The sequence below is a fragment of the Citrobacter sp. Cb031 genome, from assembly GCF_030336725.1.
Lineage (GTDB): Bacteria > Pseudomonadota > Gammaproteobacteria > Enterobacterales > Enterobacteriaceae > Citrobacter > Citrobacter braakii.
This window is the reverse complement of the sequence record NZ_JAOWDA010000035.1, coordinates 173015-230685: the sequence shown is the minus strand read 5'-3', so window position 1 is coordinate 230685 and position 57671 is coordinate 173015. Positions and strand designations below refer to the sequence as shown.

At 52.6% G+C, this 57671-nt stretch carries 47 protein-coding genes, 3 tRNA genes and 1 pseudogene (2 of these 51 running past the window's edge); 18 read left to right on the top strand and 33 right to left on the bottom strand.

The window, feature by feature from the left end:
* From OGV93_RS22815 to OGV93_RS22800, 4 genes and pseudogenes are all read right to left on the bottom strand, one after another.
* Positions 1 to 597, bottom strand: the 5' portion of a protein-coding gene (locus OGV93_RS22815) for an adenine nucleotide alpha hydrolase family protein (RefSeq protein WP_220222008.1). Its footprint begins 186 nt before the window's first position; 597 of the gene's 783 nt are visible here — the first part of the coding sequence; it begins with the start codon at positions 595 to 597; its stop codon lies beyond the left edge, outside the window.
* Positions 575 to 1933, bottom strand: a pseudogene (locus OGV93_RS22810) (MFS transporter); the annotation flags it as partial. The gene OGV93_RS22815 and the pseudogene OGV93_RS22810, both read right to left, overlap by 23 nt.
* Positions 1934 to 1978: 45 nt before the next feature.
* Positions 1979 to 3433 (bottom strand): FAD-binding oxidoreductase, encoded by a 1455-nt coding sequence (locus tag OGV93_RS22805; protein ID WP_155553878.1) that lies wholly within the window; start codon positions 3431 to 3433, stop codon positions 1979 to 1981.
* 59 nt (positions 3434 to 3492) lie between these two features.
* Positions 3493 to 4278 carry an SDR family oxidoreductase gene (locus OGV93_RS22800; RefSeq protein WP_287110201.1) on the bottom strand — a complete coding sequence of 262 codons (786 nt, stop codon included), beginning with the start codon at positions 4276 to 4278 and terminating at the stop codon, positions 3493 to 3495.
* A gap of 318 nt (positions 4279 to 4596) precedes the next feature.
* On the opposite strand from OGV93_RS22800, the gene OGV93_RS22795 reads away from it, so the two are divergent.
* Together OGV93_RS22795 and OGV93_RS22790 are read left to right on the top strand one after the other, a co-directional pair.
* Positions 4597 to 5895: an MFS transporter gene (locus OGV93_RS22795; protein WP_047414311.1), complete on the top strand. Its 1299-nt coding sequence runs from the start codon at positions 4597 to 4599 to the stop codon at positions 5893 to 5895.
* Between the two features lie 26 nt (positions 5896 to 5921).
* Positions 5922 to 7400 carry an FGGY-family carbohydrate kinase gene (locus OGV93_RS22790; protein WP_287110199.1) on the top strand — a complete coding sequence of 493 codons (1479 nt, stop codon included), beginning with the start codon at positions 5922 to 5924 and terminating at the stop codon, positions 7398 to 7400.
* A 52-nt stretch (positions 7401 to 7452) separates the two neighbouring features.
* Here the strand turns inward: OGV93_RS22790 and queE are convergent, their stop codons facing one another.
* The 3 genes from queE to OGV93_RS22775 form a co-directional block, all read right to left on the bottom strand.
* Positions 7453 to 8124 carry a 7-carboxy-7-deazaguanine synthase QueE gene (gene queE, locus OGV93_RS22785; RefSeq protein WP_016154229.1) on the bottom strand — a complete coding sequence of 224 codons (672 nt, stop codon included), beginning with the start codon at positions 8122 to 8124 and terminating at the stop codon, positions 7453 to 7455.
* Positions 8125 to 8195: 71 nt separating this feature from the next.
* Positions 8196 to 8885 (bottom strand): N-acetylmannosamine-6-phosphate 2-epimerase, encoded by a 690-nt coding sequence (locus tag OGV93_RS22780; protein WP_101700177.1) that lies wholly within the window; start codon positions 8883 to 8885, stop codon positions 8196 to 8198.
* The gene (locus tag OGV93_RS22775; RefSeq protein ID WP_016157348.1) at positions 8885 to 10441 is read right to left on the bottom strand and encodes a maltose/glucose-specific PTS transporter subunit IIC; all 1557 of its coding nucleotides are present in this window, start codon (positions 10439 to 10441) and stop codon (positions 8885 to 8887) included. Before OGV93_RS22775 ends, OGV93_RS22780 begins: the two co-directional genes overlap by 1 nt.
* Before the next feature lie 165 nt (positions 10442 to 10606).
* Between OGV93_RS22775 and OGV93_RS22770 the strand changes: the two genes are divergently transcribed.
* On the top strand, positions 10607 to 11431 hold the full coding sequence (locus OGV93_RS22770) for a MurR/RpiR family transcriptional regulator (RefSeq protein WP_049040365.1): 825 nt from the start codon (positions 10607 to 10609) through the stop codon (positions 11429 to 11431).
* Positions 11432 to 11486: 55 nt separating this feature from the next.
* Here OGV93_RS22770 and eno read toward each other — a convergent pair whose 3' ends face one another.
* The 5 genes from eno to rlmD form a co-directional block, all read right to left on the bottom strand.
* Entirely contained in the window at positions 11487 to 12785 is a 1299-nt protein-coding gene (eno, locus tag OGV93_RS22765; RefSeq protein WP_003034129.1) for a phosphopyruvate hydratase, read from the bottom strand.
* A gap of 87 nt (positions 12786 to 12872) precedes the next feature.
* Entirely contained in the window at positions 12873 to 14510 is a 1638-nt protein-coding gene (gene pyrG / locus OGV93_RS22760; RefSeq protein ID WP_016154233.1) for a glutamine hydrolyzing CTP synthase, read from the bottom strand.
* 224 nt (positions 14511 to 14734) lie between these two features.
* The gene (gene mazG, locus OGV93_RS22755) at positions 14735 to 15526 is read right to left on the bottom strand and encodes a nucleoside triphosphate pyrophosphohydrolase (RefSeq protein ID WP_049040397.1); all 792 of its coding nucleotides are present in this window, start codon (positions 15524 to 15526) and stop codon (positions 14735 to 14737) included.
* A gap of 130 nt (positions 15527 to 15656) precedes the next feature.
* The gene (gene relA / locus OGV93_RS22750) at positions 15657 to 17891 is read right to left on the bottom strand and encodes a GTP diphosphokinase (protein WP_016154235.1); all 2235 of its coding nucleotides are present in this window, start codon (positions 17889 to 17891) and stop codon (positions 15657 to 15659) included.
* Positions 17892 to 17991: 100 nt separating this feature from the next.
* Positions 17992 to 19290, bottom strand: a complete 1299-nt coding sequence (gene rlmD / locus OGV93_RS22745) for a 23S rRNA (uracil(1939)-C(5))-methyltransferase RlmD (RefSeq protein WP_284201461.1) — start codon at positions 19288 to 19290, stop codon at positions 17992 to 17994.
* A gap of 57 nt (positions 19291 to 19347) precedes the next feature.
* Between rlmD and barA the strand changes: the two genes are divergently transcribed.
* Entirely contained in the window at positions 19348 to 22095 is a 2748-nt protein-coding gene (gene barA, locus OGV93_RS22740) for a two-component sensor histidine kinase BarA (RefSeq protein WP_046276146.1), read from the top strand.
* A 59-nt stretch (positions 22096 to 22154) separates the two neighbouring features.
* Here the strand turns inward: barA and OGV93_RS22735 are convergent, their stop codons facing one another.
* From OGV93_RS22735 to syd, 8 genes are all read right to left on the bottom strand, one after another.
* Complete coding sequence (locus OGV93_RS22735) at positions 22155 to 23297, bottom strand: glycerate kinase (RefSeq protein ID WP_016154238.1); 1143 nt, start codon at positions 23295 to 23297, stop codon at positions 22155 to 22157.
* Positions 23298 to 23378: 81 nt separating this feature from the next.
* Positions 23379 to 24719 (bottom strand): glucarate dehydratase, encoded by a 1341-nt coding sequence (gene gudD / locus OGV93_RS22730; protein WP_016154239.1) that lies wholly within the window; start codon positions 24717 to 24719, stop codon positions 23379 to 23381.
* Between the two features lie 20 nt (positions 24720 to 24739).
* Positions 24740 to 26080 carry an enolase C-terminal domain-like protein gene (locus tag OGV93_RS22725; RefSeq protein WP_181627440.1) on the bottom strand — a complete coding sequence of 447 codons (1341 nt, stop codon included), beginning with the start codon at positions 26078 to 26080 and terminating at the stop codon, positions 24740 to 24742.
* Between the two features lie 2 nt (positions 26081 to 26082).
* A complete protein-coding gene (gene gudP, locus OGV93_RS22720) occupies positions 26083 to 27435 on the bottom strand; it encodes a galactarate/glucarate/glycerate transporter GudP (RefSeq protein WP_016154241.1) in 1353 nt (450 codons plus the stop codon).
* Between the two features lie 365 nt (positions 27436 to 27800).
* Positions 27801 to 28250, bottom strand: a complete 450-nt coding sequence (locus OGV93_RS22715) for a flavodoxin (RefSeq protein ID WP_016154242.1) — start codon at positions 28248 to 28250, stop codon at positions 27801 to 27803.
* Between the two features lie 19 nt (positions 28251 to 28269).
* Complete coding sequence (gene truC / locus OGV93_RS22710) at positions 28270 to 29052, bottom strand: tRNA pseudouridine(65) synthase TruC (protein ID WP_003825671.1); 783 nt, start codon at positions 29050 to 29052, stop codon at positions 28270 to 28272.
* A complete protein-coding gene (locus OGV93_RS22705; protein ID WP_016154244.1) occupies positions 29052 to 29381 on the bottom strand; it encodes a YqcC family protein in 330 nt (109 codons plus the stop codon). The genes truC and OGV93_RS22705 overlap by 1 nt, the downstream gene beginning before the upstream one ends.
* 631 nt (positions 29382 to 30012) lie before the next feature.
* Positions 30013 to 30558 carry a SecY-interacting protein gene (gene syd / locus OGV93_RS22700; protein ID WP_016157357.1) on the bottom strand — a complete coding sequence of 182 codons (546 nt, stop codon included), beginning with the start codon at positions 30556 to 30558 and terminating at the stop codon, positions 30013 to 30015.
* Between the two features lie 68 nt (positions 30559 to 30626).
* Here syd and queF point away from each other — a divergent pair, with 68 nt between their 5' ends.
* The 5 genes from queF (at position 30627) to xni (ending at position 37119) form a co-directional block, all read left to right on the top strand.
* A complete protein-coding gene (gene queF / locus OGV93_RS22695) occupies positions 30627 to 31475 on the top strand; it encodes an NADPH-dependent 7-cyano-7-deazaguanine reductase QueF (RefSeq protein WP_016154246.1) in 849 nt (282 codons plus the stop codon).
* A gap of 113 nt (positions 31476 to 31588) precedes the next feature.
* Positions 31589 to 32953, top strand: coding sequence for a nucleotide 5'-monophosphate nucleosidase PpnN (gene ppnN / locus OGV93_RS22690; RefSeq protein ID WP_049040360.1), 1365 nt, complete (start codon positions 31589 to 31591; stop codon positions 32951 to 32953).
* A 562-nt stretch (positions 32954 to 33515) separates the two neighbouring features.
* On the top strand, positions 33516 to 34805 hold the full coding sequence (locus OGV93_RS22685; protein WP_016154247.1) for an HAAAP family serine/threonine permease: 1290 nt from the start codon (positions 33516 to 33518) through the stop codon (positions 34803 to 34805).
* Between the two features lie 53 nt (positions 34806 to 34858).
* Positions 34859 to 36226, top strand: coding sequence for an L-serine ammonia-lyase (locus OGV93_RS22680; protein WP_016154248.1), 1368 nt, complete (start codon positions 34859 to 34861; stop codon positions 36224 to 36226).
* 137 nt (positions 36227 to 36363) lie between these two features.
* Positions 36364 to 37119: a flap endonuclease Xni gene (gene xni / locus OGV93_RS22675; RefSeq protein ID WP_287110195.1), complete on the top strand. Its 756-nt coding sequence runs from the start codon at positions 36364 to 36366 to the stop codon at positions 37117 to 37119.
* 91 nt (positions 37120 to 37210) lie between these two features.
* Here xni and fucO read toward each other — a convergent pair whose 3' ends face one another.
* The 7 genes from fucO to OGV93_RS22640 form a co-directional block, all read right to left on the bottom strand.
* Entirely contained in the window at positions 37211 to 38359 is a 1149-nt protein-coding gene (gene fucO, locus OGV93_RS22670; protein ID WP_046276144.1) for a lactaldehyde reductase, read from the bottom strand.
* A 27-nt stretch (positions 38360 to 38386) separates the two neighbouring features.
* A complete protein-coding gene (gene fucA / locus OGV93_RS22665) occupies positions 38387 to 39034 on the bottom strand; it encodes an L-fuculose-phosphate aldolase (RefSeq protein ID WP_003034062.1) in 648 nt (215 codons plus the stop codon).
* A gap of 141 nt (positions 39035 to 39175) precedes the next feature.
* Positions 39176 to 40174: a LacI family DNA-binding transcriptional regulator gene (locus tag OGV93_RS22660; protein WP_016154251.1), complete on the bottom strand. Its 999-nt coding sequence runs from the start codon at positions 40172 to 40174 to the stop codon at positions 39176 to 39178.
* A gap of 66 nt (positions 40175 to 40240) precedes the next feature.
* The gene (locus OGV93_RS22655; protein ID WP_101700179.1) at positions 40241 to 41821 is read right to left on the bottom strand and encodes an FGGY-family carbohydrate kinase; all 1581 of its coding nucleotides are present in this window, start codon (positions 41819 to 41821) and stop codon (positions 40241 to 40243) included.
* A gap of 53 nt (positions 41822 to 41874) precedes the next feature.
* Entirely contained in the window at positions 41875 to 42825 is a 951-nt protein-coding gene (locus OGV93_RS22650; RefSeq protein ID WP_016157361.1) for an ABC transporter substrate-binding protein, read from the bottom strand.
* 73 nt (positions 42826 to 42898) lie between these two features.
* Complete coding sequence (locus tag OGV93_RS22645; RefSeq protein WP_003034055.1) at positions 42899 to 43882, bottom strand: ABC transporter permease; 984 nt, start codon at positions 43880 to 43882, stop codon at positions 42899 to 42901.
* Between the two features lie 3 nt (positions 43883 to 43885).
* Complete coding sequence (locus tag OGV93_RS22640; RefSeq protein WP_046276142.1) at positions 43886 to 45385, bottom strand: sugar ABC transporter ATP-binding protein; 1500 nt, start codon at positions 45383 to 45385, stop codon at positions 43886 to 43888.
* Between the two features lie 463 nt (positions 45386 to 45848).
* On the opposite strand from OGV93_RS22640, the gene fucI reads away from it, so the two are divergent.
* The 4 genes from fucI to fucR all read left to right on the top strand — a co-directional run bounded on the left by fucI (position 45849) and on the right by fucR (position 50352).
* Complete coding sequence (gene fucI, locus OGV93_RS22635) at positions 45849 to 47624, top strand: L-fucose isomerase (RefSeq protein ID WP_103928543.1); 1776 nt, start codon at positions 45849 to 45851, stop codon at positions 47622 to 47624.
* 99 nt (positions 47625 to 47723) lie between these two features.
* Entirely contained in the window at positions 47724 to 49142 is a 1419-nt protein-coding gene (gene fucK, locus OGV93_RS22630; RefSeq protein WP_103928544.1) for an L-fuculokinase, read from the top strand.
* A gap of 1 nt (position 49143) precedes the next feature.
* Positions 49144 to 49566: an L-fucose mutarotase gene (gene fucU / locus OGV93_RS22625; protein ID WP_103928545.1), complete on the top strand. Its 423-nt coding sequence runs from the start codon at positions 49144 to 49146 to the stop codon at positions 49564 to 49566.
* Between the two features lie 57 nt (positions 49567 to 49623).
* Positions 49624 to 50352, top strand: a complete 729-nt coding sequence (fucR, locus tag OGV93_RS22620) for an L-fucose operon activator (protein WP_019077594.1) — start codon at positions 49624 to 49626, stop codon at positions 50350 to 50352.
* 35 nt (positions 50353 to 50387) lie between these two features.
* Here fucR and rlmM read toward each other — a convergent pair whose 3' ends face one another.
* The 4 genes from rlmM to OGV93_RS22600 all read right to left on the bottom strand — a co-directional run bounded on the left by rlmM (position 50388) and on the right by OGV93_RS22600 (position 53403).
* Entirely contained in the window at positions 50388 to 51488 is a 1101-nt protein-coding gene (rlmM, locus tag OGV93_RS22615) for a 23S rRNA (cytidine(2498)-2'-O)-methyltransferase RlmM (RefSeq protein WP_003034040.1), read from the bottom strand.
* The gene (locus OGV93_RS22610) at positions 51481 to 51876 is read right to left on the bottom strand and encodes a DUF423 domain-containing protein (protein WP_003034037.1); all 396 of its coding nucleotides are present in this window, start codon (positions 51874 to 51876) and stop codon (positions 51481 to 51483) included. The genes rlmM and OGV93_RS22610 overlap by 8 nt, the downstream gene beginning before the upstream one ends.
* Before the next feature lie 18 nt (positions 51877 to 51894).
* Positions 51895 to 52812: a glycine cleavage system transcriptional regulator GcvA gene (gene gcvA, locus OGV93_RS22605; RefSeq protein ID WP_016154260.1), complete on the bottom strand. Its 918-nt coding sequence runs from the start codon at positions 52810 to 52812 to the stop codon at positions 51895 to 51897.
* A 363-nt stretch (positions 52813 to 53175) separates the two neighbouring features.
* A complete protein-coding gene (locus tag OGV93_RS22600; RefSeq protein WP_016154261.1) occupies positions 53176 to 53403 on the bottom strand; it encodes a YgdI/YgdR family lipoprotein in 228 nt (75 codons plus the stop codon).
* A 192-nt stretch (positions 53404 to 53595) separates the two neighbouring features.
* Here OGV93_RS22600 and csdA point away from each other — a divergent pair, with 192 nt between their 5' ends.
* Together csdA and csdE are read left to right on the top strand one after the other, a co-directional pair.
* Positions 53596 to 54801, top strand: a complete 1206-nt coding sequence (gene csdA / locus OGV93_RS22595; RefSeq protein WP_016157368.1) for a cysteine desulfurase CsdA — start codon at positions 53596 to 53598, stop codon at positions 54799 to 54801.
* Positions 54801 to 55244, top strand: coding sequence for a cysteine desulfurase sulfur acceptor subunit CsdE (gene csdE / locus OGV93_RS22590; RefSeq protein ID WP_016154263.1), 444 nt, complete (start codon positions 54801 to 54803; stop codon positions 55242 to 55244). The genes csdA and csdE overlap by 1 nt, the downstream gene beginning before the upstream one ends.
* A gap of 47 nt (positions 55245 to 55291) precedes the next feature.
* On the opposite strand, the gene tcdA is transcribed toward csdE, so the two are convergent.
* Positions 55292 to 56098, bottom strand: a complete 807-nt coding sequence (gene tcdA, locus OGV93_RS22585; protein ID WP_019077596.1) for a tRNA cyclic N6-threonylcarbamoyladenosine(37) synthase TcdA — start codon at positions 56096 to 56098, stop codon at positions 55292 to 55294.
* 39 nt (positions 56099 to 56137) lie between these two features.
* The gene (gene mltA / locus OGV93_RS22580; protein WP_103928547.1) at positions 56138 to 57235 is read right to left on the bottom strand and encodes a murein transglycosylase A; all 1098 of its coding nucleotides are present in this window, start codon (positions 57233 to 57235) and stop codon (positions 56138 to 56140) included.
* A gap of 205 nt (positions 57236 to 57440) precedes the next feature.
* Here mltA and OGV93_RS22575 point away from each other — a divergent pair.
* From OGV93_RS22575 to OGV93_RS22565, 3 genes are all read left to right on the top strand, one after another.
* A tRNA-Met gene (locus tag OGV93_RS22575) sits at positions 57441 to 57517 on the top strand.
* A 34-nt stretch (positions 57518 to 57551) separates the two neighbouring features.
* Positions 57552 to 57628, top strand: a tRNA-Met gene (locus tag OGV93_RS22570).
* Positions 57629 to 57662: 34 nt separating this feature from the next.
* A tRNA-Met gene (locus tag OGV93_RS22565) sits at positions 57663 to 57671 on the top strand (it continues 68 nt past the right edge of the window).

The window sequence follows — 57671 nt, the reverse complement described above, 5'->3', positions numbered from 1 at the left end:
ACGCTGACGCATTCCGGGGACGGGAAGCGCAACTTCACCACATTGCCTGACGGCAATTACAGCCGGAAGCCGCACCCGGCAGCGGCGCAACCCGGTCGCCGTTCGTTGCTCGACAACAACAAAAGGCGGCGTCAGCGTAAAACGCTCCACCTGGGTAAAGCAGGGCCAGGCCAACATTTCAGCCATCAAAAATGGCGTTTGCCCGTTCTGCCCTTCGCTACTCTGACAGCCAGTGATAATCAAATCCGCGCCGTGATGACGCTGCCAGCCAGTTATTTGCCGGGCAATGAATTCCGGCGCAAAGCGCAGATCCGCCGTCGTTTCCAGCAACACCGGCTTATCAAAACCCAGCGCGGCAAAATAGCGCAACCAATGAATCGCACGCTCATCGCTAATGCTTAGCGCGGTTAACGTCATATCACAACCTTCACGACGTTGCGCCAGCAGTAATGCCGCAGCCGCCTGCTCATCGGCACCAGGAGAACAGCGCAGCAGCGCGGTGTCCGGGCCCCGGGTATCTTCCGTCGCCGCCAGCCAGTCTTTTTCCGCCAACATGCCGGAGTCTGGTTCGGCCTTAAACGCGAACAGAATGTTCATTTGCTCCTCCCTGTCTTTTCTCCACGCTTCCGGCCACCACCAGCGGCAATGCCTTCGTTTCCGGTGCCCATAGCCAGGTCACCACAAATCCAATGAGGAGCACGCCAGCCAGCAGCAGCAACGTGACCTGCATCCCCCATTGCGCCAGCGTCCAGGGCAACAGGCCGGTGCTGATTGCCGCGCCAAGTCTGCTCATCGACGTCGCAAAACCCACGCCCAGCGAGCGGATATCCGTCGGGAAGCTTTCAGCAGGCAGGATCCCTACCAGATTACTGACCGCAGAAATTGTGGTGCTGAACAGGACAAAAAGCAGCAAAGTTAACGAGCTACCGGACGGCAGAAAAGCCATCACCACCAGCGTGGCAGCCAACAGAAAAAAACTCCCAAGCAGAAACCGACGGTGCGCCAGCAGATGTGTCAATATCAGCCCCAGCAGTGCGCCAACGATTAACAACGCATTCAGCAGCAGGCTGGCGGTGAGCGCATCCTCCAGGCCGAGGGTCCCGGCAATGGTTGGCAGCCAGGTGTAGATAACAAACCACGGGATCACCAGACAAACAAAAAACACGCTGTTAAACGCGGTTCGCCGCCAGTAGAGGGGGGAAAAGAGCGTTTTGATATGTTTCCCGGACGCCGCAGAAACCTCGTCGCCGAGCAATACGTGCGCCCCAAAATATCGGTGAACAATAGCGTGGGCTTCCGCGAAACGCCCCTGGCGCAGCAGCCAGCGAGGCGATTCCGGCGTCCCCCAGCGAAGCAGGGTAATCAATAGTGCGGGCAGCGCCGCCGACGCCAGCAGCCAGCGCCAGGCATCCGGGCTTTCGGTAATAAAGTGGTGTCCCGCCAGGCTTGCCAGCACATAGCCGATGGTCCATACCACGCTAAAAGCCCCCAGTAACACTCCCCGATGTCGTCGTGGAGAAAATTCGGCCAACAGAGTGTGCCCTACGGAATAATCGCCTCCCAGCCCAATCCCAATCAGAATACGTAACACAATGAGCTGCTCTGGCGAAGTGGCGAAAAGCTGTAAAAAAGAGGCGATGGTGATCAGCACAAAGCTGAAAGTGAAGATCTTCTGTCGACCAATGTGGTCTGAAATCCAGCCCAACACCAGACTACCGAGAAACAACCCGAGCAGCGCCGAGCCGCCAATCATCCCGGCCATAAACGGTGTGAGCTGCATGGCAGGTGTTAACTGAATAATGGCATAGCCGACAACGCCAAGAACATAGCCGTCGGTAAGGTGAGCACCAAAGGTCAAGGCGGCAATACGACAGTGAAAACCGTTAAGCGGTAAATCGTCCATTCGCACCGGTGAAGTGTTCATTTCTACCCCTGTCCGGTAAAATTGTGGCTTCCCGATCAGGAAGCCAGCTGATGTTTATTTCTCAATCGGGTAGATCGTTCCCGTGTTCATAATGCCGTTTGGATCAAACTGACGTTTCAGACCTTCCAGCAGCGGCCACGCGCTGCCATGTTCCAGCTTGCTCCAGTGAACACGATGCTTGCCGATGCCGTGGTGATGCACCATTGAGCCGCCAAGACGGATCGTCTCTTCGCAAATAATCTTGTTAAGCGGGTTGTGGTACTTATCAATCTCCTCTTCCGGCTTGCAGTCCACCACGTTGTAGTCATACACAAAGTACATGTTGGTACCGTTGATATAACTATGGGAAGAGTGACCGCCCAGCATGGTGATATCATCCGCGTGTGGGAATTCAGTGCGGATACGATGGATCACGTTTTCGTAAATTTGATGGATGCAGCTCCAACTGCCGGAAACTTCCGTCGTAAAGCCCATATTGCCGGTTTTCAGGATCTGTACGCGTTCAGCAGCCACTTTTTCCGGGCCCCAGTTCAGATGGTTAAACCAGCTCTCAATCAGCTTGCTGTCCACACGCTTACACTGTGGATAACGCGCGACGATCTCCGCAATGCCCTCGCCAGTGGCTTGCGCCATTCGCGGATTGCCCTCAGCCATGAAGATCAGCACGCATTTCCCGTCAGCAAAATGAGTGAAGTGCTGGGTGCCATCCTCGGCGTCATACAGGCGTGCAATCGAAGGACGGTAGCCTTCCACCATCACTTCACGCAGGATATCGAAACCGATTTTCATATCGTCCAGAATGTAGCCGTAAAAAAGGTTATTTTCCGGCGTGAACTTGAAGATTTTCACTGTTACTTCAGTGATATAGCACAGTGCGCCTTCGTTCCCTATAATGATGTGGCGAATGTCCGGCCCGGCAGCCCGGCGTGGCACGTTCTTGATGCGGGTTACCGTGCCGTCCGGCAGCACCGCCTCCAGCCCCACGACCATATCTTCAATGGCACCGTAAAGAGTGGAGAACTGCCCGATGCTGCGGGTTGCAACCAGGCCGCCCATCTGCGCCAGCGGCTTAGACTGCGGCGAATGCCCGGTGGTATATCCTTTTTCGCGCAATGCATTTTCCAGAATCTCAAGCGGCACGCCGCATTGAGCGGTCGCCTGCATATTTTCGATATCAATGCTCAGGATCTGGTTCATCCCTGCCCCGTCCAGCACCACGGAGTCTTTAACCACCGTTTCCAGCCCCCCTTCCGTCGCGGATGCGCCGGTACGCGGAACTCCATTGATTTTATGGTGATTCATAAACGCCAGAACGCGGGAAACCTGCTCTGTCGAACCGAGTTTTACCACTGCCGCCGGAATGGGTAGTGTATAAATACCGTGAATGTCGGCATATTTACGAAAGCGGTCAATACTGTTTTTCTTTAATACCGTTTCATCGGTAATTACGCGTTCGGACCCAACAATTTCTTTTAACTGGTCAACAATCGCTTCGCGAGATAAAGGCATAGCTATTCCTTCCTGATAATTAACAGAACAATTAATAATACAGAAACTATAGGTAGATATTAGCGAACTAAATAACCGCCATCGACGACCAGTAAATGACCGTTAACATAATTAGAAGCCTGACTGGCAAGGAATATCGCAGCCCCCATTAAATCCTGGGTATCGCCCCAACGATTAGCCGGGATATGATCCAATACGCGCTGATTCGTTTCCGGATTGCTGCGCGTAGCCAGCGTAATATCCGTTGCATAATATCCCGGTGCGATACCGTTAACCTGAATATTATATTGCCCCAATTCATCGCAATACGCCTTGGTAAAACCGGCAAGCGCATGTTTTGTCGCTGAATAAGCCGGAGACCACTGTCCGCCAAGATAAGAGAACAAAGAACAGATATTTATAATTTTACCGCTGTTTTGCGGAATCATAATTTTTGCCGCTTCGTAGCTCAGTTCAAACGCCGCCGTCAGGTTGACGTCAATCATCGGATCCCAGTCCGCACGACCAAAGTCCAGTACCTTATTCAGCTTACAAATTCCGGCATTGTTCACCAGAATATCAACGGTGCCAAAACGCTCGCAGCAGGCGGCAATAATCTTCTGCGGGGCACCTTTCTCGGTGATATCCACCTGCATGAATTCAACTTCAACACCCAGTTTCTCAATGATTTCTTTCGTTTCACCGTTATCTTTTACAAAACTTGGGATAAACAGATTCGCCCCGGCTTTCGCCAGCGCCATCGCAAAAGCCTGACCCAGACCGCTGTTGCCACCCGTTACGATCGCCGTTTTCCCTTTCAGGGAGAAAAAATTCATTGAGAATGCATTGAGAGATTCGATTGACATAGCTGGCTCCAAATTCCTTTAGGCAAAAAAAAAGAAAGGCAACTTCCCCCGCTAGAGGGAAGTCACCTTTCTCATTATCTCTGGTAACTGGAATGAATTTTTAGCATAACGAGAAATTATCTAACGTGATCAAAATCACAGATGTTTTGTTCATTTTGTATTGATGACTAAAAACAAGAAGCGTGATTATTCTCACACTATAACCCACACTTCCATGTTATTTCTAAGCGCAATTACTAGAGACCTGAGAAAAGTAATCCACCTGAAAGGGCGGTTTACTTTTCTCTTTTTTTTGTCTGCATAAAATGAGAGCCCGATATGCAACAATCCTCATATCGCCGTTGGATAACACTCGCCATTATTAGTTTCAGTGGTGGCGTTAGTTTTGATTTAGCCTATTTACGTTATATCTATCAAATTCCCATGGCAAAATTCATGGGGTTTAGCAATACCGAAATTGGATTAATAATGAGTACCTTTGGCGTTGCCGCTATTATTCTGTATGCGCCCAGCGGCGTTATTGCCGATAAATTCTCCCATCGCAAAATGATCACCTCAGCCATGATAATTACCGGCTTGCTCGGTCTGCTGATGATGACCTATCCACCGCTGTGGGTCATGCTCTGTATTCAGGTCGCATTTGCCATCACGACAATCCTGATGCTGTGGTCGGTATCAATTAAAGCCGCCTCGCTGCTGGGGGATCACAGTGAACAAGGGAAAATCATGGGCTGGATGGAAGGCCTGCGCGGCGTCGGCGTCATGTCGCTGGCGGTATTTACCATGTGGGTCTTTTCTCGCTTCGCACCGGACGACAGCAACAGCCTGAAGGCCGTGATCCTGATTTATAGCGTGGTTTACATCCTGTTGGGAATTTTGTGCTGGTTCTTCGTGAACGATGGCAACAGCCGCAGCCACGGTGCGAAAGAGGATAAGCAGCCGTTTCAGCTCAAAGATATCATCGCCGTGTTGCGTATCAGCACCACCTGGTATTGCAGCATGGTTATTTTTGGCGTCTTTACGATCTACGCCATTCTCAGCTACTCCACCAACTATCTGACTGAAATGTACGGCATGTCGCTGGTCGCGGCGAGCTACATGGGGATCGTCATCAACAAGATCTTCCGGGCTATCTGTGGGCCACTGGGCGGCATCATCACCACCTACAGCAAAATTAAGTCGCCAACGCGCGTGGTGCAACTGCTTTCAATTGTCGGCGCCGCTGCGCTGATTGCCCTGCTGGTGACGAACTCAAATCCGCAGTCCGTAGTTATGGGGATCGGCCTGATTCTGCTGCTGGGCTTCACCTGCTACGCCTCGCGCGGGCTTTACTGGGCCTGTCCCGGCGAGGCCAGAACCCCTTCTTACATCATGGGAACCACCGTAGGGATCTGCTCGGTGATCGGTTTTCTGCCCGACGTGTTCGTCTATCCGATTGTCGGCCACTGGCAGGATACGCTCCCGGCGGCACAAGCCTATCGCAATATGTGGCTGATGGGACTGGCGGCGCTGTGCATGGTCATCCTCTTCACGTTCTTATTGTTTCGCAAAATTCGCACCAACAACGCCGCACCGGAAAAGATAACCTCACTGGCCGCAGAAACCTCCGGCGAGTGAAGATGGAAAATTAAAGGAGAATGACAATGTCAAAGAAATACATCATTGGAATTGATGGCGGAAGTCAAAGTACCAAGGTTGTGATGTACGATCTGGAAGGTAACGTGGTGTGTGAAGGAAAAGGTCTCCTGCAACCAATGTTTACTCCCGACGCCGATACGGCAGAGCATCCGGACGACGATTTATGGGCTTCATTGTGTTTTGCTGGCAAAGACTTAATGAGCCAGTTCGCGGGAGATCCAAAAGATATTGTCGGGATTGGTCTGGGCTCCATTCGCTGCTGTCGCGCATTGCTCAAAGCAGACGGCACACCCGCTGCGCCATTGATCAACTGGCAGGACGCGCGCGTCACCCGCCCCTATGAGCACGCCAATCCTGATGTGGCTTACGTCACCTCATTTTCAGGTTATTTGTCACATCGCTTAACCGGTGAATTTAAAGACAATATCGCCAACTACTTTGGTCAGTGGCCGGTGGATTACAAAACCTGGACATGGAGCGACGACCCGGAGGTGGTGAAGAAATTCAATATCCCGCGCAGGATGCTGTTCGAGGTGCAGATGCCGGGAACCGTGCTCGGGCACTTGACCGACGCTGCCGCGAAGGCGACCAGCTTCCCGGCAGGATTACCGGTGGTTTGCACCACCAGCGACAAACCGGTAGAGGCCCTGGGCGCAGGATTGCTGGACGACGAAACCGCGGTTATCTCATTAGGCACCTATATCGCCCTGATGATGAACGGCAAAGCCCTGCCCAAAGATCCCGTCGCTTATTGGCCAATTATGTCTTCGATTCCGCAAACGCTGCTCTACGAAGGCTATGGCATTCGCAAAGGGATGTGGACGGTCAGTTGGCTGCGGGACATGTTGGGGGAATCACTAATCCAGGATGCGAAAGCGCAGGATCTGTCGCCGGAAGATTTGCTGAACAAGAAAGCGGCCAGCGTACCACCCGGTTGCAATGGCCTGATGACCGTCCTGGACTGGCTGACCAACCCGTGGGAACCGTTCAAACGTGGGATCATGATTGGCTTTGACTCCAGCATGGACTACGCCTGGATTTACCGCTCTATTCTGGAGAGCGTTGCGCTGACGCTGAAAAACAATTACGACAATATGTGTAACGAAATGAATCACTTCGCTAAACAAGTGATCATTACGGGCGGCGGTTCAAACAGCGATCTATTCATGCAAATCTTTGCCGACGTGTTCAATCTTCCCGCAAGACGGAATGCCATTAACGGTTGCGCCAGCCTGGGCGCGGCCATTAACACGGCGGTAGGGCTTGGTCTCTATCCGAACTATGAGACCGCAATTGAAAAAATGGTACGGGTGAAAGATGTATTCACACCAATAGAAAGCAATGCCAGACGCTATGACGCGCTGAACAAAGGGATTTTCCGCGATTTAACCCAGCACACCGATGTGATCCTGAAAAAGTCGTATGAAGTACTGCATGGCGGCCTGAATAACGTCAATTCGATTCAGAGCTGGTCTAACGCATAAGGTTGTCCGGCCTGCATGTAGCACTCAATGCAGGCCGATAACCCCATTATCATCAGGCAATATTCAGATATTTATGGGTCTGCATCGACAGACGCCAGTTCCGCGCAATACAGGTATCAATACACAAACGCGTGGCATCTTCTTTCTGGCTGATTGGCTGTAAGGCGATGATACGCGGTTTGTCGTCGCTCAACGTAGCCAGCAGTTCATCCAGCGCTTCAATATCGCGAACGCGACCAACCGGATGTTTGATTTCATTCGCACGCTCCAGCGCCTGCGACAGCACATCATAACCGCCGCGCATATTCACCTTCGGCGATACGGTCACCCAGGTATTCGGCGTACAGCGCACTTCGTGGGTACCGCTGGTTTCAATCTGGCAGCTAAAGCCGTTCTTTTCCAGCAGGTCTGTCAGCGGCATCAGGTCATGAATGCAGGGCTCGCCACCGGTTATCACCACGTGACGGGCGGTATAGCCCTGACGCACAATGACCGCCAGCAGATCCTCGCTGCTCGCCGCGCCCCATTTATCGCTCTCTTTGGTCTTAGCCAGGATGCTGTACAGGGAAACTTCCCGATCCTCAAGCTTATCCCAGGTGTGTTTGGTATCGCACCAGGCACAGCCAACCGGGCATCCCTGTAAACGAATAAAAATGGCGGGGACGCCGGTAAAGTAACCCTCACCTTGCAGGGTCTGGAACATCTCGTTAATCGGGTACTGCATAGCGCTCTCAATATGGGGATAAACGATAATTATCGCAGATCCCCGCCAAAGTATCATGCCCCATCGATGCTTTACGCGGCGATCGCCGCGGCAAAGCGTGCCGTAATCTGCTGCGGACGCGTGATAGCCCCTCCAACCACCACGGTATGGGCACCTAATGCCAGGCAACGTGCAGCACGTTCCGGGGTATCGACGTTTCCTTCCGCCACGACCGGTATGCTGACCGCAGCCAACACCTCACGTAAAAAACTGCAGTCGTTTTCCGCCAGCACATGCCCGACAGTGTCAGCGGTATAGCCGTAGAGCGTAGTGCCCACGCAGTCAAACCCCAGACGCTCGGCGGTCACCGCCTCGTCTACAGTGGCGATATCCGCCATCAGCAGTACGGACGGGTAGCGAGCGTGGACCTGTGCGACCAGTTCTTCCAGCGTTTGCCCACCAGGGCGCGGGCGCGCTGTCGCGTCCAGAGCAATAATTTCCGGCTCAACGGTCATCAACTCATCCACTTCCTGCAAGGTGGCCGTGATAAACACATCACTACCCGGATAATCGCGCTTGATAATCCCAATCACCGGCAGTGAGACGATCTCTTTGATAGCGCGAATATCCACCACGCTGTTCGCACGGATACCTACCGCACCGCCCTGTGCTGCCGCCAACGCCATACGCGACATAATAAATGGACTGTGCAGAGGCTCATTTTCCAGCGCCTGACAGGAGACGATTAATTTACCTTTCAGGCAATCCAGTACAGTTTTCATTACGATAAGATCTCTTCGACTTCGTTTTTAATGATGGTGACATGCGGGCCATAAATCACCTGAACACCTTTACCGCGAATAATAACGCCACGTGCTCCGGTCGCTTTCAGCGCCGCTTCATCTACCTTGCTGCTCTCTTTCACCGTCACGCGTAAGCGTGTGGCGCAACAGTCCACCTCTTCCAGATTCTCTTTGCCTCCCAGCCCAGAGATGACTGCCGCTGCGCGTTCACTTTGAGGCAGACCGGATTCAATTGGGGTTACGTTTTCACGCCCAGGTGTCAGCCAGCCAAAGCGGTTAATCAAATAGCGGAAGGTAAAGTAGTAAAGGAAGAACCACGGTATCCCCACCATGGGAACGTACATCCAGTTGGTTTTAGCTTCCCCTTGTAAGACGCCGAAGAGGAGGAAATCGATAAGCCCACCCGAAAAAGTTTGCCCAATAGTGATATGTAAAATATGAGCCATCATAAACGCCAGGCCATCGAAGAAGGCGTGAATGACATATAACACGGGAGCCACAAAGAGGAAGGAGAACTCGATAGGCTCAGTGATCCCCGTCAGGAAAGAGGTCAGGGCTGCCGACAACAGCAGGCCGGCGACAAGCTTTCTGTTCTCCGGCTTGGCAGTGTGGTACATCGCCAGGCATGCGCCAAGCAGGCCAAACATCATGGTAATGAATCGCCCGGACATAAAGCGCGAGGTGCCCGCATAGAACTGCTGCGTATTCGGATCGGCAAGTTGGGCAAAGAAAATCCGCTGCGTACCTTCAACCAACTGGCCGTTGACGATTTCGCTACCGCCAAGCGCCGTCGTCCAGAACGGCAAATAAAAGATATGGTGTAAACCCAGTGGGCCAAGCATACGCAGGATGAAGCCGTACAACAGTGTCCCCAGATAACCCGTCGCATCCACCAGACCACCCAGCCCAAAAATGAGTTTCTGGAAATGCGGCCAAACCACTGTCATGACAGCCCCCACAACAATCGCGGCAAGGGAGCTAATAATCGGTACAAAGCGCGAACCGCTGAAGAAACCAAGGAACTGAGGTAGTGAGACTTTATTGAAACGGCTATGCAGCGCGCAGGTGACAAGACCAATAACCACCCCACCAAACACGCCCGTTTCCAGCGTCTGAATACCCAGCGTCATCCCCTGGCCAACGGCACCCGGGTTCTCGTGCGCCAGTGTCCCGTTGAGGGTCAATAAGGCATTGATAGTGGCATTCATCACCAAAAATGCCAGCAATGCCGCCAGCCCGGCGGTACCTTTATCCGTTTTCGCCAGTCCTACAGCGACACCCACTGCGAACAACACCGAAAGATTGGCAAACACAATAGAACCGGCGCTGGTCATGATTGTGAAGATTGCCTGCAACCAGTCGACATCCAAAAACGGATAAGCCGTCAATGTGTTTGGATTCGACAGTGCGCCGCCAATCCCTAACAACAGTCCCGCGGCGGGCAATACCGCAATCGGCAGCATGAAGGATTTGCCGAAGCGCTGCGCTTTTTCAAACCATGCACCCGATGAGGCGCCGCTAAACATTTGCATCATTTTTTCATCTCCCCGACTAGTGATGAAAATTTTTACCATAATTATTTTTATAAATGAAAATTATCATCAAAAACCAGGAAGCCGATCATACTTTTTTAAAATGACTGGCATCTCTCCCCTGCTTTCCGCCACACTATCAGCAGAGAAACGCATTAAGGATTTTGCATGTCAGAAAATGAAAACCTGCTGCTGAGATTGCGCCAGAGCGTTGACGGATATAGCCGAACACAACAGAAGCTGGGAGAGTTTGTGCTTAGCGATCCGGCAAAAGTTGTCTACCTGACGATTACCGAACTGGCGCGTGAAAGCGACACCAGCGAAGCTAGCGTCACACGGCTGTGCCGTACGCTGGGGTGTAAGGGCTATAACGAGTTCAAAATGGCGCTGGCACTCGATCTCCAGCAAGAACAGCCGGTAGAGCACAGCGGGGATGAAATTGACAATGTGGTCAATGAATCCGTGCAAGCACTGCAGGACACAGCAAAATTACTCGACAGAGCATTACTTGAAGCAGCCGCTCTTGCGCTGCATCAGGCGCAGTCGGTACAGATTTATGGCGTAGCGGCCAGCGCCATTCTGGGGGAGTATTTACATTACAAACTCCTGCGCTTGGGCAAACCCGCACAAATGTTCAGCGATATGCATCGCGCAGCCATGAACGCCACAACGCTAAGCAAAGACACGCTCGTGGTGGCGATTTCCAGCTCAGGCTCCACGCGCGATCTGCTGCATGTCGTTAAACTGGCGCGTAAGCAAGGCGCGCGCGTACTGGCGTTAAGTAATACGCCGCGCAGTCCGTTGGCTTCGCTGAGTGATATTCAACTGGTCGCAGCCAAACCAGAAGGTCCGTTGAGTGCTGGTGCGCTAAACGCCAAGGTGGGAGTGATGCTGTTGGTAGAACTGCTCACCACGTCACTGATTGCGCTGGATGAAAAGTACAGTGATGTGAGCCAGAAAACCGCCAGTGCGACCTTACCGCTACTGCTTTAGAGGCATAAAAAAACCCGCCGCAGCGGGTTTTTACGTTAAGAGTTAAAGAACAGGATTACGCCTGACCTTTGATCTCTTTACGACCGTTGTACGGCGCTTGTTCACCCAGAGCTTCTTCGATACGAATCAGCTGGTTGTACTTAGCAACGCGGTCAGAACGGCTCATAGAACCGGTTTTGATCTGGCCTGCAGCGGTACCAACAGCCAGGTCAGCGATGGTAGCGTCTTCAGTTTCGCCAGAACGGTGAGAGATGACAGCGGTGTAGCCAGCGTCTTTCGCCATTTTGATCGCAGCCAGAGTTTCGGTCAGAGAACCGATCTGGTTGAATTTGATCAGGATGGAGTTAACGATGCCTTTTTCGATGCCTTCTTTCAGGATCTTGGTGTTGGTTACGAACAGATCGTCACCAACCAGCTGGATTTTGTCGCCCAGAACTTTAGTCTGGTATGCGAAACCGTCCCAGTCAGACTCGTCCAGACCATCTTCGATGGACACGATCGGGTACTGTTTGGTCAGCTCTTCCAGGAAGTGAGTGAATTCTTCGGAGGTGAATGCTTTGTTGCCTTCGCCAGCCAGAACGTATTTACCGTCTTTGTAGAATTCAGAAGCTGCACAGTCCATCGCCAGGGTGATGTCTTTGCCCAGCTCGTAGCCAGCTGCTTTAACCGCTTCAGCGATTACAGCCAGAGCTTCAGCGTTGGAACCCAGGTTCGGCGCGTAGCCGCCTTCGTCACCCACTGCAGTGTTCATACCTTTAGCTTTCAGAACTTTAGCCAGGTTATGGAACACTTCAGAACCCATACGTACGGCTTCTTTCAGGGTTTTAGCGCCAACCGGCTGAATCATGAACTCCTGGATGTCAACGTTGTTGTCAGCGTGCTCACCACCGTTGATGATGTTCATCATCGGAACCGGCATGGAGTATTTGCCCGGAGTACCGTTCAGTTCAGCGATGTGTGCATACAGCGGCAGGCCTTTAGCAGCAGCTGCTGCTTTGGCGTTCGCCAGGGACACAGCCAGGATGGCGTTTGCACCGAAGTTGGATTTGTTTTCAGTACCGTCCAGATCGATCATGATCTTGTCGATGCCAGCCTGATCTTTAGCATCTTTACCCAGCAGAGCCTGAGCAATTGGGCCGTTAACAGCTGCAACAGCTTTCAGTACGCCTTTACCCATGAAACGGGATTTGTCGCCGTCGCGCAGTTCCAGTGCTTCGCGGGAACCAGTAGAAGCACCTGACGGAGCTGCTGCCATACCAACGAAACCACCTTCCAGGTGTACTTCGGCTTCAACAGTCGGGTTACCACGGGAGTCGATGATTTCACGACCGATGATTTTAACGATTTTGGACATTAGATTTTCCTCAGTACAAGTTAAACTAAAACTCCAGACAAACAATGCACCCGGATGGGTGCATTGCCGTTCTAACTTTTTTACTTCTTACTTCGCCTGACGCTTCTGATGTTCACTGGCGGCTTTCACAAAGCCGGCAAACAGCGGGTGCCCATCACGTGGCGTGGAAGTAAATTCCGGGTGGAACTGACAGGCCACGAACCACGGATGATTCGGTACCTCAATGATCTCGACCAACTGATCATCACCGGAACGGCCTGCAATACGCAGACCCGCAGCTTCAATCTGTTTCAACAGCATATTGTTGACTTCGTAACGGTGGCGATGGCGTTCAACAATTGTCGGCGCGCCGTACAGCTGACGAACCAGGCTATCGTCGCTCAACTGACACTGCTGGGCGCCAAGGCGCATTGTGCCGCCCAGATCGCTCTTCTCGGTACGGACTTCAACGTTGCCGTCTTCATCGCGCCATTCGGTAATCAGGGCCACCACCGGGTACTTACAGTCTGGCACAAATTCCGTGGAGTTGGCGTTATCCATACCCACTACGTTACGTGCAAACTCAATCAACGCAACCTGCATACCCAGGCAAATACCCAGATAAGGAACATTGTTTTCACGCGCAAAGCGCGCTGTCGCGATCTTACCTTCAACACCACGGTAGCCGAAGCCGCCAGGGATCAGGATTGCATCAAGACCTTTCAGGATCTCAACGCCGCGCGTTTCGACATCTTGCGAATCGATCAGCTTAATGTTGACGGTGACACGATTCTTCAGACCACCGTGCTTCAATGCTTCGATAACTGACTTATAGGCATCCGGCAGTTCAATATACTTGCCGACCATACCGATAGTCACTTCGCCTGCCGGATTCGCTTCTTCGTAGATAACCTGTTCCCATTCTGACAGATTAGCTTCCGGACAGTTCAAGCTGAATCGTTTACAAATATAATCGTCAAGGCCCTGGGATTTCAACAGGCCTGGAATTTTATAGATGGAATCGACATCTTTCATTGAAATAACGGCTTTTTCTGGCACGTTACAGAACAATGCAATTTTTGCACGTTCGTTGGCCGGAACCGCGCGATCGGAACGACAGATCAGAATGTCAGGCTGGATACCGATAGACAGCAACTCTTTTACCGAGTGCTGAGTCGGTTTAGTTTTGACTTCACCGGCAGCGGCCAGGTAAGGAACCAGAGTCAGGTGCATAAACAGCGCGTGTTCACGACCGATATCCACCGCTAATTGGCGAATCGCTTCCAGGAATGGCAGGGATTCGATATCACCGACCGTACCGCCGATTTCAACCAGAACGACGTCATGACCTTCGCCACCGGCAAGGACACGCTCTTTAATCGCGTTGGTGATGTGCGGGATAACCTGTACGGTTGCACCCAGATAGTCGCCACGGCGCTCTTTGCGCAGGACATCGGAGTAAATTCGACCGGTAGTGAAGTTATTGCGGCGAGTCATTTTGGTACGAATGAAACGCTCATAGTGACCCAGGTCCAGGTCGGTTTCAGCGCCGTCTTCAGTAACGAACACTTCCCCGTGTTGGATTGGACTCATAGTACCTGGATCGACGTTGATATACGGATCCAGTTTCATCATGGTCACGTTGAGGCCACGAGCCTCAAGAATGGCTGCCAGGGAGGCTGCGGCAATGCCTTTACCCAGAGAGGATACGACCCCGCCGGTCACAAAAATATAGTTCGTTGTCATGCTGGACCTGAGAAGTTAGGGTGAAACGATGGAATTACCAAGACGGGAAAGTAGTATACCCGAACATGACGAGCGCCACAAACTTTCATTATTCCTCCTCTTCACCAGGCTCACATAAACATCGGGAGTGAGAAAATAGCCCCTTTGGGGTAAATGTTTTTGACGTAAATCAAGCGCTTGTTATTTAAAAAATCACACAAATCGCCCTTGACCGACGAAATCCCTTAGAGATCAATTTCCTGCCGTTTTACCTGTTGCCAGACTTCTTCCATAGTTTCCAGATCAACACCAGTCATTTCCAGACCCCGGGCCGCTACAATTCGCTCAACCTCACGAAAACGGCGCTCAAATTTCTCGTTCGCTTTTTGCAATGCGATCTCAGCTTTAGTGCCTAAATGCCGAGCCATATTGACCGTCGCAAACAGCAGGTCGCCCATTTCCTCCTCCAGTTTAGCCTGGTCGACAACAGCCTGCTTCGCCTCAAACATGACTTCATCGATCTCTTCGTAAACCTTGTCGACAACCGGTCCTAATGTTTTCCAGTCGAAGCCAACATTAGAGCAGCGTTTCTGGATTTTTTGGGCGCGCATTAACGCCGGTAAACTACGGGGAATATCGTCGAGTGCGGAATGCTGCGCCTTCTGGGCGCGTTCTTCGCTTTTGATTTGCTCCCAGCGGGTCAACACCTCAGTGCTGTTACTGGCAGAAACATCAGCAAAAACATGTGGGTGGCGACGCTCAAGCTTATCGCTGATGGCGGCGCAAATATCATTGAAATCGAAACGTCCTTCTTCCTGAGCCATCTGGGCGTAAAACACCACCTGGAACAGCAAGTCACCCAGCTCTCCACGCAGGTCGTCGAAGTCTTCCCGCGCAATTGCGTCCAGCACTTCATAGGTTTCTTCGAGGGTGTAAGGGGCAATAGTGGCGAATGTCTGCTCTTTGTCCCAGGGACAACCGTTTTCCGGGTCGCGCAGGCGCTGCATAATACCGAGCAGTCGGTCGATTTGATTCATTGGAATATCCTGAAATTTCAATACGCGAGGCCAGATAAGACGACAGCCGATATCCGGCAACATGGCAATGCCTGATGGCAACGCTAACGCGCCTCACCAGGCATGCAAACTTATCTGGCCTATAAAATAATTAATTACCGTGCAGACGACGTGCGTCGATCACATCCGGCACCTGGTTCAGCTTGCCAAGCACGCGCCCGAGCACCTGCAGGTTATAGATTTCGATGGTCATATCGATGGTAGCCAGCTGCTGTTTGGTATCACTCCGGCTGGCAACCCCCAGCACGTTCACCTTCTCGTTGGCAAGAATCGTGGTGATATCACGTAATAAGCCGCTGCGATCGTTAGCCTGGACGCGAACCACCAGCGAATATCCTGCCGAGTAGCTTTCGCCCCAAACCGCATCAACAATACGTTCCGGCGCATGGGAGCGCAGCTCGGTCAACTGTTCGCAATCCGCCCGGTGCACGGAAATACCGCGGCCCTGAGTGATAAACCCGACAATTTCATCGCCTGGAATCGGCTGGCAGCAGCGCGCAATGTGGTGCATCAGGTTACCCACCCCTTCCACCACCACGCGACCGTCGTCTTTACGGCGACTCTGCGGCGCCTGCGTTTTCTGCTGAAGCTGTTTCAGCGCGGCGGCATCCTGTTCGGCTGCGCTTGGCTTATTAAACTGCGCCTGCAGGAAGTTCACCATCTGGTTGAGGCGAATGTCCCCCCCACCAATCGCCGCCAGCAGCTCATCCAGCTCATTGAAGCTGTAGCGCGGCAGCAGGTGCTTTTCCGCTTCTTTCAGGCTAATGCCTAAATGCGCCAGCTCATCGTCGAGGATCTGGCGGCCAGCAAGGATGTTTTTGTCGCGGTCCTGTTTACGGAACCAGGCGTGGATCTTCGAACGCCCCCGACTGGTGGTGACATAGCCGAGGTTAGGGTTCAACCAGTCGCGGCTTGGGTTTGGCTGTTTCTGGGTGATAATTTCAATTTGATCGCCCATCTGCAGCTGGTAGGTAAACGGTACGATGCGCCCGCCAATTTTCGCGCCAATGCAACGATGCCCCACATCACTGTGAATATGATAAGCAAAATCGAGCGGTGTGGAGCCCGCAGGTAAGTCCACAACGTCGCCTTTTGGCGTAAAGACGTACACTCGGTCATCAAAGACCTGGCTACGGACTTCATCCAGCATTTCGCCAGAGTCCGCCATCTCTTCCTGCCAGGCGATCAGCTTACGCAGCCATGCAATACGATCTTCATGACCAGAACGCGCCACGCCGGAAGCAGTGCCCTCTTTGTACTTCCAGTGTGCCGCAACGCCCAGTTCGGCATCTTCGTGCATCTGTTTCGTTCGGATCTGAATTTCAATGGTTTTGCCGCCCGGTCCCAGCACAACCGTATGAATTGACTGATAGCCGTTGGGTTTCGGGTTAGCAACATAGTCATCGAATTCATCCGGCAGATGGCGATAGTGAGTATGCACTATCCCGAGCGCGGCATAGCAGTCCTGTAAACGCTCCGCCACGATACGCACCGCGCGCACGTCGAAAAGTTCATCGAAGGCCAGCTGCTTTTTCTGCATTTTGCGCCAGATGCTGTAGATGTGCTTCGGACGTCCGTACACTTCGGCTTTGACGCCTTCCGTTTTCATCTCTGAGCGCAAATGACCGACGAACTCATCAATGTAATGCTCGCGATCGATGCGACGTTCGTGCAGCAGCTTGGCAATACGTTTGTATTCAGCCGGGTGCAGGTAACGGAAGCAGTAATCTTCCAGTTCCCATTTTAATTGCCCGATACCCAAACGGTTGGCCAGCGGCGCATAGATATTGGTGCACTCTTTTGCCGCCAGAACGCGTTCATCTTCCGGTGCGTCCTTCACTTCACGCAGATGTGCAATCCGCTCCGCCAGCTTGATGACCACACAGCGGAAATCATCCACCATAGCCAGCAGCATGCGGCGAACGTTATCGACCTGTTCGGATGAGACTGAATCGGTATGAGTGGCCTTAAGCTGGCGTATTGCCGCCATATCCCGCACGCCGTGGATAAGATGAACAATGGATTTGCCCACGCTCTCACGCAGGATGTCTTCACTGACCACGTTGGCATCTGCCAGAGGGAACAGCATTGCTGCGCGCAGCGTGTCGATATCCATGCTCAACATGGAGAGTATTTCAACCATCTCCACGCCACGCCATAACAGCAGATCCGCATCCGGATGCCCCTGTGTCTGCTGCTGGCAGTACGCCCAGGTTTCGGCTAAGCGTTCACACGACTGCTGGCTGGAGATCCCCAGACTCGCGATCCATTTCTTTGGATCAAACTCACCAGCTTTATTTATATGTGCACTTCTTACCGCAACCATTGTCCTCTCCTTAAGGGGCCTGGCCTGTCGAAGTCGACAAGCCATACCCATTGTCTTTCACGCTGCATTACCACCCGAAATCCAATGGGTACAAAATTTATTACATACGCTCAAACAGGACCATTGATTCCAGGTGTCCAGTGTGCGGGAACATATCGAGCATCGCCAGTCGCCGTATGACATATCCCGCGTTGAGCAAAGCGTCGCTGTCACGAGCCAGCGTTGCCGGGTTACAGGATACATAAACAACGCGTATAGGTTCTAATTTTATAATATGTTGCATCACACCTGCAGCCCCTGCACGCGCAGGATCGAGCAATACTTTGTCGAATCCGTTTTTCGCCCACGGCTGCCGGGTAACATCTTCCTCAAGGTTTTCATGAAAGAATGTCACATTGTGTAATCCGTTATTCAGCGCGTTTTCCCGGCCTTTTTCCACCAGCGCCGGTACCCCTTCCACCCCCACCACGTTTGCAGCCCGGGTTGCCAACGGCAGGGTAAAATTACCCATTCCACAGAACAGATCGAGTACGCGATCTTCAGGTTGCACATCAAGCCATTCGAGCGCACGGGCCACCATTTGTTGGTTTACCCCTTCATTGACCTGAATAAAATCACGCGGGCTGAAGGTTAACCGTAGTCCATTTGAGTCATACCAGGGCGACTCTTCTGATATTGATTCCAGTATCTCGCTTTGCGGGGCCAGAAACAAAGACAGCCCCTGAGAATGCGAAAAGCATTCCAGTTTTTCTTTATCCTGAGCACTTAATGGCGCCGTGTGGCGCAAAATCATCAGGGTTCCGCTCCCCGCCTGCACCAGCTCGACATGACCAAGATGGCGTAACCCTTGCAGACTTTCCAGACACGCCCGGATGTGGGGCAAGAGCGCTTCAAGCTGGGGCACCAAAATAGGGCATTGTTTAACATCGATAATGTCGCTGGATGCGGATTTGCGAAACCCCATCTGCAATTTTTGTTCTTTTGGCCGATAGTTCAGGCTCAACCTGGCGCGACGACGATAGCCCCACGGGGTATCAGCTATAACATCCGACACTTCACATTTCATTAAACGCGACAACGCCGCGCTTTTGCTACGCTGCTGCAACGAGATGCTGGCATGCTGCTGCTGGCAGCCGCCGCACACGCCAAAATGCGGGCAACGTGGCACTTCACGCTGCGGACTGTCGTTTAAACGTCGTTTTACTTGCGCGCGGGCGAACTGTTTTTTATCTTCGGTAATCACCACCTCGGCGCTTTCCTGAGGTAGCAATTCCGGTATAAACAACGCCTTTCCGTTATGGCGAGCAACGCCCTGGCCGAAAGGATCAAGGTCATTGACGGTAACGGTTATGATCTGACGCGTCGTCACGCGTCGTTTTGCAGAGTAGAATTGCGCCATCGACGAGATATTTCTCTATTTAACAGTGTGACCCTAATTGTCCCATAACGGAACTCCATGACCAACTACAGCCTGCGCGCACGCATGATGATTCTGATCCTGGCCCCGACCGTCCTGATTGGTTTGCTGCTCAGTATCTTTTTTGTTGTGCATCGCTATAACGACTTGCAGCGTCAACTGGAAGATGCTGGCGCCAGCATCATTGAGCCACTCGCGGTCTCCAGCGAATATGGCATGAATCTGCAAAACAGAGAATCCATCGGCCAACTTATCAGCGTGCTGCATCGTCGCCATTCCGATATCGTGCGGGCAATTTCTGTCTATGACGAGAATAACCGGCTGTTTGTCACATCCAATTTTCATCTCGATCCGTCTGAAATGCAGCTGGCAACCGGTTCACCATTTCCCCGAAAGCTGAGCGTCACCCGGCTCGGGGATATCATGATCCTGCGAACGCCAATTATATCGGAAAGCTATTCGCCGGATGAATCTGCCGTCAGCGACGCCAAAAATACGGAAAATATGCTGGGGTATGTGGCGCTTGAGCTGGACCTCAAGTCAGTAAGATTGCAGCAGTATAAAGAGATCTTTATCTCCAGCGTAATGATGCTGTTTTGTATCGGTATTGCGTTAATTTTTGGCTGGCGTCTGATGCGCGACGTGACTGGCCCGATTCGCAATATGGTGAATACCGTTGACCGAATACGTAGAGGCCAACTCGACAGCCGCGTCGAAGGTTTCATGTTGGGCGAGCTGGATATGCTCAAAAATGGCATCAATTCGATGGCGATGTCACTTGCGGCCTACCATGAAGAGATGCAGCACAACATCGACCAGGCCACCTCTGACCTGCGCGAAACGTTGGAGCAGATGGAAATCCAGAACGTCGAACTGGATCTGGCGAAGAAACGCGCCCAGGAAGCGGCGCGTATTAAGTCTGAGTTTCTGGCTAACATGTCGCATGAGCTGCGTACGCCGCTGAATGGCGTGATTGGCTTCACCCGCCTGACGCTTAAAACCGAGCTCAACACGACGCAGCGCGATCACCTGAATACGATTGAACGCTCGGCCAACAATCTGTTGGCCATCATCAATGATGTGCTCGACTTCTCCAAACTTGAGGCGGGCAAACTGATTCTGGAAAGCATCCCATTCCCGCTGCGTAGCACGCTGGATGACGTCGTCACGCTGTTAGCGCACTCATCCCATGATAAAGGGCTTGAGCTGACGCTAAATATTAAGAATGACGTGCCGGACAACGTCATCGGGGACCCGCTGCGCTTACAGCAGGTAATCACTAATCTGGTTGGCAATGCCATCAAATTTACCGAAGGCGGTAATATCGACATTCTGGTCGAGAAACGCGCCCTCAGTAACACGAAAGTGCAAATTGAAGTGCAAATCCGCGATACCGGAATTGGCATCCCTGAGCGCGATCAGTCACGCCTGTTCCAGGCCTTCCGCCAGGCCGATGCCAGTATTTCCCGCCGCCACGGCGGGACCGGACTGGGCCTGGTCATTACGCAAAAGCTGGTCAATGAAATGGGCGGGGATATCTCCTTCCACAGCCAGCCGAACCGGGGCTCCACGTTCTGGTTCCATATCAGCCTCGATCTCAACCCTAACGTTCTCGTGGATCGCTCAACCACGCACTGTCTGGCCGGAAAGCGGCTGGCCTACGTTGAACCTAACGCAACAGCCGCGCAATGCACGTTAGATATCTTGAGTGAAACGCCGCTGGAGGTGATTTACAGCCCTTCATTCTCCGGGCTGCCGAAGGATCACTACGATATTCTGCTGCTTGGCATACCGGTCACTTTACGCGAACCGCTCACCATGCAGCATGAGCGGCTGGCAAGCGCAGCGGCGATGACCGACTTTTTGTTACTGGCTCTGCCTTGCCATGCGCAGATTAACGCCGAGAAATTAAAGCAGGGCGGCGCGGCGGCGTGCCTGTTGAAACCTCTAACCTCAACCCGCTTACTGCCAGCGTTGACAGAGTATTGTCAACTGAACCACAGCGCGGCTCCGCTACTGTTAGACGAGAGCAAAATTGCGATGACCGTCATGGCGGTGGACGACAACCCGGCGAACCTCAAGCTGATTGGCGCACTGCTGGAAGATAAAGTGCAGCACGTCGTGCTCTGCGACAGCGGACATCAGGCAGTGGATCGCGCCAAACAGATGCAGTTTGATCTCATCCTGATGGATATTCAGATGCCAGACATGGACGGTATTCGCGCCTGCGAACTGATCCACCAGCTTCCTCATCAACAACAGACGCCGGTCATTGCGGTCACCGCGCATGCCATGGCCGGGCAAAAAGAGAAGCTGCTCAGCGCCGGTATGAACGATTACCTGGCGAAGCCTATCGAAGAAGATAAGCTGCATAATCTGCTGTTACGCTACAAACCCGGCGCGAGCTCATCGCTGAGGGCGCTCGCTGTTGAACCGGTCGTCAATCCGAATACCACACTCGACTGGCAACTGGCGTTAAGGCAAGCCGCCGGTAAAAACGATCTGGCGCGGGATATGCTGCAAATGCTGCTCGATTTTCTGCCCGAAGTGCGTAACAAAATTGAAGAACAGCTGGTAGGTGAAAACCCTGAAGGACTGGTGGATATGATCCATAAACTGCATGGCAGTTGCGGTTATAGCGGCGTTCCCCGCATGAAAAACCTGTGTCAGCTGATTGAGCAGCAATTACGTAGCGGGAGCAAAGAAGAAGACCTGGAGCCTGAGTTTTTAGAGCTTCTGGATGAAATGGATAACGTTGCGCGCGAAGCGAAGAAGTTGTTAGGGTAAAGATCTGATTGCCGGATGACGACGCTCACGCGTCTTATCCGGCAATCATGCCACATCATTCAACGTAATTGCTGACCCGCTTTCAGGGTCGCGGCCACGTTTCGCGCCGTCATTCGCACGTTCTCACTCGCGTTCTTCAGCGCCTCATCCAGTGTGCAAACGGTATAGATAACGCTAAAAACCGCATCCAGCCCATGTTCATGTACAACACCGACATCAGCCGTCAGGCTGCCAGCAATGCCGATAACCGGTTTGTTGTAACGCTTTGCCACCTTCGCCACGCCAACCGGAACCTTACCGTGAATGGTCTGGCTGTCGATACGTCCTTCGCCCGTGACCACTAAATCCGCATCCGCAACGCAGTCGTCGAGGTGTAACGCATCCGTCACGACCTCAATACCGCAGCGTAACTGCGCACCGCAAAACGCATACAGTGCCGCCCCCATACCACCAGCCGCGCCACCACCCGCCAGTTCCAGCACGTTGACGTCCAGATCGCGGGCAATGAGTTGCGCATAATGCGTGAGCGCCCGATCAAGACGAAGAATCATCTCCGGCGTCGCCCCCTTTTGCGGACCGAAGACCGCAGAGGCCCCCTCTTCACCGGTCAACGGATTAGTCACATCGCAGGCCACTTCAATACGGCACGCGGCAAGACGCGGGTCTAGCTGAGAAATATCAATCCGGGCGAGTGATTCAAGGCCAGTCCCGCCATGAGCAATATCGTTATTTTGCGCATCCAGTAATTTTGCTCCCAGCGCTTGCACCATCCCGGCACCGCCATCATTGGTGGCGCTGCCGCCAATGCCGATAATGATATGTTCAACGCCCGCGTCCAGCGCATGACGGATTAGCTCCCCGGTTCCCCAGGAGGTCGTTTTCAGCGGATCGCGTAAACCTGCGGGAACCTGCTCCAGTCCGCTGGCGGCCGCCATTTCGATAAACGCCGAACGCTCATCCCCGGATAAACCATAAAATGCCTGAATCGTTTTACCCAGAGGGCCGGTAACATCAACATGCACAAGGTGGCCTTGCGTTGCGGCAACCATCGCTTCGACCGTTCCCTCACCGCCATCCGCGACCGGGATCTTCACGTAATTCGCCTCAGGCCAGATCTCACGAAATCCCAGCTCAATAGCCGTTGCCACTTCAAGCGCACTCAAACTTTCCTTATAGGAATCCGGTGCGATTACTATTTTCATAAAGCATCCTTACGCATGTTGACTGTGTTAAGCATACACCAGGAGAAAAACCGCCCCTTTGTGGGAGCGGTCCCAGCTCGCTTAGCGTACCATGCACGGACGCTTATTATCAAACGTCCAGTTCGGGATCAGATACTGCATTCCCATGGCATCATCGCGCGCTCCCAGTCCATGTTGCTGATACAGCTCATGAGCTTTCATAACCTGATCCATATCCAGCTCCACGCCCAGACCCGGCTTCGCCGGTACCTGCACCATGCCGCCTTTGATTTCAAACGGCTCTTTGGTCAGGCGTTGATTGCCTTCCTGCCAGATCCAGTGGGTATCGATAGCGGTAATTTTGCCCGGCGCCGCCGCCGCAACATGAGTAAACATCGCCAGTGAAATATCAAAGTGGTTGTTAGAGTGCGAGCCCCAGGTCAGCCCAAACTCATGACACATCTGCGCAACGCGGACAGAACCCTGCATAGTCCAGAAGTGCGGATCCGCCAGCGGGATATCCACGGACTGCAACGACAGCGTATGTCCCATCTGACGCCAGTCGGTGGCGATCATATTAGTGGCGGTCGGCAGACCGGTAGCACGACGGAATTCCGCCATGACTTCACGGCCTGAGAACCCCTGCTCGGCACCGCACGGATCTTCCGCATAAGCCAGCGATCCTTTCAGGTACTTACCAATTTTAATCGCTTCATTCAGCGACCACGCGCCATTGGGATCGAGCGTGACACGTGCCTGTGGAAAGCGTTTCGCCAGCGCCACAATAGATTCCGCTTCTTCTTCCCCGGCCAACACCCCGCCTTTCAGTTTGAAATCGTTGAAACCATATTTCTCATATGCGGCTTCCGCCAGGCGCACCACTGCATCCGGGGTCATCGCCTCTTCATGACGCAGGCGATACCAGTCGCATTTCTCATCCGGCTGGCTCTGATACGGCAGCGGCGTCGCGTTACGGTTACCGACGAAGAACAGGTAACCCAGCATTTCAACTTCGCTACGCTGCTGACCGTCGCCCAGCAGAGATGCGACGTTAACGCCCAGATGCTGACCCAGCAGATCCAACATGGCCGCTTCGATCCCGGTAACCACATGAATAGTGGTACGTAAATCGAAGGTCTGCAAACCACGGCCACCAGCATCACGATCGGCAAAGGTATTGCGGACCGCATTCAGTACGTTTTTGTATTCACCTAACGTTTTGCCCACCACCAGCGGAATGGCATCTTCCAGGGTCTGACGAATTTTTTCGCCGCCGGGAATCTCACCCACGCCGGTATGACCGGAGTTATCTTTGATAATCACAATATTACGCGTGAAGAACGGGGCATGTGCGCCGCTCAGATTCATCAGCATGCTGTCATGGCCCGCAACCGGGATCACCTGCATCGCGGTTACGACTGGGGTAGTAAATTGTGCGCTCATAATTAAGTCCTTATTCAAAATTAGTGGCGGCCGAAAACGGGACGTTTACGGTCAAAAGTCCATCCAGGGATCAGATACTGCATCGGGCCTGCGTCATTACGCGCGCCGCCGGGCAGCGCCTTATAGGCTTCATGCGCTTTCTGTACCTGATCCCAGTCCAGTTCCACGCCCAGGCCGGGCGCGTCGGGTACCGCAATTTTTCCGTGTGTAATCTCCAGCGGATTTTTGGTCAGGCGGCAATCGCCCTCCTGCCAGATCCAGTGGGTGTCGATCGCCGTTGGGTTGCCCGGCGCAGCGGCACCGACGTGGGTGAACATCGCCAGGGAAATATCAAAATGATTGTTAGAGTGGCAGCCCCAGGTCAGTCCCCAGTCATCACATAACTGTGCCACGCGTACCGCACCGGAAAGGGTCCAGAAGTGCGGATCGGCCAGTGGAATATCTACCGAGTTGAGCATCACCGCATGGCCCATCTCACGCCAGTTGGTGGCTATCATATTCGTTGCTACCGGCAGACCGGTTGCACGGCGGAACTCGGCCATCACTTCGCGGCCAGAAAAACCCTGTTCTGCGCCGCACGGATCTTCGGCGTAGGTCAGAACATCGTTCAGCCCTTTACACAAGGAGATAGCTTCATCCAGTAGCCAGGCACCGTTAGGATCGACCGTAATACGCGCATCCGGGAAGCATTGTTTCAACGCGCGAGCGGTGTCGATTTCCTGCTCGCCAGGCAGCACACCGCCTTTGAGTTTGAAATCTTTAAAGCCGTAGCGATCCTGCGAAGCCTGAGCCAGACGTACCACCGCCTCACTGTTCATCGCCTGCTGGTGACGCAGGTGATACCACTCATGGTTACCCGGCGTGCTGTCTAGATACGGCAGATCGGTTTTGCTGCGATCTCCCACGTAGAACAGATAGCCGAGCACGGTGACCGCATCGCGCTGCTTGCCTGGCCCTAACAGTTCGCAGACCGGCACGTTCAGCGCCTTGCCCAGCAGGTCGAGCAGTGCGGCTTCCAGCGCGGCCACCGCATTAACCCGCAGTTCAAAGGTCCAGGCACCTTTGCCAAAGGTGTCAAAATCAGCGGCCTGGTTGCCTTTATGCACCTGCTGAACCACCTTATTCAGGCGCGCGACTTCCTGGCCCAACACTTGTGGAATCGCGTCCACCAGCGTCTGATAAATCACTTCGCCGCCCGGCGCTTCACCGACGCCGGTATTTCCGGCGTTATCGGTGAGCACGACGATATTGCGGGTAAAGTATGCGTTATGCGCCCCGCCAATATTGAGCAGCATGCTGTCATGACCGGCCACCGGAATGACCTTCATATCGGTAATAATGGGACTCGATTGTGTTGTCATCATCATTGCCCTGCGACAGGTTTCAGTTCGATACGTTTAATATCACCCACCAGCACCAGATAGCTCACTACAGCTATCAGCGCATGCACCCCGACGTAAATCAACGCACCGTTAAACGAGCCAGTGGTACCTACGATGTAGCCGATAGCAATTGGCGTAACGATACCGGAGATGTTGCCAAACATATTGAACAGACCGCCGCTCAAACCGCTGATCTCTTTTGGCGCAGTATCGGCCATCACCGCCCATCCCAACGCACCGATACCTTTGCCGAAGAAGGCCAGAGCCATAAAGCCGATGATCATCCACTCCACGTTGACGTAGTTACAGAACACCATCACCATCGACAACAGCATACCCAGTACGATTGGCGTTTTACGGGCGATATTCAGCGAACCGGTACGGCGCATCAGCCAGTCGGAAATAATGCCGCCGAGCACGCCGCCTGCAAATCCGCAAATGGCCGGGACCGAGGCAACAAAACCAGCTTTCAAAATCGACATACCGCGTGCCTGTACCAGATAAACCGGGAACCAGGTGATAAAGAAATAGGTCAGCGCGTTTATGCAGTATTGGCCGATATAAATACCGATCATCATCCGTGAGCCCAGCAGTTGCTTGATCTGCCCCCACTTCACGCTGAACGGCACTTTGGCTTTGGCTGCCGCCTGATCCATATTGATCAGCGCTCCGCCTTCGGCAATGTAGTCCAGCTCTTTTTGGTTTACGCCCGGATGCTGGTTCGGTTCATGAATCACCTTCAGCCAGATAAAGCTGATAACAATCCCGAGACCGCCCATAAAGAAGAACACATGCGACCAGCCCACTTCGTGGGTCAACCAGCCCATGATTGGCGCGAAGATCACGGTGGCAAAGTACTGCGCCGAGTTAAAAATAGCGACCGCCGTGCCCCTTTCCTGCGCCGGGAACCACGCCGCCACAATACGACTGTTGCCGGGGAAGGATGGCGCTTCGGCTAACCCCACGAGGAAGCGCAGGGTAAACAGCGCAACGATAATGCCGAAGCCGCTGAAGATATCGACGAAGCCCTGCAGCAGGGTAAACATGGACCAGATAAAAATGGACCAGAAGTAAACACGTTTTGAACCGAAGCGGTCGAGCAGCCAGCCGCCGGGGATCTGACCGATAACATAGGCCCATGAAAAAGCGGAGAATACATACCCCATCCCTACCGCATCCAGACCAATATCTTTGGCCATCTCCGAGCCGGCGATGGATAAGGTGGCGCGATCGCCGTAGTTGAAGGATGTGACGATAAACAGCATCACCACTATCCAGTAGCGAGCGTTAGTGCGTTTTTCCGCGCTGCTCGCCGCCTGACTTAATGAACTCATTGTTGCACTCCTGAATCTTGGCTTTCGCCAGTTCATTCTGTACAGCACCTGTAGGGTGATCAGAATGAGAGGTTAGTGTGTGGCAGTTTTGGTACAGCTCAGGGCCGTTTTATTCTGACTCGCTGCCTTTTCGGGAACTGACGGGAAAAGTATATGAAGGAGTGCCTCTTACCCTCACCGTGCAAAAACACAACATTGCGGGAGGTGAATGAGGTTGTTTATGGCATAAGCCTAAGGGAATGGAAGATGCTTCACGAAATTGGCGTTTGGTGGGTGATTTGTTGCCGGGTAGCAATGCCTTACCCGGCCTACGATCCAAAAGAGAGTAACAGGCCCGTGCAAGCAAAGTGCTGCCGGGCGAAAGGTTATTTAAGCAAGGTTCCCCAGTTTTCTACCCAGGGATTGGATTCGCTTTCCGGTTCAGGATGCTCGCTGGCGTCAATCAGCAGCATTTCCCCTACACGTTGGGCGCTTTGTTCCTGCAACAGTGCATCGAACTGCTTGCCGCCATTGCAGAAATTAACATAGCTACTGTCACCCAGCGCAATTACCCCGTAATGCAGATTTGGCTGGAAACCGAGATTATCTTTGATCCCCTGAAACAGCGGCACGATGCTATCCGGCAGATCGCCCTGTCCGGTCGTTGAGGTCACCACCAGCACATATTTTTCCTGATATGCCTGCCAGTCGCTGAGCTCGGGATCTTCGAACACCGTGGCTTTATGACCCTGCGCCGTCAAAATAGCTTCGGCCTCTTCGGCAACCAGCAACGCGTTTCCGTACATCGTGCCGACAAAAATTCCAATTTCCGCCATAACCGTAATCTCCTGGGACTTAAGAATCTATCTGCTCATCCTGACCTGACAGCCCGCTGAACTCAACCCTTTCATTCTCAGGGAGAAGTCCACGCCAGCCAAACTGTGATAGCGCCTGCATCCAGACATCATCCAGCCCGGCGCGAATAACCAGCGGTTCGCCGGTAAAAGGATGAGTCAGCGCAAGCTGGCTGGCATGAAGCATCAAACGCTGACAGCCAAAGTGCTCAGCGGCGCTGCGGTTTTGCCGCAAATCACCGTGCTTACTGTCGCCGATAATTGGATGGCGTAAGTGCGCCAGATGGCGTCTGAGCTGGTGTTTTCGACCGGTTTTAGGATCCAGTTCCACCAATCCGTAACGGGTCGTCGGATAACGCCCGGTCGCTACCGGCATCTCAACCGTCGCCAAACCGCGATAATGGGTGACGGCAGGCTGCGGGCCTTTATCATCACGGGCAAACTTATCAGCGATCTTATCCAGTTCTTCGACCAGCGGGTAATCCAGCACGGCATCATCCATCAGCCAGCCACGCACAATCGCATGATAGCGTTTCTGAATTTGATGATGTTCAAATTGCTGGGACAGCAACCGCCCGGCTTCGCTGGACAGTCCCATCAGCAGTACTCCGGAAGTCGGTCTGTCGAGTCGGTGGGCGGTAAAAACGTGCTGACCAATCTGGTCGCGTACCGTTTGCATCACCACCACTTTCTCATCCCGGTCGAGCCAACTGCGGTGAACCAACCAGCCCGAAGGTTTGTTAACTGCGACCAGCCATTCGTCCTGATACAGAATCTCCAGCATCAGGCGTTATCACTTGTAAACAGTGCATCCAACTCCTGCAATGCCGTCAGGAGAATTTCGCGTTGCGGGTGATCGGCTGCCAACGCCATTTCGTAATACGGTGCGACGGCAAAAGCCTGCGGAAGCGGCTGAGCGTTATCAATCAGCGTATGCATGCGGGGAATCAATACCCATTGCAGCCACTCAACCGGCTCCATGGTATCCATACAAAAAGGCTGCGTGCTGGTAAACAGATGCTCTGCAGGCTCATCCAACCGCCAGTGATTATGTTCACGCAGTAGCGCTTCAAGCGCGTGTAACTGCTGGCGCACACGGTCATGAGTCGTCATGAAATTAACCTCAATGATGAAAAATCTGGCGCGAAGAATAGCACTAGTGAAGGGAAATAAAAAAAGGGAGCACTGTAAAAACAGTGCTCCCGGTTCGTTTCGCAGCGTTCCAGCTACTTTTAGTGCTCCCTGCTCATCCGTGACAACTTTTCCTGTGGTCTTGCGACCTTGTTCATCCTGAACTTGTGCATCCTGCTCACACCACCCCGATGTGAAAACTTCATCCTGAAGTGTCCTGGCCATCCTGACCCGCCGAACATCCTGACCGGCTCTCATTCTCCATCCTGGAGGTGTCCCTTAACGCATCCAGCGCTTTCCGCTTTGCTTCATCCTGAAGCCTGTCCTTGTAACACCGTCCTGGTGTGTCCTGCCGAAGAGCCATCATCCTGATGTTCTCTTCGTTGTGCGACTCCTTGTCGACAGATATAGAATCGCCTGTTTCGCCTTGTCTTACAAGATGCTTACAGACACTCCCTTAAGATTATTTTCGTATGAAAGTTGACAATAAAACATTAACTTTATGAATAATAAGGAATAATTATTTTATCCGTTCATTAAGTCTTTACTTATCACCTGGCAATGTCCTACAGGGTTTGTAAGAGATCTCTCACAAGGTTCAGGGCAATCTGGATTACAGAACTGGCTTAAGCTGAGTGAGAAATTCCGCAAGTGAGTCCGCCAGCACCGTTCGTTTACGGGTTCCCAGCGTTTCTTTGCACACTTCACCGGAGAGATTGCACACCGAAATGACGTCAAGCTCATTGTCCTGGGTGGCAATAAAAAGCGTAGGCGACAGCTTGAGGCGCTTTTGCGTAACCAGGTGACCAATCAGGTTTTCCTGAACGCGCCTGAAGTCGTCTTCGCTCCAGGTTTGCAGCAGCGTTAGCTTTTCATCCGCAAACTGCGCGTGCATGTCCCCGGCAAACTGGGTGGTGTAAAAAGCGTGAACGGCTGGTTGTATCACGATATCAAAGGCGCGTTCAACCGCATTGAGGTTTTTTTCGCCGACAAAAGGCTGAGGTTGCCAGAATACCGCATCGTCTGTGGAAGAAATGATGCACGGAGAAGGTACGCCATACAGCTCTTCGCTGAGGGGCCAACTGTTGTTTTTTTCGTACCATGCGTCGCAATAACGTGTCGTAAAGGCTGTCAACGCCTGCGCTGTCAATTCGTCCACTGATTTCTCTCTTCACAAAAGCCAGGATACACTTGTCGCATAGTGTATCTGGTTTATGACGGTGAAACATGTCCTCTTATGAAAATCATCAGGCGCTTGACGGCCTGACTCTCGGTAAATCAACAGATTACCGTGACAATTACGATGCCAGCCTGCTGCAGGGCGTTCCACGCAGCCTGAACCGCGACCCGCTGGATTTACAGGCCGATAATCTGCCTTTTCACGGTGCCGATATCTGGACGCTATATGAACTGTCTTGGCTGAATGCTAACGGTTTACCGCAGGTAGCGGTCGGTCATGTAGAACTGGATTACACCAGCGTAAATCTGATTGAATCGAAAAGCTTTAAGCTTTACCTGAACAGTTTTAACCAGACGCGTTTTGATTCCTGGGATGCGGTACGCCAGACGCTGGAAAACGATCTGCGCGCTTGTGCTCAGGGTGATGTCAGCGTAGCGCTGTACCGTCTTGACGAACTGGAAGGACAACCGATAGCCCACTTTAACGGCACCTGTATCGACAATCAGGATATCGTCATCGATAACTACCAGTTCAGCACAGAGTATCTGGAAAATGCCGTTGGCGGTGAAAAAGCGGTGGAAGAGACGCTGGTCAGCCATCTGCTGAAGTCTAACTGCTTGATCACCCACCAGCCGGACTGGGGCTCCATACAGATTCAGTATCGCGGACGAAAAATCGATCGCGAGAAGCTGCTGCGTTACCTGGTCTCCTTCCGTCACCATAATGAGTTTCACGAGCAGTGCGTGGAACGCATTTTCAATGACATTCTGCGCTTCTGCCAGCCGGAGAAACTGAGCGTTTACGCACGCTACACGCGACGTGGCGGCCTGGACATTAACCCATGGCGCACCAACACCGATTTCACTCCGGCAACGGGGCGTCTGGTACGTCAGTAATCTTTTTTCTCAATTTTGCGTGCCGGATTCCGCGCGCAAGGTTGTGAAAGGTCATAAGCCAGGGCTATTGTAATCAACAGGGAATGACGTGTTGCGTCCCATAAGGAGTTTACTTGATTACACATATTAGCCCGCTTGGCTCAATGGACATGTTGTCGCAGCTGGAAGTCGATATGCTTAAACGCACGGCCAGCAGCGACCTGTATCAACTGTTTCGTAACTGTTCGCTTGCCGTTCTGAACTCCGGCAGTTTGACCGACAACAGCAAAGAGCTGCTGTCACGCTTTGAAAGTTTCGACATTAACGTGCTGCGCCGCGAACGGGGCGTAAAGCTGGAACTGATCAACCCACCTGAAGATGCGTTTGTTGATGGACGCATTATTCGCGCACTGCAGGCCAACCTGTTTGCTGTGCTGCGCGACATTCTGTTCGTCAATGGCCAGATCCATAACGCCGGTCGCTTTCAGCATCTGGATCTTGAAAGCTCGGTGCATATTACCAACCTGGTATTCTCGATCCTGCGCAATGCCCGGGCGCTACACGTGGGTGAAGCGCCGAACATGGTCGTCTGCTGGGGGGGGCACTCAATCAACGAAAACGAGTACCTGTACGCCCGTCGCGTTGGTACCCAGTTGGGCCTGCGCGAACTGAACATCTGTACCGGCTGTGGTCCGGGGGCGATGGAAGCGCCAATGAAAGGCGCTGCGGTCGGTCACGCCCAGCAACGATACAAAGACAGCCGCTTTATCGGTATGACCGAACCGTCAATCATTGCCGCTGAGCCGCCTAACCCGCTGGTTAACGAACTGATCATCATGCCAGACATTGAAAAACGTCTGGAAGCGTTCGTGCGTATCGCCCACGGTATAATCATCTTCCCAGGCGGCGTAGGGACAGCAGAAGAGCTGCTGTATCTGCTGGGGATCCTGATGAACCCGGCCAACAAAGATCAGGTTTTACCGCTGATCCTGACTGGACCAAAAGAGAGCGCCGATTACTTCCGCGTGCTGGACGAATTTATCGTGCACACACTGGGGGAAGGTGCGCGTCGCCACTATCGCATTATCATAGACGATGCAGCAGAAGTGGCTCGTCTGATGAAAAAAGCGATGCCGCTGGTGAAAGAGAACCGCCGTGACACCGGTGATGCCTACAGCTTTAACTGGTCGATTCGTATCGCGCCTGATTTGCAGATGCCGTTCGAGCCGTCCCATGAAAACATGGCTAACCTGAAGCTGTACCCGGATCAACCCGTGGAAGTACTGGCGGCAGACCTGCGCCGTGCGTTCTCGGGGATTGTAGCCGGTAACGTGAAGGAAGTCGGGATCCGCGCCATCGAAGAGTTTGGCCCGTACAAAATCCACGGTGACCGCGAAATGATGCGCCGCATGGACGATCTCCTGCAGGGCTTTGTTGCACAGCATCGTATGAAGTTACCTGGCTCCGCGTATATCCCTTGCTACGAGATTTGCGCCTAACCTCCAACAGCCGCCAGCAGACGCTATCGCGGTGACAGTTTTGTCCATATCAAAGCCGGGTTTGGCGCATCAGCCTCCCGGCTTTTTTTAGTGATACCAGTCACATAGCTCAGACGATCATATAAATACCGATGATGTTTCATTAAAAATAACGCGCTGCGCAAACGATTACCTTTAAAACCCAACCGTGATTTATCTTAGGAAATTATTATTAGTCGCCAAAATCCTCTAAAAACAACAGTTTTTACAGCGTAACGCTCGTATCTTCGCGCCTTCGCTTTCATGATATATGTCGTTAATGTTAGCCTTCGCGCCCGTAAATTCGCTTTGACTATTTTTTAACAGATTAATGGTCCAAATTTATCCACATAAAAGGTGGATTATTGCATTTGGGATCGCGATCACTGATACATTCATTACTAAAATGTATCTTTCCGCCCGCAAATTATTACGGCGAAAAATTATATAAAAAATCGCTCAACGAATTTCGATTTACAGTCGGGTATTTTCTCATTGGATTGACCCCAAACCCGACTTTTTAAGCTTCCTCCAGGAGAAATAGATGGAAAACACTCAAACCAGCACTATCGTTACGGGCCAGACCCGCAGCGCATGGCGCAAGACAGACACCATGTGGATGCTGGGCCTTTACGGCACGGCGATTGGCGCGGGTGTATTGTTCCTGCCGATTAACGCAGGCGTAGGCGGTATGATTCCGCTGATCATCATGGCGATCCTCGCTTTCCCAATGACCTTCTTTGCACACCGCGGCCTGACTCGCTTCGTGCTGTCCGGTAAAAATCCGGGTGAAGACATTACTGAAGTTGTAGAAGAACACTTTGGTGTAGGCGCGGGAAAACTGATTACCCTGCTCTACTTCTTCGCTATCTACCCAATTCTGTTGGTCTACAGCGTAGCAATCACCAACACCGTCGAAAGCTTCCTGACCCACCAGTTGGCAATTACGCCGCCGCCGCGCGCAATCCTGTCTCTGATCCTGATTGTCGGCATGATGACCATCGTGCGTTTCGGTGAGCAGATGATCGTGAAGGCGATGAGCATCTTGGTATTCCCGTTTGTTGCCGCCCTGATGCTGCTGGCGCTGTACCTGATCCCTCAGTGGAGCGGTGCCGTTCTGGAAACCCTGTCCTTTGACTCTGCAGCAACCACCGGCAACGGACTGCTGTTGACCCTGTGGCTGGCAATTCCGGTAATGGTGTTCTCCTTCAACCACTCACCGATCATCTCCTCCTTCGCCGTGGCGAAGCGTGAAGAATACGGTGATGAAGCTGAGAAGAAATGCTCTAAGATTCTGGCATTCGCTCACATCATGATGGTGCTGACCGTTATGTTCTTCGTCTTCAGCTGCGTATTTAGCCTGACCCCAGCGGATCTGGCTGCAGCGAAAGAGCAGAACATCTCTATCCTGTCTTACCTGGCAAACCACTTTAACGCGCCGATCATTGCCTGGATGGCACCGATCATCGCGATTATCGCTATCACCAAATCCTTCCTCGGCCACTACCTGGGCGCACGTGAAGGTTTCAACGGTATGGTGATTAAGTCTCTGCGCGGCAAAGGCAAAACCATCGAAATCAACAAACTGAACAAAATCACTGCGCTGTTTATGCTGGTAACCACCTGGATTGTGGCGACGCTGAACCCAAGTATCCTCGGTATGATTGAAACCCTGGGTGGCCCAATCATCGCGATGATTCTGTTCCTGATGCCGATGTATGCAATTCAGAAAGTACCGGCAATGCGTAAATACAGCGGCCATATCAGCAACGTCTTCGTTGTGATTATGGGCCTGATCGCTATCTCCGCTATTTTCTACTCTCTGTTCAGTTAATTCCCCTGCGCCGCTCCTCGGGGCGGCGCACCTCGATACACAATGGACGCCTCATGATTAGCGTATTCGATATTTTCAAAATCGGCATTGGCCCTTCCAGCTCCCACACTGTTGGCCCGATGAAAGCAGGCAAACAATTCACGGATGACCTGATTGCACGCGGAATTCTCACTGACGTAACCCGCGTAGTGGTTGATGTCTATGGCTCCTTGTCTCTGACGGGGAAAGGTCACCATACCGACATCGCGATTATTATGGGCCTGGCGGGTAATCTGCCGGATACCGTAGACATTGATGCCATCCCGGCCTTTATCCAGGATGTGAATACTCATGGACGTTTGCTGCTGGCGGACGGTCAACATGAGGTCGAGTTCCCGGTCGACAAGTGCATGAATTTCCATGCGGACAATCTGTCCCTGCACGAAAACGGGATGCGTATTACCGCACTGGCGGGCGAAAAAGCCATTTACAGCCAGACTTACTATTCCATTGGCGGTGGGTTCATCGTTGATGAAGAACATTTTGGTTTACCGAACAACTCTCCGGTAAACGTGCCGTATCCGTATAAATCTGCGGCTGATTTGCAACGTCATTGCCAGGAAACCGGCCTGTCACTTTCCGGTCTGATGATGCAAAACGAACTGGCGCTGCACAGCAAAGAAGAGCTGGAACAACACTTCGCCAACGTCTGGGACGTCATGCGCAGCGGGATTGAGCGCGGCATCACCACCGAAGGTGTATTGCCGGGCAAACTGCGCGTTCCACGTCGCGCGGCGGCGCTGCGTCGTATGCTGGTCAGCAGCGACAAAACCACCACTGATCCGATGGCGGTTGTTGACTGGATCAACATGTTCGCGCTGGCCGTGAACGAAGAAAACGCTGCCGGTGGACGCGTGGTTACGGCGCCAACTAATGGCGCATGCGGGATTGTTCCTGCCGTGCTGGCGTACTACGACAAGTTTATCCGCGAAGTGAACGCTAACTCGCTGGCACGCTACATGCTGGTCGCGAGCGCCATTGGTTCACTGTACAAGATGAACGCCTCAATCTCTGGCGCCGAAGTGGGCTGTCAGGGTGAAGTCGGCGTTGCCTGCTCCATGGCTGCGGCCGGTCTGGCTGAACTGCTGGGCGGTAGCCCAATGCAGGTGTGCATCGCGGCGGAAATCGGTATGGAACATAACCTGGGTCTGACCTGCGATCCGGTTGCCGGCCAGGTGCAGGTACCGTGCATTGAGCGTAACGCCATTGCTTCGGTTAAAGCAGTGAACGCCGCACGTATGGCGCTGCGCCGTACCAGCGAACCGCGCGTGTGCCTTGATAAAGTCATCGAGACCATGTACGAAACCGGTAAAGACATGAACGCCAAATACCGTGAAACATCTCGCGGCGGTCTGGCGATGAAGATTGTCACCTGCGATTAAGTCCCACCACGTTATAGAGTCTGTAGGCCGGATAAGGCGCTCGCCGCCATCCGGTCTACGGATAACGCTATTTCGCAACACTCGCCTCCCCTCGCCGTGAATGTTACCCTACAAACTTATTTGTTAGGGAGAACACTGTGACCGTCCACCTGCTCATTGTCGATGCACTGAATCTTATCCGCCGCATTCACGCCGTACAGGGCTCACCCTGCGTAGAGACGTGCCAGCACGCGCTCGATCAGTTGATTGTGCACAGTCAGCCTACGCACGCCGTGGCGGTATTCGATGATGAAGCGCGCAACAGCGGCTGGCGTCACCAACGGTTGCCTGACTACAAAGCCGGTCGCCCCCCGATGCCTGATGAATTGCACCAGGAAATGCCCGCCTTACGCGCCGCTTTTGAACAGCGCGGCGTCTGCTGTTGGGTCTCCAGCGGGAATGAAGCCGATGATTTAGCCGCAACCCTGGCGGTTAAAGTGAGCCAGGCGGGACATCAGGCTACCATCGTCTCAACCGATAAAGGCTATTGTCAGTTGCTCTCCCCGACGCTGCGTATTCGTGACTACTTCCAGAAGCGCTGGCTGGATGCACCGTTTATTGAGAAAGAGTTTGGCGTGCTGCCGCAGCAGTTGCCTGATTACTGGGGACTGGCCGGGATCAGCAGTTCGAAAGTACCGGGGGTTGCAGGTATTGGTCCCAAAAGCGCCACGCAGCTGCTCGTACAGTTTCAACATCTGGAAGGCATTTACGCGCATCTTGATGAAGTACCGGACAAGTGGCGCAAGAAACTAGAGATGCACCAGGAGATGGCGTTTCTGTGTCGCGATATTGCACGGCTGCAAACGGACTTACATATCGACGGAAACCTGCAGCAATTACGGTTGGTGCGATAGGTCTGTTGCCGAATGGCGCTGTGCTTATCTGGCCTACACGTCGAACACCCCGGTAGGCCGGATAAGGCTTTCACGCCGTCACGCTGAAAAATTACCAGGCAGTGTGGTACAGCTCAACGATATCCCCAAGATTCGCTTCACGGGGATTTCCCCCGGTACAAACATCGTCAAATGCCGCCTGCGCCAGCGCAGGAATATCCTCTTTACGTACGCCAACATCGCGTAAATGCAGCGGGATCCCTACATCGCGGTTAAGGGCGAAGACGGCATCTACTGCCGCTTTACGTGCCTCTGCCAGCGTCAGTTCTTCAACCTTAACTCCCATCACCCGGGCGATATCGCGGAATTTTTCCCCGGTGAATTCGGCGTTATAGCGCATCACGTGCGGCAGCAAAATGGCATTTGCTACGCCGTGCGGCGTGTTATAAAACGCGCCTAACGGGTGTGCCATTCCATGCACTAATCCCAGACCAACGTTGGAAAAGCCCATCCCGGCCACGTACTGGCCCAGCGCCATCGCTTCCCCGGCCTGGGTATCGCCCGCAACGGAACCACGTAATGCCCCGGCTATCATTTCAATGGCTTTAATGTGCAGCGCATCGGTAAGCGCCCATGCTGCCCGCGTAATGTACCCCTCAATAGCATGGGTCAGGGCATCCACTCCGGTGGCGGCTTTTAGCGCCGCTGGCATGCCGTCCATCATGTCTGCATCGATGAACGCTACCTGTGGGATGTCATGGGGGTCGACACAAACAAACTTACGCCGATTTTCTTCGTCAGTGATCACGTAGTTAATGGTCACTTCCGCTGCCGTTCCCGCGGTGGTGGGGATAGCCATAACCGGCACGCTCGGGTTGCGCGTTGGCGATAACCCTTCAAGGCTGCGTACATCCGCAAACTCAGGGTTATTATTGATAATGCCAATCGCTTTACAGGTATCCTGAGGGGAGCCTCCGCCGATGGCGATCAGATAATCTGCGCCGCTTTGCTGAAAGACACCCAACCCTTCCTGCACCACCGCAATGGTTGGGTTAGGAATAACGCCTGAATAGATTTCCCATGCCAGACCTGCAGCATCCATTCGGGAAGTCACCTTATCGACAACGCCGCACTGCACCAGATTTTTATCAGTCACAATCAACGCTTTGCGATAACCACGACGGATGACTTCATCGGTTAATGCACCAACAGCTCCCCGGCCAAACCATGCCGTTTCGTTCAGAATCATTCTGTTCGCCATCGTATTTCTCCTTTTCGCTATGCGAAATTACTCTTCAATGCGTAATCCGTAAGATTTGAATTTCTCCAGCACAATGGCGATCTCCTCGTCATCCAGCACCGGCACCGGGTCAACAATCGCCAGCGTGCTCAGATAAAGGCGGGCCAGAACTTCCACTTCATGCGCCAACCACAGTGCTTTTTCCAAATTCGCTTCACAAGCAATCAACCCATGGTGCTGTAAAAGCGTTGCCTTACGGTTTTTCAGGGCGACGCTCACATGCTCTGACAGCTCTCGTGTACCAAACGTCGCATAAGGCGCACACGGAATAGAGTTCCCCCCTGCCGCCGCAATCATGTAGTGAATTGCCGGGATAGGGCGATTAAGAATAGAAACGGCCGTGCAATGTACGGCATGGTTATGGACAACCGCATTGGCATCCGGACGCGTCTGGTATGCCGCCAGGTGAAAACGCCATTCACTGGAGGGTAATTGTCCTTTATCATATTTCCCGTCGTTATCTACATACACGATCATATTTTCAGTAAGTCTTTCATAAGGAATACCGCTGGGCGTGATCAGCATCCCATTTTCATAACGCGCACTCACATTTCCCGCCGTCCCCTGATTCAATCCAAGGCTGGTCATTTCAAGGCAGGTTTCAATGATTTCTCGTGACAAACGCATTCTTTCCATAATGATTCTCCGGGTACAGTTTCCCCTCGTCTTTATTGCGAAAAATGCAGCCGCAGAGTAAGACGGGTCAGGTTTCAGATACAGGCAGCCACTGAACGTATATATTCAGGTTCAGTAGGCCGATTTATTTATAGCGGCGTATTAAGGTTGTCTTACGCGCTTAATAAGTTTCATCTCAACTTTTACAGTTTCTTTAATTGGCTGGTCATCAATAGCACTCATCATCATATCGAACGCTTTTTCCGCCCAAACATTTTCATCCTGCTGCATTGACCAGACATTATTGGCGAGGAATCCCAGCATTGGGTGTTCATCGAATGTCCCAATATTAATTTCAGGTGGAATTGTGCCAAAACGATTACGAATAGCGTTAATGGCCCCCTCCAGTACGGGTAATGATGAGGCGATAAATGCCTGTGGGCAGCCCTGTTCGCCGATCAACTCATCCATCAGTCGATAACCCCCCTCGGGCGTGTTATCCGGCCCTTCGCGCACCCAATCGCTATGCAAAATACCATTATTGTTCAATGCATTAAGATAACCTTGCAAACGGTCGCCGATGCTGGGTAATCCCGTATCTCCCACCAAAAACCAGATCGGCGACTTTCCAGCGTCAAACAAACTTTGCGTCAACTTTTCGCCGCCCAAAATGTTATGGCTTTCTACCAGAGCGTTATCGGTATACTTAAAATCACGGTCAAGTAACACCATCGGTTTTCTAACCTGACGTAAATGGTGCTGCTGATTCTCTAATGTTGAGGGAACAATAAAAAGGCCATCGACATTGCGAGCTATTAACGCTTTGGTCAGTTTATTTTCGTAATCAACATCGTCATAGGTACAGCTAATCGTTAGCTGATAACCGGAACGACGACAGCGTTGCTCAAGTTTTTCTGCGAGTGTGGCAAAAAACACGTTGGAAATATTGGGCACAATCAATCCCAACGTATCCGTTTTATTCAATTTCAGGCTGCGTGCTGAATGGTTAATGACGTAACCATAGCGCTCGACATATTCATTAATACGCGTTTGGGTTTTGACACTGATTCGATATTGCTCTGCTTTCCCGTTCAGCACCAGTCGTACGGTCGTAACCGATAAATTCAGATCGCTGGCTATCTGTTCTACTGTTTTAGCCATTTATATGCCCCAGTTCACATCCAAAAACGTCAATCTACAATCATAAAAGTATTTTAAACTTTTGTCTTACTGCATAAGTTGGTTAATCGCCTGCTGCTGATCCCACATCATCAGATAAGCCTGATATTTGCGGTCATAGAAGTTCCGCCGTGCCGGGTTAGCCTTAATCACCTCGCCAGATCGAACCATCGCCTGGCATGCAGATGGAATATTTTCCCACGCGCCGCAGGCAACCGCGCCGGTGATGGCCGCACCTAACGTCACTGCATCCTCTTCCTGCATCAGATGAATATCGCATCCGGTGGCATCGGCATATTCTCGCAACCACAGTGGGTTATGCGTTGCGCCGCCGCACAGCGTCAGTCGGGAAATGGTGTGACCGTTTTCGCGCATCACTTCCATAATATGCCGCGTACCGCAGGCGATCGCCTGTAATGTCGCCAGGTACAGACGAGCAACCTGCATCTCGCCTCGCTCAAGAGTCAAACCGCAAACACTCCCCCGGGCATCGGGTCGCGCGCGCGGTGAACGATTACCGTGATGATCGGCCAACACATGCAAATAACGACCAGGCTCTGACTCCTGCGCCTCAAGTGCGGCAACCCATTCATTAACTAAAACGATGGGATGGCAACCCCGCGCCTCAGCCTTGTGAAATAGCGCCGCGCTGGCTCCTGACTCCTGAAGCGTCCAGTCGACTAACGCCCCAGCGGCACTTTGCCCCCCTTCTGTCAGCCAGTAGCCTGGCAGCATGGCTGACCAGTACGGCCCCCATACACCAGGTGTATGAATTTCCTGCTCGCTGCACAGCATATGGCAATTTGACGTTCCGCTGATCAACGCCAACGTCCCCTCAGGCTCAACACCGGCAAGCGCTACTCCGCCCGCATGGGCATCAATCATTCCGCTGGCGACGACCACTGCAGTCGTCAGCCCCAGCGCCTGGGCCGCATCGGCGCTAAGCGTTCCAACGGCGGCGCCTGGCGGCAGGATCCGCGACGGGATTTTGCCCAACAAATCCGTTAGCTCAACAGCGTCAAGCAAAGAGTGGCTAAAGCGTTGTTCATGTGCCAGATAGTTCCATTTACACGTCAGCGTGCACAGACCAGCAACATCACAGGCGGTAGCTTTAGAGACCAGAAAGTCCGCCAGATCGTAGAAGCGATGCGCACTCTGCCAGGTGGCTGGAAAATGGTTTTTCAGCCACAGCACTTTAGGAAGCTCCATTTCGACGCTGACTTCACCGCCAACGTAGCGCAGAGCCGGATCCTGCGTGGCGTTTATACGTTGCGTCTCCTGCGCCGCACGATGATCCATCCACATGATGATGTTATGGTCCGATGGTTCGCCTGGTGAAACTGCCAGACCCCGCCCCTGTTCATCCAGTGCCACCAATGAACAGGTGGCATCAAATCCCAATGCGCGAATCTCCTCAATGCGAACCCCGGATGACGACACCGCCTCCTTCACTGCATGGCAAACCTGCTGCCAGATTTCTGCAGATGACTGCTCAACCCGCTCAGGACCGGGTCGAAACTGCGAGATGGCATATGTCGCAAAAGCCAGCCGTTTGCCACTGGCATCAAAGACACCAGCCCTGACGCTGGCGGAACCGACATCCACACCGAGGAAATATCCACTGCCCATAGTAACTCCCTGACGCTGGCGAATGATGGGGCGAGCACTTCGCCCCAACGGTGTTATTTTTTACCGAATGGGTGTAACAGCTTGTCAATTTCCGGGGTGTCAATGTTCTTCGCATTAACGAATTTAACCGGAATATCAATTTCTTTCGGTACAGACTGACCCGATACCGCTGCATTTAGTGTCTTGATACCCTGGTAGCCAATCTGATAAGCGTCCTGCACGACAAAGCCCTGAATGACCCCAGACTTCAGGAAAGCAATGATTGCCTCGGTGCTATCAAAACCAATCACTTTCACTTTACCTTTCAGGTTTTGACTATCAATGGCGTTTGCTACGCCCAGCGTTGAGCCTTCATTGGTGCCATAAATCCCTGCGATATCAGGGTTGGCCTGGATCATATCGATGGTTTTATCCATCGCTTTTTGCGGATCGCCATCGCTGTACTGGACCGGTAGCACCTGGATTTCCGGGTATTTCTCCTTCATGCGGGCAATAAATCCTTCCGAACGCTCAATCGCTGAGGAGGTCCCCGCTACGTGAGCAATAATGCCCACTTTACCTTTGCTACCCACTTCCGCTGCCAGTGCATCCGCCGCTTCAGCACCGGCTTTACGGTTATTCGTGGCGACAAAGCTCACTGGGATATCGGAATTCACGCCGGAGTCAAACGTCACAACTTTAATGCCGCGTGAATTTGCGGTCTCAACTAATGGCGCCAGCGCATTGGCATCTAACGCTGCCAGCAATAGCCCATTGGGTTTTTGCGCCATCGCGTTTTCAACTAGCTGAATCTGCTCGGCAATCTGAGTTTCATCCGCCGGGCCAACATAGCTGGTTTTATCACCCGACTCTTTTGCTGCCGCTTCCGTCCCCATTTTTACGGTTTGCCAGAATTCATGCTGGAAACCTTTACTGACCACCGGAAGGTTCATATCTTTAGCCAATACGCTGGATGTCATACAGGCCAGCAGGGATAACGCATAGACAAAATTCCTGGTTCTCATTGTTTTACTCCGTTCTGAGTGAGTCACCCTAAACGTCAGGGTTATGATGCCCCGTGACTTCCGGGAGCGTAAATCAACGAATTTTTTTGCGTAATGTATCGAGATAAACCGCAGCAATGACCACCACGCCCATGGCCACCATTTGCCAGAACTGGGAAACCCCCATCAGGTTCAGACCGTTTTTCAACACGCTCATAATGAATGCGCCGATGATAGTCCCGCCGATGGTGCCAATTCCCCCCATCAGGCTCGTACCGCCAATAACAACCGCTGCGATGGCTTCCAGTTCATAACCCACGCCAACCGTTGGCTGACCAGAGTTCAGACGTGAGGCCAGAATAACCCCGGCGATCCCGGTCAGCAGACCACAAAAGGCGTAGACGAAAATTTTGACGCGTTGAACTTTAATACCGGAAAGGTGTGCGGCCACCTCATTGCTACCCACAGCGTAAACATAGCGACCAATCACCGTTTTCTTCAGGATGTAGGCGGCGATTAGCGCCACCACCACCAGGTAAAAAACGGGATAAGGCAACACATCGAACAAACGTCCCTGGGCCAGCATTTTGAAGGTGGGGTAATCAGCGAAATAAATCGCACGACCATCTGTCATCACCATATTGATGCCTCTGACGGACATCATCAGGCCCAGCGTGGCGATAAAAGGCGGGATAGTCATTTTGGTGACCAGCAGACCATTGATATAGCCGCATAATCCACCGGCCAGCACCCCGGCCAGAATACATACGGGCAGAGGCAATCCCAGCGTGGCGCTGATGCCTACCGCAACACCCGAAAAGGCCACTACCGAGCCAAGAGAAAGGTCGATTCCTGACGTGATAATGACGAAGGTAACGCCAATCGCCATAATGCCAATCACTGAAGTTTGCAGAGCGATTGTCATGATGTTTTCAGTGTTAAAGAAAAATGGCGAACCAAAGCTAAAAAATATTACTAAAATAATCAGACTCAAAAGCGGTGCAAGGCGCATTAAAAGTTCTTTGTTAATTTTTATTTTCTTATTATTGCTGTCTGAAGAGGTTACAGAGATAGTCATAAATTAGTCCTCTAACGTCGCATATTGCATGATTTTTTCTTGTGTGGCGTCATCAGAAGCTAACTCCCCGGTAATACGTCCATTACGCATCACTAAAATGCGATCGCACATACCCAGCACTTCCGGTAATTCAGAGGAGATCATGATAATTGACTTCCCTTTGGCCACCAGTCGATTCATTAATTCATAAATCTCAAGTTTGGCACCCACATCAATACCGCGAGTGGGTTCATCAAAGATGAGAATATCGGTGTCTTTACACACCCATCTGGCAATAATAATTTTCTGCTGATTACCACCACTTAAATTCAGAGCAGCCTGTTCTAAATGTGGTGTTTTAATGCGTAGGGCTTTCACCTGTTCTTCGCTGGTTTTCTGACAACGTTTGCTGTCCACGTTGCCATAACGATCGGAATACTCAGGATAATTGCCCAACATAATATTGCGCTCAACGGACAGTCCTAATGCCAACCCCTCTTTTTTCCTGTCCTCGGTTAAATAGCTGATACCCTGTTTGATAGCATCAGGAATATCTTTAATTACCGTCACGTTACCGTTCAGCTTGAGGGTTCCGCCATCAATGGGATCCGCACCAAAAATCGCCCGCGCCAGCTCAGTACGTCCTGCCCCCATCAGACCGGCGAAGCCCAAAATTTCGCCCTGATACAGAGTGAAATCAATATTGTTCAATACGCCATTGCGCGTCAGACCGCTTACTTCCAACACCGGCTTGCGTTGAGCCAAAGGTTCGCGGCGAGGATAGATATTGCCAAGATCGCGCCCAACCATCATGGCAATCAGATCGCTAATTTTAACCGCATCATAATCCACAGTGGCAATAAACTGGCCATCCCGCATCACCGTCGCGCGATCGGCGATCAGCGCCAGTTCCTCTAACCTGTGCGAGATATAAACAATGCCCGTTCCCTGTTCTTTCAGCAAACGAGTTACCTGAAATAAGCTGTCAATTTCCGTTTCAGTTAGCGCTGCCGTCGGTTCATCCATAATAAGAATCTTGGCATTCACCGATATCGCTTTAGCAATCTCAACCATTTGTTGTTGCGCGACGGTCAGATCGGCCACCAGCGTTTCTGGAGAGATATTCAGGTTTAATTTTTGCAAAATATCGATAGCTGCCTGTCGCTGTTGTTTTTCATCCAGACGCCAGCGATTATTTTTGCAAAACTCCCTGCCAATAAATATATTTTCTTCCACCGTGAGTTCAGGGAAAAGGTTAAACTCCTGGTGAATGATGGTGATACCTGCGCTTTGTGCACTCAACGGATTCGCAAAAGTAACAGGTTGTCCCTCAAAAATAATATCCCCTTCATCAGGCTGATAAACACCGGATAAAATCTTCATCAACGTAGACTTTCCTGCGCCATTCTCACCCAGCAGCGCATGAACCTCTCCTTTGCGTAAAGCAAAATCCACATTACTCAACGCTAATACGCCGGGAAAACGTTTCGTAATATGACTCATCTGTAAAAATGTTTCAGACATTGCTGCTTTCCTCAATATACAGAAACTGCAATCAGTGAATCAGGCGCAAAACGTTGCCAGGAAGCCATCGTCACCGTTAATGCGAATACTACCTATAAGTTCATATGCGTTTTATCAATCATGCTAACTCGAGTTAGCGAAGTGCCTTTTAAAGCTATTTTAGCTACTCAAAATAGCCAAATCATTTGGTTTAAAACTGTGACGCTGAACAGACAATTTATTACAACCAATTAATTTAAAAAGGATTTATTGAAAATACCCGTCCTGGTTTATTTGACGCAGATCGAATTTTAACCACTTCTCGTGAAGCCTCTCACAGTTCCACAACAAAAAAGTTGTGCAAAAAACTCTCTAATACCTAAGCTAACTCGAGTTAGCAAAAATGGGTTATTCAGCCAACTGCGACGGTGGTGTTCAACATCCGCTTTTGCAGCACGGCATAAAGTGAGATGAGGAACCTCGAATGAACAAAAATAGCTTACCGAAAATTGGAATTCGTCCGGTGATTGATGGGCGCCGTATGGGTGTTCGTGAATCGCTCGAAGAGCAAACCATGAATATGGCCAAAGCCACTGCTGCGCTGATCACAGAGAAACTTCGTCACGCCAGTGGCGCACAAATTGAATGTGTGATTGCCGACACTTGCATTGCCGGGATGGCTGAATCTGCCGCCTGTGAAGAAAAATTCAGCAGCCTGAACGTAGGCGTGACGATTACTGTTACCCCATGCTGGTGCTACGGTAGCGAAACCATCGACATGGATCCGATGCGCCCAAAAGCTATCTGGGGCTTTAACGGAACAGAACGTCCCGGCGCAGTTTATCTGGCCGCAGCATTGGCTGCGCATAATCAAAAAGGACTTCCCGCCTTCTCTATTTACGGCCATGACGTACAGGATGCCGGCGATACCACGATCCCTGCCGATGTTGAAGAAAAATTGCTGCGCTTTGCCCGCGCGGGCCTGGCGGTTGCCAGTATGAAAGGCAAAAGCTACCTGTCCGTAGGCGGTGTTTCAATGGGCATTGCCGGCTCGATTGTCGATCATAACTTCTTTGAATCCTGGCTGGGAATGAAGGTTCAACCCGTTGATATGACCGAACTGCGTCGTCGCATCGACCAAAAAATCTATGACGAAGCTGAGCTGGAAATGGCGCTGGCGTGGGCGGATAAAAACTTCCGCTACGGTGAAGATCAGAACGCACAGCAATATAAGCGTAACGCAGAGCAGAGCCGTGCGGTGCTGAAAGAGAGCCTGCTGATGGCCATGTGCATTCGCGACATGATGCAGGGTAACCAGAAACTGGCAGACAAAGGTCGGGTTGAAGAGTCGCTGGGGTACAACGCGATTGCCGCAGGCTTCCAGGGCCAGCGTCACTGGACCGATCAATACCCGAATGGCGATACCGCCGAAGCACTGCTCAACAGCTCCTTTGACTGGAACGGCATTCGCGAACCGTTCGTTGTCGCCACCGAAAACGACAGCCTGAACGGCGTGGCGATGCTGTTTGGTCATCAACTCACCGGCACAGCGCAGGTCTTTGCCGATGTGCGCACCTACTGGTCGCCAGAGGCGGTTGAACGCGTCACAGGTAAACCGCTAACCGGCCTTGCTGAGCACGGTATTATTCACCTGATTAACTCCGGCTCGGCAGCGCTGGATGGCTCCTGCAAACAGCGCGACGGCGAAGGGAAACCGACCATGAAGCCGCACTGGGAAATCTCACAGAAAGAGGCGGATGATTGCCTGGCGGCTACCGAATGGTGTCCGGCTATTCACGAATACTTCCGCGGCGGCGGCTATTCTTCTCGCTTCCTGACCGAGGGCGGCGTGCCGTTCACCATGACCCGCATCAACATCATCAAAGGCCTGGGCCCGGTGCTGCAAATCGCGGAAGGCTGGAGCGTGGAATTGCCGAAAGAGATGCACGACCAGCTTGATGCGCGCACCAACTCCACCTGGCCAACCACCTGGTTTGCCCCGCGCTTAACCGGTACAGGCCCGTTCAGCGATGTCTATTCCGTCATGGCTAACTGGGGCGCAAACCACGGCGTACTGACGATTGGTCACGTGGGCGCGGACTTTATTACGCTCGCCGCCATGTTGCGTATCCCGGTTTGTATGCACAACGTGGAAGACGAAAAAATTTACCGCCCTTCAGCCTGGGCAGCCCATGGTATGGATATGGAAGGCCAGGATTATCGCGCCTGCCAGAACTACGGCCCGCTGTATAAGCGTTAATGCGACTCTGGCCCGGTGGCGCAAGCTTACCGGGCCTGCGCGGTGAATTTTGTAAGCCGGGTAAGCGCTGCGCCATCCGGCTACGTTTGGGGAGCGATTATGAAACAAGACGTTATCCTGGTTCTCGACTGTGGCGCGACCAACGTGCGGGCTATCGCCGTTGACCGACAGGGAAAGATTGTCGCCCGCGCAGCAACCCCGAACGCCAGTGACATCGCAACAGAAAACAGTACCTGGCATCAGTGGTCGCTGGAGGCCATTCTGCAACGCTTCGCCGATTGCTGTCAGCGCCTCTGCACGCAACTGGCCGCCTGCCATGTCCGCGGGATCGCCGTCACCACTTTTGGCGTAGACGGCGCGCTGGTTGATAAGAACGGCAAGCAGCTGTATCCGGTGATTAGCTGGAAATGTCCACGCACCGCAGCGGTGATGGAGAATATTCACCGCTACATATCACCGCAGCAATTGCAGGAAATTTCCGGCGTCGGCGCATTTAGTTTCAACACGCTGTATAAATTGGTGTGGCTGAAAGAAAACCATCCGCAATTTCTGGAGCAGGCGCACGCCTGGTTGTTTATCTCGTCGCTTATCAACCACCGTTTAACCGGCGAGTTCACTACAGATATCACCATGGCGGGCACCAGTCAGCTGCTGGACATCCGGCAGCGCGATTTTAGTCATGACATTTTGCAGGCTACGGGCATACCGCGCCGTCTGTTCCCGCGCCTGGTTGAAGCAGGCGAACAGATTGGGGTTTTGCAACCAGAGGCTGCCAGCTTGCTCGGGCTTACGGCGGGAATTCCGGTCATCTCTGCCGGACACGACACGCAGTTTGCGCTATTTGGCGCTGGAGCCCAACCAGATGAACCGGTGCTCTCTTCCGGCACATGGGAAATTCTGATGGTGCGCAGTGCGCAGGTGGATACCTCCCAGCTCAGCCAATATGCGGGTTCCACTTGTGAGCTGGATAGCCAGGCTGGACTGAATAACCCCGGCATGCAGTGGCTGGCTTCCGGTGTACTCGAGTGGGTGCGTAAGCTGCTGTGGACTGCCGACACCCCCTGGCAGACGCTGATTGACGAAGCCAGGGCCATCCCGGCAGGCGCCGAAGGCGTGAAGATGCACTGCGACCTGCTGGCCTGTCAGAATGCGGGCTGGCAAGGGGTTACGCTCAATACCACCCGTGGGCACTTTTATCGCGCCGCGCTGGAAGGACTGACAGAACAGCTGCAGCGAAACCTCCATACGCTGGAAAAAATCGGTCATTTCCAGGCCACAGAACTGCTATTGGTTGGTGGGGGAAGCCGCAACGCGTTGTGGAATCAGATCAAAGCGAATGTGCTCGGGATACCTGTCAAAGTGCTGGATGACGCCGAAACCACCGTGGCAGGTGCCACAATGTTTGCGTGGTCGGGCATTGGGGAATTTGCCTCACCGGAACAGGCACGCGGGCAGGTACGCTACCAGTACCGTTACTTCTATCCGCAAACCGAATCCGAACTAACAGGAGTTGAGTAACATGCTCAAAACAATATCTCCCTTAATTTCGCCCGACCTGCTGAAGGTGCTGGCTGAGATGGGGCACGGCGATGAGATTATATTTTCCGATGCCCACTTCCCGGCCCACAGCATGGGACCGCAGGTTATCCGCGCCGACGGTCTATTGGTCAGCGACCTGCTACAGGCGATTATTCCGCTCTTTGAACTGGACAGCTATGCCCCACCGCTGGTGATGATGGCGGCTGTTGAAGGCGATGCCCTCGATCCTGACGTCGAGACCCGCTATCGTCAGGCGCTTTCACTGCAAACCCCCTGCCCGGACATCACGCGTATTGACCGCTATACCTTCTATGAACGCGCGCAACAGGCGTTTGCTATCGTTATCACAGGAGAGCGGGCAAAGTACGGGAATATTCTATTAAAAAAAGGAGTAACCCCGTAATCTCTGGTCTGAATGCCCGTCAGCTACGGGCATTCATCATAAAATGAGGATCAGAACATGAAAGCGGCGCGCCAGCAGGCGATCGTAGATCTGCTTACCAACCACAAAAATCTGACAACCGAAACCCTTGCTTTGCAACTTAAGGTCAGCAAAGAGACCATCCGCCGCGATCTCAGCGAGCTACAAGCCCAGGGAAAAGTGCTGCGCAATCACGGGCGGGCCAAAGTGATTCATCGGGAAAATCAGGACAGCGGCGACCCGTTTCATATGCGACTCAAAAGCCACTATGCCCACAAAGCGAATATTGCCCGCGAAGCGCTGGCATGGATCGAAGAAGGTATGGTGATAGCCCTGGACGCCAGCTCAACGTGCTGGTACCTGGCGCGACAGTTACCGGACATCAACATTCACGTCTTTACCAACAGCCAGCCCATTTGCCAGGAATTGGCTAAACGCGAACACCTTCAGCTCATCAGCTCCGGCGGTCGCCTTGAGCGTAAATACGGTTGCTATGTTAACCCCTCGCTCATCTCGCAGCTCAAACCACTCGAGATCGATCTGTTTATTTTTTCCTGCGCAGGGATCGACAGCGACGGCGCACTCTGGGACTCTAACGCGACCAATGCCGACTTCAAGTCCATTCTGCTTAAGCGCGCAGCGCAGTCATTATTGCTGATCGATAAAAGTAAATTTAATCGTTCGGGAGAGGCCCGGATTGGGCATCTGGATGATGTGACGCATATTATTTCAGATACGCCGCTGATTGAAACAATGCAGGCCGGATGAGACATTTACGCCTTCATCCGGCCTGCAATTTTACCTTATCGCTCGTCGCGACGACCACCAACAGCAGCCCACAGGCGACGGACGTGCACGGTGACTTCTTCACGGTCATGATACAGCTGACGCGCCTGAATCTGGGCATTTACGCCATGCTCGTCAAGCTGTGCCTGAATATAAGCCAGGTTTTGCGACACCTCTTCGTAGCGTTTTTTCATCGGCAGCTTGAGGTTGAAGATAGTCTCTCGACACCAGCCGTTGACCAGCCATTGCGCCATCAGGGCGGCAACCTTCGCGGGCTTTTCCACCATGTCGCAAACCATCCACGAAATGTTATTGCGATTTGGCCGGTACTTAAATCCGTCTTCGCGCAGCCAGGTAACTTGTCCGGTATCCATCAGGCTTTGCGCCATCGGACCATTATCCACGGAGTAAACCCACATGTTGCGTTTAACCAGTTGATAGGTCCAACCGCCCGGGCATGCCCCTAAATCCACCGCATACATTCCGTTAGCCAGACGTTCATCCCACTCATCGGCAGGAATAAACACGTGCAGCGCTTCTTCCAGCTTCAGTGTTGAACGGCTCGGCGCATCGGCCGGGAACTTCAGACGCGGAATGCCCATGTAGAACGGGGAGTTATTGTCGGGCCAGGAATAGCCGGTATAGCAACAGCCTGGTGCGATAAAGAACACATGAACCACCGGACGTTTTGGCGTTTCATATTTTGCCAGCACGCCCGCTTCCCGCAGCGCCGCGCGCAGTGGTACGGTAAATTTACGGCAAAATTTAACCAACTCTTTGCTTTCATTGGTATCAGCAACTTCAACGCGCAGATCGCCGCCTTTCTCTACCACGCCCTGCAACATGCCGACAATCGGCGTAATGCGGTCTTCCGGCGGTAAATATTGCAGCAGTTCGCCCACCACAAACATTTGACGGGCAAAAATCAGCGAGCTAAACGGCAACTCTTTCACTAACTTTTCGGCATCGTCCTGCTGATAGCATTCGAAGATGACGTAACCCGCATTGTCTTTCACGCGGGCAAAACCGAAGATTTCCCGGCGTCCTGCTTTATCCGTAATTTCTGCGGCGCACTCTTTTTCAAAACCTGGGCGACACAACAATACAACCTTATTCATGGCTAACGCCCTTACGTTTCAATCGAATAGCGCCCACTAACATCAGCGCCCAGCCCACAAGGAAGCTGAAACCGCCGACGGGGGTAACAAACGCCCACAGGCGTAAATGCGAGAGCGCGAGGCAATACAGGCTGCCGCTAAACAGCACCGTTCCTAATGCCAAAAACACGCTACTCCAGTAAAACCAAATGCTAATGCGCCGCTGCATGGCGACGGCCAGGCCAAATATAGCCAGCGTATGGAACGCCTGATACTCGAGGCCAGTCTGGATCCACCCCATCTCAACGACACCGAGGGTTTTACTCAGAACATGTGCCCCAAAGGCGCCCAACGCCACAAAGATAAAGCCACTTACGGCGGCAAAAATCAGCATAAAACGGCTGGTCATGTGAATACCCTACGTAAATTATTGTTCATAACGAAAGCGGAATTTTTCTTGTTCCGTGGCCGCTTTCGCCAGAATCCACTGACGGAAGGCGGCTATTTTACCCAGTTCTGCCTGACTGTCATGACAAACCAGATAAAATGCGTTTTTGCTGACCAGAACATCATTAAACGGACAGACCAGACGTCCGGCTTCTATTTCGGATTGCGCCATGACGTTATTAGCCAATGCAATTCCCTGTCCATGGATAGCAGCCTGGAGCACCATGGCGCTATGGCTGAAGATGGGTCCCTGCTGTACGTTGATATGATTCAGGCCAAGCTGGCGCGTATAGGCTTGCCAGTCACGGCGTGACGCATCGTGCAATAATGTGTGTTTCGCCAGATCTTCGGGCGTCTTTAGCGGTTTATCACCGGTGAGTAATAGCGGCGAGCAGACCGGCAATAAATATTCTGCGTACAATTTTTCAACGCGCAGACCCGGCCAGTTGCCACGTCCGTAGAAAATCGCCACATCAACATCGTCAGCCAGTTTGTCTTCCTGACGGTCCACCGCCTGGATCCTGACATCGATTCCCGGATAAGCTGAGTTAAAGCTAGAGAGTCTGGGAACCATCCATTGGATTGCAAAACTGGGCAATAAACTCACAGTGAGCGCACCTTTTGCACTGCGTGCCTGAAGTTTACGCGTCGCGTCGGTTAATTGCGAAAAAATCTCTTTGATGTCGAGAAAGTAGCTTTGGCCTTCTTCCGTTAACAGCAAAGATCGATTGCGTCGACGAAACAGCTTCAGCCCCAGGAAATCCTCAAGTGACTTGATTTGATGACTTACTGCGGCCTGCGTCACAAAAAGCTCTTCTGCTGCGCGAGTAAAGCTTAAATGACGCGCTGCAGCATCAAAAACACGCAACGCATTTAGGGGTGGTAATCGTTTTGACATGACTTTTAGGCTTTGATGTTAAATGAATTTAACAATTAACCAACAGGTTGTAACCTATTAGTTTTTTTTATCTGAGCCATTATAAATTGTCCGTTGAGGTTCTACCAGCAAATACCTATAGTGGCGGCACTTCCTGAAGCCGGAACGAAAAGTTTTATCGGAATGCGTGTTCTGGTGGGCTTTTGGCTTACGGTTGTGATGTTGTGTTGTTGTGTTTGCAATTGGTCTGCGATTCAGACCATGGTAGCAAAGCTACCCTTTTTCACTTCCTGTACATTTACCCTGTCTGTCCATAGTGATTAATGTAGCACCGCCAAATTGCGGTGCTTTTTTTTGTCCGACTCTTAGTCGATGGACGACCGGTTAGTTATCCAGTTCTACCATCTCTTTCACATCGGTACGGTTAATCTGCTGTTTGTTGCCGTTAGCGTCTTTATACGAAATCATCCCCGTTTCATTGTCGGTCTGTGGCTTACCATCAGATACGATTGATCGACCATCATTGGTGTGCATCACGTAATTCGAACCAGAACAGGCGCTCAGGGCAAAAGTCAGCATACAAGCAGAGATAATTGCGGCAGTCTTTTTCATCTTTTTCTCCTTAAAGCGATTTATGCTATTAAAAACACACTCCGTAACAGGCTAAATTGCTCGCCTAACGGTATATAGCATAAGACACTGCGTGGACTTTGCCAGGATATCCAGAGTATTCCGATGGTTAGCACCCCCCTTGTATCAGCGCCCTTTTTGCGCCACGATCGGTTTACTGAACTGAGGAATACCATGAACGCTTTTAACCCCGCGCAGTTTCGCGCGCAATTTCCCGCACTCAACGATGCTGGCGTCTATCTCGACAGCGCTGCTACCGCACTGAAGCCGCAGGCAGTGATTGAGGCCACCCATCAGTTTTATAGCCTGAGCGCCGGGAACGTCCACCGCAGCCAGTTTGCCGAAGCACAGCGCCTGACCGCACGCTATGAAGCCGCGCGGGAAAAAGTCGCAAGCCTGATTAATGCGCCGGATGACAAAACAATCGTCTGGACCCGCGGTACGACGGAAGCGATCAACATGGTTGCCCAAAGCTATGCGCGACCGCGCTTACAACCGGGTGATGAGATTATCGTTAGCGCAGCAGAGCATCATGCCAACCTCGTGCCCTGGCTGATGGTGGCGGAGCAAACGGGGGCGAAGGTCGTCAGGCTGCCGCTTAACGCCCATTTATTGCCAGACGTTGAAAGCCTCGCGCAACTCATCACTCCACGCAGCCGCATTCTGGCGCTTGGGCAGATGTCGAACGTTACCGGCGGTTGCCCGGATCTGGCCCGCGCCATTACGCTCGCCCATGCGGCTGGCATGGTGGTGATGGTGGATGGTGCCCAGGGGATTGTCCATTTCCCCGCCGACGTACAGCAATTAGACATTGATTTCTATGCGTTCTCGGGCCACAAGCTGTATGGCCCCACCGGCATTGGCGTGCTGTACGGTAAACCGGAACTGCTGGATGCCATGTCTCCCTGGCTCGGTGGCGGTAAAATGATTAGCGAAGTCAGTTTTGACGGTTTCACCACCCAGGCTGCTCCATGGAAGCTGGAGGCCGGTACGCCTAACGTTGCTGGCGTTATCGGACTAAGCGCGGCGCTCGAATGGCTGGCGGACGTTGACGTGGTGCAGGCCGAAAACTGGAGCCGGGGTCTGGCGACGTTGGCAGAAGATGCACTGGCGAAACGCCCCGGCTTTCGCTCCTTCCGCTGCCAGGACTCCAGTCTGTTAGCCTTTGATTTCGCAGGCGTTCATCACAGCGACATGGTGACGTTGCTGGCCGAATATGGCATTGCACTGCGTGCAGGACAACACTGTGCGCAACCGCTGCTGGCAGAACTGGGCGTATCCGGGACGCTACGCGCCTCATTTGCACCTTATAATACGCAAAGTGATGTAGATGCGTTGGTCGCAGCCGTTGACCGCGCGCTGGAAATATTGGTGGATTAATGACAAGCCCTCTGTTCGCCGGACACCCGTTTGGCACAACCGTAACGGAAGAGACGTTACGCAATACCTTTACCCCGCTCACCCAGTGGGAAGATAAATATCGCCAGCTGATTCTGCTGGGTAAGCAGTTGCCAGCGCTTCCGGATTCGCTAAAGGCACAGGCCAAAGAGATCGCGGGCTGCGAAAACCGCGTTTGGCTGGGGCATACCCTTCATGAGAATGGTACTTTGCATTTCTTCGGCGACAGCGAAGGTCGCATTGTACGCGGGCTGCTGGCGGTATTACTCACGGCGGTTGAAGGTAAAACCGCAGCCGAGTTACTGGCGCATTCGCCTATGGCATTATTTGACGAGCTAGGTTTACGCGCGCAGCTCAGCGCCTCGCGTACCCAGGGGCTGCATGCTCTGAACGAGGCGATTCTTGAGGCTGCCCGACAGGTTTGAGGGTTGCCGGATGGCGACGCGAACGCGCCTTATCCGGCACAACACACTCAACTCTGGCGCGCCGCTTTCGCCATCATCTTCTTCAGCGCATGTGAGACGGCAACAAAGCCAAAGGTGGCGGTCACCATAGTGGCCGCGCCAAAACCGGATGCGCAATCCATGCGCTTCGGCCCTTCCGCCGTCGCTTTCATCGCACATACCGAGCCATCTGCCTGCGGGTAAACCAGCGCTTCGGTCGAGAACACACAGTCCACGCCCAGCTTGCCTTTGCTGTTTTTCACCACGCCAAAATCGCTTTTCAGTCGCTCGCGTAGCTTGGCTGCCAGCGGATCCTGGATAGTTTTTGCCAAATCAACGACCTGTATCTGCGTCGGGTCGATCTGCCCTCCCGCACCACCGGTGGTCACCAGCGGAATTTTGTTACGTCGACACCAGGCGATCAGTGCCGCTTTTGGGCGCACGCTATCAATCGCATCAATGACATACGAATAACCCGCACTCATATACTCAGCAACATTATCCGGCGTGACAAAATCATCGACTACGTTCACCCGGCACTCCGGGTTAATCTGGCGGATACGTTCAGCCATCACTTCAGCTTTTGCCAGGCCGACGTTATCGCGCAGAGCATGGATCTGGCGATTAGTATTGGTGACGCACACATCATCCATATCGATGAGCGTGATGGCGCCAATACCGGTACGCGCCAGCGCTTCCGCCGCCCACGACCCTACCCCGCCAATCCCGACCACGCAAACGTGCGATTGGGCAAACAACTGCAGCGCATTTTCGCCATACAGACGCGCCGTACCGCCAAAACGCTGGCGCCAGGCATCACTGATAACCACAGACATAACACCTCAAATTCATTAATATCGAGCGCCATCCGGCTATTAACCGCTGAACACGTTACCCGTACCCGGCGCTGTTTTCAGTACCCACACGCGACCGTAGTGATTATACCACCCCGCACGGTGTCCGGCGTCAGCACCAATGCCTTGATAGATATCGAAGTGTTGCCCTTTAATAGCGCCACCCACATCTAACGCCACCATCAGACGCAGTTCGTACTGGCCGGTAAACTTGCCGTTATTGTCCAGTAACGGGACTTCCGCCAGCAATGTTGTGCCCGCCGGAATGATACTGCGGTCAGAAGCCACAGACGCGCGGCCAATCAACGGTACTGCGCTGGCCCCTTTGACCGGTGCAAAAGATTGCGGTTTAAAGAAGACAAACGATGGGTTCTGCTCCAACAGCTCACGCACCTCGGCTTCGCTGTGCGTTTCACCCCAATGGCGAATAGCCTGCATCGACATATCTTCTTTTTTCACTTCGCCACGATCGATAAGCACCTTACCGATGCTGCGATAGGCGTGGCCGTTTTTCCCGGAATAGCTAAAGAAGTTAAGCGGACTGCCATCGCCAAAATCGATGTAACCACTGCCCTGCACATCCATAATGAAGTTATCCATCAGGGAGTTGCTGTACGCCAGAATGTAGTTGTCGCTCAGCGCGCCCGCGTAAATCTCGGCACGGCTTGGTAAGCGCCCACGTTTTGGCGGCATGCGATAGATAGGATACTGAAACTCGCCCTGGCGCGTATGGCGCGCCTGAATAACCGGCGTGTAGTAACCGGTAAACTGGACGTTACCGTAGTTGTCCGCCCCTTCCATTTGCCAGGCATCAATACCAAACTGGCGCATACTGCGCGTATCACCGCCCGCACGTAACCACTGCTGGATAGCGTTGTAAACGTTGCTCTGGTTGCCGTACAAACGTGGCGAAGCGTTGCGAATTTGATTAACCTGCTCGGCGAAATCACCGGCATTGATTGGTGCGCCAACCGCATCAGGCTGGTTCACCAGTGAGAAAGGCTGGGTAAATTTCCCGTCTTTATACTGCTGCCCACGATCGGTGGGTTTTGAGGAACACGCGGCGAGCATCGCGACGACTGCTCCCGCCAGAAGATATTTTGCCCAACGTCCTTTCATTGTTCTCGTCTTATGTTGCCTGAATGCGAGACGAAGATAACAAACCCCCGAACCTAATGAAATGCGTATACATACCCGAACGCAAATTTTGAGCAAAAAACAATCCAGAATGCGTTGTTTTTGTTCATTTTCACCTTAAAAACGTGATCAAGGTGAAAAAAGGGTTGCATGAAAATGCGAGCAGAGTATAGTGCGCATCCACGGACGCGGGGTGGAGCAGCTTGGTAGCTCGTCGGGCTCATAACCCGAAGGTCGTCAGTTCAAATCTGGCCCCCGCAACCAATTAAAATTTGATGAAATAAAAGCAGTACGGTGACGCGGGGTGGAGCAGCCTGGTAGCTCGTCGGGCTCATAACCCGAAGGTCGTCAGTTCAAATCTGGCCCCCGCAACCAATCAAATTTGATAAAATATAAAGCAGTACGGTGACGCGGGGTG

Bases quoted from the DNA above. Each gene is read 5' to 3' on its own strand.
- queF (WP_016154246.1), top strand. From the start codon at position 30,627: ATGTCCTCTTATGAAAATCATCAGGCGCTTGACGGCCTGACTCTCGGT.
- fucK (WP_103928544.1), top strand. From the start codon at position 47,724: ATGAAACAAGACGTTATCCTGGTTCTCGACTGTGGCGCGACCAACGTG.
- pyrG (WP_016154233.1), bottom strand. From the start codon at position 14,510: ATGACAACGAACTATATTTTTGTGACCGGCGGGGTCGTATCCTCTCTG.
- OGV93_RS22790 (WP_287110199.1), top strand. From the start codon at position 5,922: ATGTCAAAGAAATACATCATTGGAATTGATGGCGGAAGTCAAAGTACC.
- OGV93_RS22645 (WP_003034055.1), bottom strand. From the start codon at position 43,882: ATGACTATCTCTGTAACCTCTTCAGACAGCAATAATAAGAAAATAAAA.
- OGV93_RS22650 (WP_016157361.1), bottom strand. From the start codon at position 42,825: ATGAGAACCAGGAATTTTGTCTATGCGTTATCCCTGCTGGCCTGTATG.
- gcvA (WP_016154260.1), bottom strand. From the start codon at position 52,812: ATGTCAAAACGATTACCACCCCTAAATGCGTTGCGTGTTTTTGATGCT.
- mltA (WP_103928547.1), bottom strand. From the start codon at position 57,235: ATGAAAGGACGTTGGGCAAAATATCTTCTGGCGGGAGCAGTCGTCGCG.
- OGV93_RS22600 (WP_016154261.1), bottom strand. From the start codon at position 53,403: ATGAAAAAGACTGCCGCAATTATCTCTGCTTGTATGCTGACTTTTGCC.
- OGV93_RS22685 (WP_016154247.1), top strand. From the start codon at position 33,516: ATGGAAAACACTCAAACCAGCACTATCGTTACGGGCCAGACCCGCAGC.
- OGV93_RS22655 (WP_101700179.1), bottom strand. From the start codon at position 41,821: ATGGGCAGTGGATATTTCCTCGGTGTGGATGTCGGTTCCGCCAGCGTC.
- gudP (WP_016154241.1), bottom strand. From the start codon at position 27,435: ATGAGTTCATTAAGTCAGGCGGCGAGCAGCGCGGAAAAACGCACTAAC.
- queE (WP_016154229.1), bottom strand. From the start codon at position 8,124: ATGCAGTACCCGATTAACGAGATGTTCCAGACCCTGCAAGGTGAGGGT.
- OGV93_RS22795 (WP_047414311.1), top strand. From the start codon at position 4,597: ATGCAACAATCCTCATATCGCCGTTGGATAACACTCGCCATTATTAGT.
- fucU (WP_103928545.1), top strand. From the start codon at position 49,144: ATGCTCAAAACAATATCTCCCTTAATTTCGCCCGACCTGCTGAAGGTG.
- OGV93_RS22680 (WP_016154248.1), top strand. From the start codon at position 34,859: ATGATTAGCGTATTCGATATTTTCAAAATCGGCATTGGCCCTTCCAGC.
- truC (WP_003825671.1), bottom strand. From the start codon at position 29,052: ATGCTGGAGATTCTGTATCAGGACGAATGGCTGGTCGCAGTTAACAAA.
- csdE (WP_016154263.1), top strand. From the start codon at position 54,801: ATGACAAGCCCTCTGTTCGCCGGACACCCGTTTGGCACAACCGTAACG.
- fucA (WP_003034062.1), bottom strand. From the start codon at position 39,034: ATGGAAAGAATGCGTTTGTCACGAGAAATCATTGAAACCTGCCTTGAA.
- csdA (WP_016157368.1), top strand. From the start codon at position 53,596: ATGAACGCTTTTAACCCCGCGCAGTTTCGCGCGCAATTTCCCGCACTC.
- OGV93_RS22660 (WP_016154251.1), bottom strand. From the start codon at position 40,174: ATGGCTAAAACAGTAGAACAGATAGCCAGCGATCTGAATTTATCGGTT.
- OGV93_RS22770 (WP_049040365.1), top strand. From the start codon at position 10,607: ATGTCAGAAAATGAAAACCTGCTGCTGAGATTGCGCCAGAGCGTTGAC.
- OGV93_RS22725 (WP_181627440.1), bottom strand. From the start codon at position 26,080: ATGACAACACAATCGAGTCCCATTATTACCGATATGAAGGTCATTCCG.
- barA (WP_046276146.1), top strand. From the start codon at position 19,348: ATGACCAACTACAGCCTGCGCGCACGCATGATGATTCTGATCCTGGCC.
- gudD (WP_016154239.1), bottom strand. From the start codon at position 24,719: ATGAGCGCACAATTTACTACCCCAGTCGTAACCGCGATGCAGGTGATC.
- fucI (WP_103928543.1), top strand. From the start codon at position 45,849: ATGAACAAAAATAGCTTACCGAAAATTGGAATTCGTCCGGTGATTGAT.
- OGV93_RS22735 (WP_016154238.1), bottom strand. From the start codon at position 23,297: ATGAAAATAGTAATCGCACCGGATTCCTATAAGGAAAGTTTGAGTGCG.
- OGV93_RS22715 (WP_016154242.1), bottom strand. From the start codon at position 28,250: ATGGCGGAAATTGGAATTTTTGTCGGCACGATGTACGGAAACGCGTTG.
- OGV93_RS22780 (WP_101700177.1), bottom strand. From the start codon at position 8,885: ATGAAAACTGTACTGGATTGCCTGAAAGGTAAATTAATCGTCTCCTGT.
- rlmD (WP_284201461.1), bottom strand. From the start codon at position 19,290: ATGGCGCAATTCTACTCTGCAAAACGACGCGTGACGACGCGTCAGATC.
- OGV93_RS22800 (WP_287110201.1), bottom strand. From the start codon at position 4,278: ATGTCAATCGAATCTCTCAATGCATTCTCAATGAATTTTTTCTCCCTG.
- fucO (WP_046276144.1), bottom strand. From the start codon at position 38,359: ATGGCGAACAGAATGATTCTGAACGAAACGGCATGGTTTGGCCGGGGA.
- OGV93_RS22640 (WP_046276142.1), bottom strand. From the start codon at position 45,385: ATGTCTGAAACATTTTTACAGATGAGTCATATTACGAAACGTTTTCCC.
- mazG (WP_049040397.1), bottom strand. From the start codon at position 15,526: ATGAATCAAATCGACCGACTGCTCGGTATTATGCAGCGCCTGCGCGAC.
- eno (WP_003034129.1), bottom strand. From the start codon at position 12,785: ATGTCCAAAATCGTTAAAATCATCGGTCGTGAAATCATCGACTCCCGT.
- OGV93_RS22610 (WP_003034037.1), bottom strand. From the start codon at position 51,876: ATGACCAGCCGTTTTATGCTGATTTTTGCCGCCGTAAGTGGCTTTATC.
- tcdA (WP_019077596.1), bottom strand. From the start codon at position 56,098: ATGTCTGTGGTTATCAGTGATGCCTGGCGCCAGCGTTTTGGCGGTACG.
- OGV93_RS22705 (WP_016154244.1), bottom strand. From the start codon at position 29,381: ATGACGACTCATGACCGTGTGCGCCAGCAGTTACACGCGCTTGAAGCG.
- fucR (WP_019077594.1), top strand. From the start codon at position 49,624: ATGAAAGCGGCGCGCCAGCAGGCGATCGTAGATCTGCTTACCAACCAC.
- OGV93_RS22805 (WP_155553878.1), bottom strand. From the start codon at position 3,433: ATGCCTTTATCTCGCGAAGCGATTGTTGACCAGTTAAAAGAAATTGTT.
- OGV93_RS22775 (WP_016157348.1), bottom strand. From the start codon at position 10,441: ATGATGCAAATGTTTAGCGGCGCCTCATCGGGTGCATGGTTTGAAAAA.
- relA (WP_016154235.1), bottom strand. From the start codon at position 17,891: ATGGTTGCGGTAAGAAGTGCACATATAAATAAAGCTGGTGAGTTTGAT.
- rlmM (WP_003034040.1), bottom strand. From the start codon at position 51,488: ATGAATAAGGTTGTATTGTTGTGTCGCCCAGGTTTTGAAAAAGAGTGC.